Origin of the sequence: Thermostichus lividus PCC 6715 (assembly GCF_002754935.1) — a bacterium.
In the GTDB taxonomy this organism is placed as follows: Bacteria; Cyanobacteriota; Cyanobacteriia; order Thermosynechococcales; family Thermosynechococcaceae; genus Thermosynechococcus; species Thermosynechococcus lividus.
Genome location: NZ_CP018092.1, coordinates 1,317,217 through 1,371,124 on the forward strand (window position 1 = coordinate 1,317,217; position 53,908 = coordinate 1,371,124).

The window sequence follows — 53,908 nt, forward strand, 5'->3', positions numbered from 1 at the left end:
GGCAGCACAGGCACGAATTTGATCCGTATCATTGCCTTGCGGTGACCGTGCAAAGTTCTGGACTAAGCCCCGTGCCCACTGCTCTGTTTTTGGGGCACCATGAATGGCCAACAGTGACCCCGTCAGGGACTGACTATAGACATTGGTGGAGGTGCGGGTGAGGACTTGGCCGCGCCATCGCGCATTAGCCAGATCCTCATAGGTTGAGAGCTGGCTAGGGTTGACCTTTGATTTGTCGTAGATGAGCACTCGCACCCGCCGTGACAACCCAAACCAATGCCCTTGTGGCTCTCGAAGGTTGGCTGGGACGACACTCGTCAATGTGCGCGACTGAACCGGTTGCAAAATACCTGCTTGTTGAGCACGCCACAAACGTCCGGCATCAACGGTAATTAGAACATCCGCTGGGCTGCGACTCCCTTCACTGCGAATCCGCTCGATTAGGGCATCGGCTTCAGCTTCGATGAGGTTGACACGGATACCCGTTTGCTGCGTAAAGCCGTTGTACAGGGCTTTGTCAGTATCATAGTGCCGCGCTGAATAGACGTTAATGACACGACCTGCCTGTGCCAAACGCTCCTGTGCCATGCTAGACTCAGAGCCTTGATTTAGCGCATGGTGAGCAAGGTAAGCTGCTGCCCCCGCTCCCATCCCTAATAATGCACGGCGGGCAATTTTGTCCATAGTTGAGAATTTCTCCTAAAAATAAGGCTGAAAGCCATTGTAGTCTGAGGATCTGCCTTTTTGCAAGTTATTAGCAAGTATGTGACACAAGCGCCGAGCGTTTATGATGGGGAATGTTCAGAATACCGTGTTCTACACTGCCTAAAATTTCTGATGGTTTGCATCCTTGCCATTGAAACCAGTTGTGATGAAACGGCTGCCGCTGTCGTGCGCGATCGCCACATTGAAAGTAATGTGATTGCCTCGCAAATCAGCGCCCATAAACCCTTTGGCGGCGTTGTGCCTGAGGTGGCATCCCGTGCTCATTTGCAAAACATTAATGGAGTCATTGCCACTGCCATGGCTGAAGCCCACTGCGACTGGGCCGCTATTGATGCCATTGCTGTTACCTGCGCCCCCGGGCTAGTGGGGTCATTACTCATTGGGGTTACGGCCGCTAAAACCCTTGCCATGGTGCACCACAAACCCCTAGTGGGGATTCACCACCTCGAGGGGCACCTGTACGCCTCCTACTTGGCGGAACCGACCCTTGAGCCACCCTTTTTGTGTTTGCTGGTGTCGGGGGGGCACACTAGTCTGATTGGGGTCTATGGCTGTGGTCAGTACCAACTGTTTGGTCAAACCCGCGATGATGCGGCTGGTGAGGCCTATGACAAGGTTGCCCGGCTGCTGGGGTTAGGGTACCCCGGTGGGCCTATGATGGATCGCTTGGCACAGAGCGGTAATCCCGATGCCTTTACGCTACCGGAGGGGAATATTTCCTTAGCCAATGGCAAGGTTCACCCCTACGATTCTAGTTTTAGTGGCCTGAAAACAGCGGTGGCGCGACTGGTGAGCCAACTGCGCGACACCCATGGTGATAACTTACCGGTGGCCGATATTGCCGCTAGTTTTCAGAAAGCAGTTGCCCACGCCCTGACGAAGCGGGCGATCGCCGCTGCGGTGGATCATGGATTCACAACCCTGGCAATTGGCGGTGGGGTGGCAGCGAACTCCGGACTGCGGCAGTACTTAACCGCTGCGGCCACCCCCTTGGGAATCCGCCTTATTTTTCCACCCTTGCGCCTGTGTACCGACAATGCCGCCATGATTGGTTGTGCGGCGGCGGATCATGTGCGGCAAGGGGAGCGATCGCCCCTGAGCTTAGGGGCTAAGTCTCGCCTGAGTTTACTGGAGCTTGGGCAGTTGTACGGGCGCTAACCAGCATTGACAGCAAAAAGAAGCCGAGTTGACAGACCACAATACTCGGCCCCGAAGGCAAATTAAACGCAGCGGACATCAGGATGCCAGCGATCGCCGTGCCCACACCCACTGCGCTCGCCAAGAGCACATAGTAGGCGAACTGCTGCGTCCACAGCCGCGCACCACAGGCAGGAATAACAACAAAGGCACTAATGAGCAGTACCCCTACGGTTTTAATAGAGACTGCCACCACCAACGCCAACAGGGTAATAAATAGCAATCGTTGTAGGCGCACAGCCACCCCCCGTGCCACCGCCAAGGTTTCATTCACCGTAATTAATAGCTGCACCCGCAGAGTCAAGATCACAAAGAGGCAGACAATGCCGCAAAGGAACCCGCTCAACATTAAGTCCTGTTGTTGCACCGCCAGAATATCCCCAAACAGTAAGTTGTTCAGACCACCGCGATAGCGATCGGCAAACGTTAGGAGCAGAATGGCTAAGGCAAGGGAAGCGGAATAGATAATATTGAGCAGTGCATCAGTCCACAGACGAGTGCGCTCTAAAAGATAGGTGACGACCAACGCAAAAATAACAGCAAAGGGCAGCAGAACCAGCGATGGATTGATACCGAAGACCACGCCTAAGCTAATCCCCAGTAAGGCGGAATGCCCAAGGGCATCGCTAAAAAACGACAACTGCCGCAAAATTGTAAAGCTACCGAGGGCACCCCCCATCGCTCCGGTAAAGATCCCGCCCAAGAGTGCTCGCTGCATGAAGGGTAATTGGAACAGATCAATCACCCGCTCAAATATGGCTTGTAAGGCCACCATGGCTATGGGGCTGGGGAGCCAGCCACACGGGGAATGCCGAGGCTGTAGTTGCGCACGCGGCTATTGAGGTTATAGGCCACCTCCCCTTGCATCAGCAGGGCACGCACAAAGTGCTCTAGGTCGGAACCAATCCGCCGCAGATTGTACTCGGTTAACTCTTCGCCGGCGGCATTGGCCACGAGCTCCTGAAACTTGGCTTCTACTTTAGCAAGAGCCGCATCATTCCATTCCAGTTCGTTATCTGGATCGACATTGAGGGTCAAGGTTTCTGTGTCGGGGTGCACCTCGCCATCAAGGACGTAACCGGCGTAGAGGTGAATGTGGCGTGTGGTTGACTTGAGTAGCATAGGGTAGAAGCTGAGTGCAGTAGCGGCAATACCTCTCACTATACCAAGAACTGCTTGAACGCTTCTTTAGAAAATTTGATGGTTCTCCCAAAAAGGAGTAATATTAAGCGCTCTAGCGGCGACGGAGTTGCAACTGCTCATAGACTTGGTGCAGGGGAACCTTATGGTGAGCTAAGGCCACAAGCAGGTGATAAAACAAATCAGCCGCTTCAGCGGCGATCGCCTCGGGGTCATCCTCTTTGCAGGCCATAACCACCTCAACGGTTTCTTCCCCCAGTTTTTTGAGGATTTTATTATCTCCTGCGGCAAACAAGCTACAGGTGTAGGAGTCTGGCTGGGGGCGATCGCGCCGCTGACAAATGACATCGTACAATTGGGACAGCGTATCAGCAGGGGGTGGCTCAATCTGTTCGCCCAAGGCACCGTGACGGTGAAAGCAACTGCGCTCACCAGTGTGGCAGGCAATGCGCCCAACTTGCTGCACACTCAGGAGTAGAGCATCACTATCGCAGTCATAGCGAATACTTTTGAGCCACTGCACATGACCGGAGGTTTCTCCCTTTGGCCAGAGTTCCTGACGCGAGCGGCTCCAAAACCATGTCCGCCCAGTTTCTAGGGTTTTTTGCAACGATTCACGATTCATCCATGCCATCATGAGCACTGTGCCGTCTAAATAGTCTTGGACAATTGCTGGCACCAACCCCCGCTCATCGTACGCAATCTGATCAAGGGGGAGACTAAAGGCAGGAGCACTCATGGAGGATTCATAGCAGTCACAGGATGACCCGGAGATCACGCCTACCACAAGCATCCTGTATTGCTGCTTCCTTCCGGACCTGACAAGGTTTAGGCGTTGCGATCGCATGATTCCGAGCCATTGACTATGTTACCACAGCGCGCTAGCCTTAACCGACTCCCCGCTGCACTGCGGTAATGGCGTCCACAAGGGGCGATCGCAACGCGGCAATGTACTCAGGCCAACCAATCAGAATCGGCTGCTGGTGGGCAAGGGTTTGTCCCTGCAAGGCATCGGCATCAAAGCGGAGGGGGTTGCCGGCCAAATCGGTACACACCAGCCCTGCGGCGGTAGCCAAGGCCAACGGAGCCGTTGTATCCCAGAGTTTCACCCGCTGATTCAGGTACAGGTACAGTCCTGCCCGCCCTAAAATGACTTCAATGACCTTAAGACCAAAACTGCCCAAAAACTGAAACTGAACTTCGGGGAGCAAGCCATGAATGGCGTCACCGTAGGTGCGGTAGTCGCGATAACCAATCATCACTGGGCAATAGCTCTGGGTAGGGGGGGGTGGACAAATTGGCAAGAGGGGCACCGGCGGTCCACCGCTGCTCATTTGTAACAGTCCCCAATCTTTGCCACCGTAGTAAAGGTGATCTTGATTGGGGGCATAGATCCAGCCTGCCACGGGTGTGTAGTGCTCCAATAGCCCCACCATCAGGGAGTAGCCATGGCGATGGTGAATCAGATCGTCGGTGCCATCTAGGGGGTCGATGAGCCAATAGCGCGCCTTGCGTTCCTGAAAGACCGCTTGGGAGTCAGCATTTTCTTCGCTAATGATGCCATCCTCTGGAAACCATGTGCGGAATTTTTGGCTGAGGAGGCGATCTAAAAACCGATCAATGCTGGTGGCAAAATCCTGTCGCCCTTTTTCAATGACATCAAAGGGCTGCTGAGCGAGTTGGCGTGCCCGCTGTCCCGCTTGCCGCAGCAGTTGGTTAATTTGCCAAATTTGACTGGGGGTTACCGGAGGTGTTGAGGTCATAGTTCAGTTTCAGTGTCCCCCTCAGTATGCCGTAGGTTTCCCTGAGGTCGGGTGACTATCGCTGTTGCAGCAGTGCCACTGCGTAGGCAGCAATACCTTCCTCTCGACCCACAGGGCCAAGTTTTTCGTTGGTTGTTGCTTTAATACTAATCTGATCGCCCGTAATGCCGAGGGTTGCTGCAAGGCGATCGCGCATTTGTGCTAGGTAGGGTTTAAGTTTGGGCCGCTCTGCCACCACCACGGCATCAATGTTGCCCACCTGCCAACCACGGCTGTAGATGAGCTCGGCCACGTTCTTGAGCAGCACTTGGCTATCTGCTCCGGCCCACTGGGGATCGCTGGGGGGAAAATAATGCCCAATATCACCAAGGCTTAGGGCACCTAGTAGCGCGTCCATAATGGCGTGGGTCAGCACATCGGCATCGCTGTGCCCCAATAGGCCAAGGGGATGCTCCAGTTCTACGCCTCCCAAAATGAGGGGTCGTCCTGTCACGAGCTGGTGAATATCGTAGCCGTTACCAATGCGAATATTCATACTGCAAACATCTCAAAAGAGCGATCGCCCAGCGTGCTAAAACTGAACTATCGCCCTTTATTGTTGCAGAATCCTACAAAGATTGAATTAGATATTGACTTCGCTGAGTTGCCGACACATATAGTCAAAGGGTTGCTCCACAACACTGGTCTCTTCAATCCCTGCCGCGGCAACGCGATCGCGCACAATTTCCTTCATAATTTGAATGCCGCGCACCGTTGGACCGATGGGCACGCCTAGGGAGTTATAGGTTTCCCGCAGCCCTTCGAGGACGCGCTCATTCAGCACATCCACATCTCCTGCTACCAAGGCATAGGTGGCATAGCGGAGGTAGTAGTCCATATCCCGCAAACAGGTGGCGTAGCGACGGGTGGTGTAGGCATTGCCCCCGGGTTGAATCAGTTCCGGTTGCTCTGCAAACAGGGCTGAACCCGCTTCCTTGACGATGGCAGCAGCATTTGCATTGATCACTGCCGCCGCCTTGACCCGTACCGAACCTGAGTTAAAGTAGGAGCGCAGACTGTCAACAGCATTGCGATCGAGGTAGCGACCGGTGGAGTCATAGTTTTTGATCAGTGTGGTGACGGCATCACGCATAGGTTTTTCTTACTCCTAGAACTGGTAAAAACTAGCGTCAACCCTAACGCCAGCCTAAATTGCGCGGATCTAAAATCGTACTTAGCTTACCATGCAAGGGATTCCCCGCCTTCGCCTCCGTTTACGGACTGTTGCGAACTATTACAAAAGTTAATAATTTGACGAGTGTCCGACGAGGCGATCGCGCAGGCGTTTAATCTGATCCCGATAGCGGGCGGCCTCTTCAAAGGCCAGCTCGTGGGCAGCCGCTTTCATTTTGGCTTCGAGATCTTGGATAATTTGCGGGATATCCTCTAAGCTAAGTGCTGCCAAATCCTGGCTGGGAATGACTGGGACTGGCTCAGCATGCAAACGGCGCGAGACATCCAGAAACGCCAAAATCGCGTTGCTGGTTTTCTTGAGAATGGGTTGGGGGGTAATGCCGTGGGCTTGGTTATAGGCTAGTTGAATGCGGCGGCGGCGTTCCGTTTCCTGAATGGCCTTTTGCATACTGTCGGTTAAGGTGTCGGCGTAGAGTATTGCTTGACCCCGCACATGGCGAGCGGCGCGGCCAATGGTTTGAATCAGCGATCGCTCCGCCCGCAGGAATCCTTCCTTATCGGCATCGAGAATGGCCACGAGGGAGACTTCGGGCAAGTCTAAGCCTTCCCGCAGCAGGTTCACGCCAATAAGCACATCAAAGTCCCCTTGGCGGAGGGCTTCGAGAATTTCAATGCGCTCGATGGCATTAATTTCCGAGTGGAGATAGCGCACCCGCACGTGGCGCTCCTGAAAATACTCTGTGAGATCTTCGGCCATCCGCTTTGTCAGGGTGGTCACCAAGACCCGCTCGTGGCGATCGCAGCGCTCACGAATTTCCGCGTAGAGATCATCTACTTGGCCATGGGTAGGACGGACAAAGATTTCTGGATCCACTACTCCTGTGGGGCGAATAATCTGCTCAATAACCCGACCGTCAGACACCGCCAACTCCCAATCCCCAGGGGTAGCAGAGACAAAAATACACTGGTTCACCTTGCCCCAAAACTCGTCCGCCTTGAGGGGACGGTTATCCGCAGCGCTAGGGAGGCGAAAGCCATGGTCAATCAGCACCTTTTTGCGAGCTTGGTCACCGTTAAACATGCCGCGAATTTGAGGAACAGTCACGTGGGACTCATCCACCACCAGTAACCAGTCCTCAGGGAAATAATCTAGTAAACACTCCGGTGGCTCCCCAGCTTGGCGTCCAGCAAGGTGGCGCGAGTAATTTTCCACCCCATTGCAGTAGCCCACCTCCTGAAGCATTTCTAGGTCATAGCGAGTGCGCTGCTCCAGCCGCTGCGCCTCCAGCAGCTTATTTTGCGATTCCAAATAGGCCACCTGAGCCTTTAGTTCCTCCCTGATAGCGTCACAGGCCGCCTCAAGGCGTTCTTTGGGCGTGACAAAGTGCTTGGCCGGATAAATGCTCAGGCGATCGACACTTTGCAGCGTTTCCCCCGTCAGCGGGTCAACATAGCGGATGGCCTCAATATCATCGCCAAAAAATTCCACCCGAATTATCCGATCTTCATAGGCTGGGCCAATTTCTAGCACGTCCCCTTTCACCCGGAAGCGCCCTCGCCCCAATTCCACATCATTGCGGCTGTACTGAATCGTAGCCAACTGCCGCAACAGTTGCCGCAGATCGGTCTCGATACCGACTTCTAGGGTCACGGCTGCTTTGAGGTACTCAGCAGGAATCCCTAAGCCATAGATACAGCTAATAGAGGCAACGACGATAACATCCCGCCGTTCAAACAGGGAACGGGTGGCGGAGTGCCGCAGCATATCAATTTCTTCGTTAATGGAGGCACTTTTTTCAATGTAGGTATCGGTGACGGGGAGATAGGCTTCCGGCTGGTAGTAGTCGTAGTAGGAGATGAAGTACTCGACGGCATTCTCCGGGAAAAACGACCGCAACTCGTTGCATAACTGGGCGGCAAGGGTTTTGTTATGGGCTAGGACTAGGGTGGGGCGGCCAATCTCCTCAATGACTCGGGCAATGGTGTAGGTTTTGCCGGTACCCGTTGCCCCCAAAAGAGTTTGAAAGCGATGCCCTGCCTGAACCCCCGCCACCAGTTTGCGAATGGCTTGGGGTTGATCACCGGTCGGTTCAAAGGGGGCATGGAGACGAAACAGTGCAGTCTGCATGGATGATGCCTTTACTCTCTAGCTCATACCTTAACTCAATCGCCGAAAATTCCCCTAGCTTTGTAAATTTCAACAATTTTTGGAAAAGTTTGTTAGTTTGCTTTATCTAATTAGTAAAAATTATCACTGCACTAGCGGGAGAGCCGCCAGTTTTTTGAGGTTGGCGAGGCCTATAGCTCTCAGGCAAGTTTTCTGGATGGGGATGAGGTGCCTAACTACGGTGAAAAACCCAACGGCTGGAACCCCTCTGGAAAATGAGCCAAATGGGGGCTGTATCGAACAGCTAATCAATCGTTGGGGAGCGCTGCGTGGCTAGATGCCAATTTCTTGGGGGGCTGCAAATTGCATCCCCTTTGCTCAAGGTGGTATATTAACGGTACTTAAGGGGGCGTGGCGGAATGGTAGACGCTGCGGACTTAAGAAATTGAGCCTTAGTAGAGAAATCTATTAAGTGACTGCTCTCAAACTCAGGGAAACCTACGTTTGCCCTTGGCAAATATGGCAATCCTGAGCCAAGCCGAGTTCATCAGGGGCGATCGCTTGTTTGGCAGGCTCTGTCAGTACGGCGATTATCGATGAACGCGGAAGGTGCAGAGACTCGACGGGAGCTACCCCACCGTAGGCATTCTACGCGGGTAAAGGGAGAGTCCAATCCTCAACACCTTGGGGTGGTCGCGAAAGCGTCAGGAGGATGAAAATCCGTTGACCTTAAACAAGTCGTGAGGGTTCAAGTCCCTCCGCCCCCACCACTACCGTTCACGATGGGGCAGGGCGATCGCGCCATGCTGTCCACTTACGGAAATGCCATGAAAGCAGAGTATCGGCAGCGGCAGCAGCAGTTTTTAGAAAAACTGGGCACTGGTGTAGCAGTTTTTTGTAGTGCGCCCCGTGCCATTATGCACAATGATGTGGACTATAACTTTCGCCAAGAAAGTAACTTTTACTATTTGACGGGGTTTAATGAACCGGAGGCAGTGGCAGTTTTCGCCCCGAGTCACCCTGAGCACCGCTATGTTCTTTTTGTGCAGCCGAAAGATCTTAGCCAAGAAATTTGGACTGGCGCACGCTTGGGGGTTGAGGCGGCCAAAGAGCAGTTGGGCGCAGATGCAGTGTATCCCATTGGGGAGCTAGACCAGCACCTAAGCCACTATCTAGAAACGGGTGATACGCTGTACTATCACTTTGGCCATCACGAGGCGTTTAACCAGAAAATTCTCAAGCACTATCAACGCCTATTAGCGACGCTGCCAAAACGGGGAACAGGTCCACGCGCTATTGCTGACCCCAGCTTAATTCTTGCGCCCATGCGGCAAATTAAGTCGCCAGCAGAGCTGGAGTTGATGCGGCGGGCGATCGCCATCACGGTTGAAGCGCACCAGCGGGCAAACGAGATCGCCGCCCCCGGACGCTGGGAGTACGAAATTCAAGCAGAGATCGAGCATATATTTCGCCTCAGGGGTGGGGATGGCGCTGCCTACCCGTCTATTGTGGCCTCTGGTGCCAATGCCTGTGTCTTGCACTACACGGAAAATCAACGGCAAATGCAGGCAGGGGATCTGCTGTTGATTGATGCGGGCTGTGCTTACCAGTACTACAATGCCGACATCACCCGCACCTTTGCGGTCAGCGGCCAGTTCAAAGGGGAGCAAAAAGCGATTTATGACCTTGTTCTAGCGGCACAACAGGCGGCGATCGCCCAGGTCAAACCCGGCCATCCCTACAACCACATCCACGATGCTGCCGTGCGTGTGATTGTTGAAGGGTTAGTGGACTTAGGGTTACTGCAAGGCGACATAGACACCTTGATCAATGAGGGGAAAGAGACCAATAGTCAAGCGTACCGCACCTTTTTTATGCACGGCACCGGTCACTGGCTCGGCTTAGATGTACATGATGTGGGGCTGTACAAACACAACAAGGAGACATGGGTAACCCTGCAACCCGGCCAAGTCCTGACGGTTGAACCCGGGATCTACATTCATCCTGAAGCTACCCCTACCGAGGGGCAGCCAGACATTGACGATCGCTGGCGGGGCATTGGGGTGCGCATTGAAGATGATGTCCTTGTGACTACAACCGGTTGCGAGGTGCTGACCGCCGCAGTTCCCAAGTAAGTGGTGGATTTTTATTGGACACAGTAAACTACCCCGCCCTATAGGCGGATAGAGAATTCTACAGCACTAAGTTAAAAATTAGTGTGAATCGCCTCAACTGGACATGCAGCAACGCACTGCTCGCAAACAATACAACGGGAGCGCGTAAACTGTAGCTGAAATGTTTTTGGATGCAGCGTGAGGGCTTGGGTTGGACACACGCCCGTGCATAAGCCACAGTGAACACAGGCCTGCTCATCAATCACAATTTCACGACTTGCAAGGGAGACCTCAATATTCTGCTGCCGCAACCAATCTAGTGCGGCCTCCATCTGATCAATATCTCCCGCTAGTTCTAGGACTAGTTTGCCCACTTGGTTAGGGGCAACTTGAGCACGGATAATATTTGCAGCAATATTAAAATCTTTTGCCAGTCGATAGGTGACAGGCATTTGAATCGTTCGTCGCGGAAACGTCAAGGTCACTCGCTTTTTCAAAGGATGATGCCCTTAACCTACCCCTTTAGCATAACCCGCAAGAATCCGCCGCTTCAAATCTTTGTTCAAATCTTTGATTGAAGCGCGAGATGAATTGCGGCAGCAATCTGCGGTAGGCTATTTATCGTGAATTCGGCTTGCCCTAATCCTTAAAGCCGTCACGATCAGACCGTACCCAAATGAAGACTTACAGGTCGTGCTGCTGAATTTGGGAGTACTGTGTAAGACTAAAGCAGTATGGGCGAAAGTTCATTACGGTAGAGATAGTTGGAAGCCCGTGCTCTATTCCATAACAATGAGTGTCGGGGAGTGCACAAGCAAGTTACTCAAGTTGTTGTAAGGTCTCAGTTGCATAACGATGAGTGAGCTGTTCTCAGCAATTGAAAACGGTGATTTAAGTGCAGTGATAGGGGCGATCGCCAGTGGTGCTAACCCCAATATTGCAAATGATGCAGGCGTGATGCCCCTTGCCATCGCCGCTGAACTGGGGCATACAGAAATCGTAAAGGTATTACTAGCGGCGGGTGCGATGGTGAATCAGAGCGATAGTGAAGGCTGGACACCGTTAATGGCGGCTGCGGGAGGAGGATTCACCGCCATTGTCGAACTTCTACTTACCGCAGGGGCAGATGTCAACGCCAAGACCGAGTTTGGACTGACCCCTCTAATGGCTGCGGCGGCAAAAGGACAAGCAGCCACCGCGCAGCAACTCATTGCCGCAGGGGCTGATCTGGATGCTAAGGATCACAACTCGTGGACAGCCTTGGTGTGGGCACTGGACGGGAAACAAACTAAGGTGGTTGAGGTCATTAAAGCAGCGCGGGCACAACAACTGAAATCATGATTAAATACGTCGGCTTATTTTTAGCAACGGCTCCTGCAAGTCTTTTGCTGGCTCAGGTTGCTCGAACTGAACGCTTACGATTTGCCATCTTTGAGGCATTGCAAATTGTGGGTATTGTTGCAATTGCCATCTTTAGTGATTGGCTACTGATTCAACTGGGATGGAAATACCTACAAGAGCGGCTAAATCAACTACTGGTCACTACAGCGCAGCCATGGCTTAGCCTAGGTAGTAGTCTGATCCGCTTGATCCTGCGCATTCTGCTGTGGTCATTAGTCCTCTCTTGGGTATTACAGTCAGTAGAAAGTTTGTCCCCTTGGCACGATCGCATCGATAGTATCACTTCTTTCTTGCTACAAAAGATTTCTGTGATTTTTAATACCCCCTTTATGCAATTGGGGCAGACTAAAATCACCCTGAACTTCCTCTTTATCATCCTTTTTCTATCCATTACAGTTATTTTCACCTCCCGTTGGATCAGTGAATGGATTAAAAACCGCATCTTAATCCAACTACGAGTGGATCGCGGTAGTCAGGAAACCATTACCCGAGTGGTGAGCTACAGTCTCAGTTTTGTTGGTTTTATCATTGTTTTGCAAACCGCTGGGATTGACCTTAGCTCACTAACAGTCTTGGCTGGGGTACTCGGAATTGGGTTTGGTTTTGGTTTACAAAATTTAGCGAGTAACTTTATTAGTGGCTTAGCAATTCTGCTAGAGCATCCCATCAAAGTGGGTGATTTTATTGAAGTGGATGGCTTGCTGGGCACAGTGGAAAAAATTTCGATTCGTGCCACCATCATTCGCACCAATGATAGCCAGTACGTTATTGTGCCCAACAACCGCTTCATTGAAAAGAACGTTGTCAATTGGAGTTATGGTAGTCCGGATAGCCGCATTCACATTCCCGTGAACGTTGCCTACGGCAGTGATACTGTTTTGGTGACAGAGGCGCTTCTTAGTGCTGCACGTCAGGATCCCCGTGTGCTGCTCAGTCCACCCCCCAGTGTGTGGTTTCGTAGTTTTGGCGAGAGTGCCTATGTCTTTGAGCTATTGGTATGGATTAATCGCCCTCAAGACTCGGAACCCATTAAAAGTGCTTTGAATTTCTTAATTGAGCAAGAGTTGCGGCAGCGGGACATTGAAATCCCATTTCCACAACTAGACCTGCGCCTGCGAGATGTCGGGGATTTACGGGCTATCACCCGCTATTATCGCCGGTCAACCCCAGCGTCTGAGTTGGCAGAGGTAACAGAAGCAAGCACCAGTGTGGCCAAACCCAAACCGAAATCAGCCAGCCCCCTGCCGCCACTATCGGATCTGCTGCGCAACATGAGTTGTTTTACCCGCTGCTCCAATGCTGATTTGCAAATGCTGATTGAGCTAGGGACGCGCCGATTTTACGATGTGGGGGAGATCGTTTTCCGTGAGGGAGATCCTGGCGATGCCTTTTACGTTGTTTTAGAGGGATCGGTGGAGGTGCGCTCTGAGCACTTGGATCAAATTTTGGCAACCCTTTACCAAGGTGATTTTTTTGGTGAGATTGCTGTGCTGACGGGGATGCCGCGATCGGCCACTGTGCGAACCCTTGAAGATACCATCCTCTTTGTTGTCCATCGAGGAGCGGTACAACGCTTGCTACAGGCACAACCCCAACTGGCAGAGGACATTGCCCATGAGCTAGCGGCACGGCAGCAGGTTCTCCAAGAGTTGGGCTTAGCGGGCATGAATGGTAAAGGTACACCATCGCTGCCGCCATTGCACTGGATTCGACAACGGCTGCGCACGTTGTTTAGCGTTTAGGCTGCAGGGGTTAACTGGCTAATGAGGTCATGGTGCTGGGGAAACTGCTGTTGCAGGTGGTGACGGCTGGCTAGGCGGAAATCCCGAAAATCGAAGCCGGGTGCGACTGTGCAACCCACAAGGCTAAAGGTGTTGGGATCATTCACGGTGGCACCAAACCATGCGGTTGCTGGTACTACTTGCTGGAGTTGCTCACCGTCTTCAACGTTGATCCCTAGGGGGAGTCGCTCATAGACACCGCTGGGGGTGATCATGTGAATGGTCAAGCCACTGCCAGCATAAAAATGCCACACTTCATCACTGGCAATTTGATGCAGCAGCGATCGCTCCCCTGAGCGCAGCAGAAAATAAATGCTGGTACTGTAGGCGCGATCGCCCCCCGCAAAGTGAGGGGGCAAGGCTACTGCTGGAATTGTGCCTGCTGCCCGATAGACTTCCCGAAAGTACCCACCCTCAGGGTGGGGCTGAAGCTGAAGCGCCCTTACCCAATCCTCCGCTTGCCATGAGTTCATGCTTTTACCATGCCTTAGCTGGCTAGGTATTCGTACATTTGCTGCCGTCGCCGCCGTAAATGGTCTAAGGCTTGACGTTCGAGCTGCCGTACCCGCTCTCGGCTGAGGTTAAGCTGCTCACCCACCTTAGCTAGGGAGAGTTCCTGGCCATCGCTTAACCCGTAGCGCAGGGTCAGCACTTGCCGCTGCTGGGGGGTCAACTCCGCCAGCCAGAGATGGACATCATCCCGCAGTGACTCAACCGTGGTGAACTGCTCCGGCGAAATACTGTTGTCTTCGAGTAATTCGCCGAGTTCCGTATCTTGGTTATCGCCAACTCGGAGGTCAAGGGACACGGGCTGCCGTGCCAAGGTGAGGTATTCACGGATTTGCTCTGGCTCCAGCTCTAAGGCCGCAGCAATTTCTGCGGGGGTGGCACTGCGCCCTAACCGCTGGGACAGTTCCCGCTGGGTTCGCTTAATTTTATTTAGCTTCTCAGTAATGTGGATAGGCAAGCGGATGGTGCGTGCCTGCTGAGCGATCGCCCGCGTGATGGCTTGACGAATCCACCAGTAAGCGTAGGTAGAAAACTTGTACCCCCGGGTGGGATCAAATTTCTCCACCCCTCGCTCAAGGCCAAGGGTGCCTTCTTGCACCAAATCTAATAGTTCTAAATTCCGCTTTTGGTATTTTTTGGCCACAGACACCACCAGCCGGAGGTTGGCCTCAATCATCTTCTGCTTGGCGCGCTGACCCTGCTTCAGCAGACTGTTCAGTTCCTTGAGACTAAGATTGCAGGCAGCCGCCCATTCTTCAAGGGTTAGCTCACGGCCTAAGGACTCCGCTAAGGCATCGTGCTTTTCCCGTAGCGCCATCATTTGCTGGACTTGTTTCCCCAGAATGATCTCTTGCTCGTGGCTGAGGAGCGGCACCCGGCCAATTTCTTGGAGGTAGGTGCGCACCATGTCAGTGCTGATACTGGGACTAGTTGTCGTTTTTGCGGCGGAGTTTATCATAGCAGCACACATTCCAACGGTATTCAAAGGGATAGCAGCAGTTGCCGACGGGCATACGTGTAGAGGGTTTCAAGGTTGGGGACGATAATGACTCGCTAGAAAAAAGTTGACCAATCACGTTTATGAGGTAGCCTAGCAGGAGTTAATTTTTTGACCTGTATCCTAATCTACTTAGACTTAAATTGTGCCCCTAAAGTTGCTGATTCATAACAGCCAACTTCTGAAATAAAAGTTAAATTTTGTCAACCAGTGGTAAGTCTGGCAATTGTGAACGCTGGGGATCATTCGGTTCGTCCTCCTGTATCAGGGGTTTCAAGGAGATCTCCAAGGGATCGCGCTTCTAAATGCAGGTTAAAGACATCGGCAAAGGATTGGCTAAACTGCTCTCGCACAGATTCAAACTTAATGTCGGCTCTAAACTGTAGCAGGTTCCCCACCGGGCGATCGCCAATACCGCAGGGCACAATTTGACCAAAGCCCCGTAAGTCATTGACAACATTCAGGGCAATGCCGTGGAAACTCAGCCAGCGGCTGACTTTGATCCCAATAGCGGCCACCTTATACCCCTCCACCCAAACCCCCGTGAGGCCAGCAACACGCTCCCCTTTTATGTCATATACCCGTAAGGTTTGGATGATGACTTCCTCCAACTGGTGGAGATACCAGTGCAAGTCACACCGATGCCGCCGTAAGTTCAAGATTGGGTAGGCCACCAACTGCCCCGGGCAATGGTAGGTGACCTCTCCCCCCCGCTCAACTCTCAGCACTGGGACAGAACAACCATCGGGTGCAAACTGTAAATGGTCGGTTGTGGCCCCCTGCCCAAGGGTGTAGATCGGTGGATGCTCTAGGGTCAACAGAACATCCGCCAACTGTGGGTTGCCCTTGCGCTGCTCGACTAATTGCCGTTGCCATGCCCACGCCTGCGGATAGGGGATCAGGTCAAGGGGGCAATACCAAGCAATGGGTTTATTCATACATCGCTCAACCTTGTCAAGAGCCAGAGGATAAGAATTATCACAGAACACGAATAAAGGTGAAGAGGACGGGGGTGGGCTGTAATCCCCAATACGAAAATGCTAGGGTGAGGGTAGATCAGCCTTTAATTCTTTACGTCTTTTGCTCAGGGGAGGCAACCCTATGAGGCTAGTGATTCATGGTAAAAATATTGACATTACCGATGGCATTCGCAGCTATGTGAACCAAAAAATTGAACGCGCTGCCAGTCACTTTCAAAATGTCATTAACGAAATTGATGTCCACCTTTCTGTGGCTCGTAATCGCAGCACTGCCCCAAAACAAACCGCTGAGGTCACGTTATTTGTGAACGGGTCAGTGATTCGCGCTGAAGAAAGTAGTGAAAATCTCTATGCCAGCATTGATCTGGTTGCGGACAAAATTGCCCGTAAACTGCGCAAACTGAAAGAAAAACGCCAAGATAAAGCGCGCACCAAAGAGGTTAACGCCGTCGCCGAAGCACCGGTGGTTGCTGATCTGGTGGGCGATCGCACCCCCCAATTACCGGAGCACGTGGTGCGGATGAAATATTTTGCCATGCCACCGATGACCATCCAAGAAGCGCTTGAGCATCTGGAAATGGTAGATCACGACTTCTACGTTTTCCGCAATCAGGAGACCGGCGAAATCAATGTGGTGTATGAGCGCAATCACGGTGGTTTTGGGGTGATTCAACCCCGCCCTACCTCCGGCGGCAATCACCATCACCATAAAGCCGTGGCGAAGTCTGCCCACTGAGGGTTGCGTAAATTCCCATAACTGGCTTAGGTTAGAGGGGCGCTCCATAGATAGCACACGTGAGTACTTCCTATGACCCCCGCCCCAACTGACCTCACGGATGAATTTGGCTTCCAAAGTATCTTTGAAAATGCCGTTGTGGGAATTTTCCAAACCGACTTGGAGGGGAATTATATCCGTGCCAATCGTGCTTTGGCGTTAATTTATGGCTATGATTCCCCGTCGCAATTGCTCCAAGAGCAGCCCAATGCCCGAGCCTGCCTTTATGTGGATCCACAGCAGCGGCAGCGGTTTATTGAGATGATGGCGCGCCAAGATACGCTGACCAACTTTGAGTCAGAAGTCTATCGTCGGGATGGGTCTCGCTGCTGGATCTCGGAAACCTGCCGGGTGGTGCGCAGCCCTGAGGGGCAAATTCTCTACTTTGAAGGATTTGTGCAAGATATTACGGTGCAGCATCAAGCCTTGGCTGGGTTGCAAGCGGCAGAGCGGCACCTAAAACAAAAAAACCTAGAACTGGAGGAAACCCTTAGCCAACTGCAAAAAGCGCAGCGGGAACTCATTTACTCGGAAAAGATGGCGGCCTTAGGACAGTTAGTGGCGGGTGTTGCCCACGAAATTAATACGCCTCTTGGTGCCATTCGCTCCTCTATTGAAACCATTAACCTCTGTACCGAGCGATCGCTACCCTTATTGCCAACCCTAGTGCGGCAATTGCCTGAAGGGGTGTTTAACCAATTCCTAGAGTTGTGTACCTTGTCCCGAGCAGACTCCCTTGCTCTGTCTAGTCGAGAACGGCGGCAGTACAAGCGCCAGATCATGGCACTTCTGGAGGCTCATGATATTGCGAATGCGGATGTGTGGGCAGACACCTTGGTGGACTTGGGAGTGCTGACAGAGGCAACGGTGCCCGTGGAACTACTGCGTACCGCTCAAGGACAGGAGGCAGTCACCCTTGCCCATCAGTTGGCCTTGCTCGAGCGCAGCACCCACACGATTACAACGGCCATTGAACGCGCAGCCAAGGTTGTGTTTGCCCTGAAAACCTATGCCAGAGTGGATCAGAGCAGTCAAAAAGTCCCTGCCCAAATTATTGATGGCATTGAAACTGTGCTCACCCTCTATCACAACAAGCTCAAGCATGGCGTAGAGGTGGTGCGGCACTACGAACCCGTACCGGAAATCCATTGCTACCCTGATGAATTGACCCAAGTGTGGACAAACCTGATTCACAATGCCCTGCATGCCATGGAGGATCGCGGACGGCTAGACATTGTTGTGCGGCGGGAGCAAACACAGATCTGTGTTGAAATTATCGACAGTGGTTGTGGCATTCCAGAGGCGATATTACCCCGGATTTTTGAGCCATTTTTTACAACGAAACCCATTGGTGAGGGCAATGGGTTGGGTCTTGATATTGTCCGCAAAATTATTGATAAGCACCAAGGCCACATTGAGGTCAACTCTCAACCCGGTCGCACCCAATTCTGTGTTCGTTTACCCCTTGAGTAGTAGCTGCTATGCCTAAGCCAGTAATTCTGTGCGTCGATGATGAGCGCGTGATTTTGGAAAGCCTGCGTACCCAATTGCGAACTGCCTTTGGTGAGCGCTATTTCTACGAAACGGCTGAGAGTGCGGAGGAAGCACTGGAAATCATTGATGAGTTACAGGGAGACAGTGCCGATATTATCGTTATTGTCTCTGACTGGTTGATGCCCAAGGTGCGGGGGGATGAATTTTTAATTCAAGTGCATCAGCGGTTTCCCAAGGTGGTGAAGGTGATGCTGACGGGGCAAGCAGATGAAGCGGCAATTCAGCGGGCGATAGAGCAGGCTAACCTGCATCGCTGTTTGTATAAGCCATGGCACAGTGACGAGTTAGTCGAGACGATCCGTTCTGGCTTATCCCCTGAGTAACCTTAGGGGCGCAGGGTGAGCTGCCACTCATTGGTTTGGCGATCGCGCTGGAGTTGATCGTTTTCACCAATGACGTAGGGGCCCCAGTACCGCTTTGAACCGTCAAGGGTAAAGGCAACTACAATATCGCCGTGGCTGAGTTTGAGGGTGCCGTCGGGCAAAGATAACAATAACCCTTTGATACTGCCTTCCATGGGGGCAAAATCCCAGTGTACGGTTTTGCTGTCCGGGCGGGGGCGATCGCCTGCGGCTAACAGGACAACCCGCACCGGAAAACCTGTCTGATTACTGATGCGCAACCCGTCAGGCTGGGGGCTGGCCGGGGGTTGCGGCGGCGGCAAGGGGTCGGGAGAAACCCGTTCCGGTTCTGTTTCTACAATGGGCGGTGGCTGGGTCAGAAGATCAGACTCCCACCACAGGGTGAAATGCAGTTGTGAGAGCACAATTGCACCAATAACGCCAATCACTACTGCGACAAGGTACGGTAAGAATTTAATTTGGATGGCCATAGAGAGTCTGTTGCTGCCAACGCCGCATCGCTACTTCATCCAGTGTAGAGAGTCAGCAGGGCAACCGCAGAGAGACTGTGGCAAATATCGATACTTATAGAGATGTGGGCGGGCTAAAACCCCTCCGCTTTAGCGAGGGGATACAGCCAACTCAGGGGGCTTTAGCCCTCTCTATGTGTTAAACTAGAGACGTGGAAAGTAGGCGTATCAACTACGCGAAGAAACATCCTAGTACGGAGAAATCCCGGCAAGTAAGTCACTACCGCTTTGGCGGCAAGCCTAAACCACTGCAAGCAATGGCAGGATGTTGAGCGTATCGAATTGGCTAGTGTTGAAAAGCGCGAAACCACGAACCAAAACATAAACGTAGTCCCAATAGCAGAAATGCTTGAGGTGAGTAGGGGGTCTTTGACTGCCCCCACCCGCATTAAGTTGTGGGTGACAGCTCAAGGGAAAAGCGAAGCAACGCGGCTTCAGCCCGTTGCGTAGCATCCTTTGGGAATCCCCTCTCTTTCAAGGAGGGGAGAAGTCAACGATATGCTGCGCTAGCCTATCGCTGGGCAAGGCGTTGTAAAGAAATTTCTGCTGCTGCTGCAACGTGGGGATGCTCGTCCTTGGCCAAATACTCTAAGGCTGACTGAGTTTTCGGGCTGGGGAGGTTGCCCAAGGCTTCCGCAAGTCGCTGGCGAATGAGCCAGTCCTCGGCAGTCACAAAGGGTAAAATCTCTTCAACAATGCTGGGGTCACCAATTTCCCCCAACGCCGCGATCGCGCCTTGGAGCATCACCACCTCGTTACTGCTTAAGGCTGAGCGCAGCACCTCAACCGCCCGCACATCCTTCAGGTTGCCCAGGGAAACTGCTGCACTAAAGCGCACTAACCAGTCGGTGTCTTCGTAAAAGGCACGCACGAGGGGGGCAAATGCCCGCTGATCTTGCAGATACCCTAATGCTCCGGCAGCATCAGCGCGAATGCCGTAGTCGGGTTCTGTTTCGAGGAGTTGCACTAAAATGTCAAAGCACTCTGGCGTGGGCTTAACCCCTAAGGCAAACACAGCCATGGAGCGGATTTGTAAATTATCATCCCACAGTACTTTTTTGATTAACGGGACAGCCTCAGGCGGGGGCACATCCCGCAGCGCCGCCAAGGCAAGGAGGCGATCGCGGGAATTCGGACTTTCAAGCTGGGTGGCAAGCTGCTCAAGGGATAGCATAGGTTTAACCTGAGAATAATTTACAAAATTTAACAATACACCTCCAATTATACGAAAATTCCCCAAAGTTCCCCAGTGGTAACCGTACTGGACTTTGGGGAGGCGTTAGAGTCAGAGCAATCCGCTAGAGGAGCTTATGGTTAATTGGCAGGAGACCTTAGCGTTTCCCTAGGGACGGGAAGAACTTTTGGAATTGCTTAATCGCAAAGGGCAGGATATTGCGAACTGCCCAAGCCCCTGCCAACAGTACCGGCAGTAACACAATGAGTACACGCCAATCCATAACCATGACCTCCCAGTAACAATATGAAAATGTTATGAGTTATTTTACCCTTTGCTTAAGCGTGGCGATCGCCCTTAACAGTCGGGTCCAGTGACACTCTCCCGACGCTAATGGGGTGAACGACTGGGGAGATAGACACCTCTGAGGTAACGTAGGAAACTGCTTTGCTTTAAGTGTTGTCCGTGAACCAGTCAGTCTAAGCTATGAGGCTAGAAGAATCCCCTGCCTTTAGGCATGGGAAGCCTGCCAGAGCGTGCTCCCTCACCACGACCCACTCATGCGGCAGCATAAAATGTTCGCTATACAATAGACGTGATGTTTGGTGTTAGTTGCTATCGTGAGTTGGCAGCCGCATTGGAGACCGTGGACATCTGTGGTGGGGGTAGGGCTGGTCTTGCTATTGATGCCCCGGGCGATCGCCGCGACAACAACCCTCAAAGATTCCCCCAAAGCCCTTGTGGATGAAGCATGGCAGGTCATCTACAAAAACTATATTGACCAAACCTTTAATCAGTTGGACTGGCCGTCTATTCGCACTGAGTTGCTCTCAAAGCGCTACAGCGATCGCGATGCCGCCCATCGGGTGATTCAGCAGACGCTAATGCGCCTCAATGACCCCTACACCCGGTTTTTGCCCCCGCAAGAGTATAGCCAGCTTCTGTTACAAACCCAAGGTCAGCAGGTGGATGTGGGGATTACCCTTGTCGAGGCAGGGGAACTATTTCGGGTCAGCACGATCCAAGCGGGGTCGGTGGCAGCCAAAAGCGACCTCAAGGTTGGTGACGAGATCCTAGCGATTAATGGTCGGGGGAGCGATCGCCTCACCTTAGAGCGAGCCACCCTTGCCCTGCGCGGACCGGCAGGAAGTAAGGTGCGCCTTTTAGTGCGCCGTGAGGGCAGGCCACAGCCCTTTAGTATTGAACTGACCCGAGCCGGGGACATTCCCCGCACCGTTAACTTTCAAACCCTGACGGTGGGTCAGCAGCGGGTGGGTTACATCCGCCTCAGTGGGTTTAATAGCCGCTCGGTGGAGCAGATGAAAGAGGCGGTAAACATCCTCAAAGGCGAGCGGGTGCAGGGGTTTATCCTTGATGTGCGCCATAATCCAGGGGGGCTGCTAGAGGCGGGGATTGAAATTACTCGCCAATGGCTAGACTCGGGGGTTATTGTCCGCATTCAGCAGCATCAGCGGGAGGAAACCATTCGGGCACAGCAAAACGCCATCAGTCACCTACCCCTTGTCATATTGGTGAACCACACCTCCGCCAGTGCCAGTGAAATTCTAGCGGGTGCCCTACAGGATCAGGGACGAGCCACGGTCGTGGGCACTCGTACCTTTGGCAAAGTGCGGGTGCAGGCGGTACACGAAATGGCGGATGGCTCTGCCCTAGTGGTGACGATCGCCCGCTACTTAACCCCCCGTGGCACCGACATTTCCGCAGGGGGAATCACCCCCGATGTAATGGTGGCAACCGACCCAACGGTGGATTTAGAGTTGCGCCTTAATCCCAATCTTTTGCCGCGTCCCACAGACCCAGTCATGGTCAAAGCCCTAGAATTGTTAAACACCAAAATTAGCGATCGCCGCTCTGCCAATGTCCGCTGATGCTTTAGTCTCTCCCGCTGCTCCAGCCTTGATTGCCCCCTGCTCTCCGCTGCGGCTGGGGGTGCTTGCCTCCGGCAGTGGCACCAATTTTGCTGCCCTTGCGGCGGCGATCGCCAACGGCGAACTGCCAGCAACCCTTCAGGTACTGATCTACAATAACCCCAAGGCCTTAGTTGCCGAGCGAGCACAGCAGTGGCAGATTCCCAGTGTGCTCCTAAACCATCGGCACTACAATAGCCGCGAAAGCCTAGATGCCGCCATTGTCGAAACCCTAAAAACTTACGATGTCGAGTGGGTTGTGATGGCGGGTTGGATGCGGATTGTTACCCCTGTGCTCTTGAATGCCTATCCTCAGCGAGTGATCAATCTCCACCCCAGTTTGTTGCCCAGTTTTCGGGGGCTACACGCTGTTGAACAAGCTTTGGCTGCTGGCGTGAAAATTACTGGCTGTACGGTGCACCTTGTCGAAGAAGCGGTGGATAGTGGCCCAATTTTGGTTCAAGCTGCTGTTCCAGTCTTGGCGGAGGATACCCCCGCAACCCTGCACGCGCGCATTCAACGTCAAGAGCATCATATTCTTAAGCAGGCGATCGCCCACCTTGCTGCTGCCCACTCCCTGAGCCGTTAGCGGTGGCAGCCCAGCCACAAACTGACGATCATCACATTTGAGCAATCCCTGAGCGCATCTTGCGATTGCATGAAACGCATCAATCGTCAGTTAGCGAAGGATCTGAATTTGCGGGAGACTCTTCATCTTCAATAGACGATAAAATACTACACTCTGTCCCCTTTTTTAGGTCGCTTAACCTAACTTTCAACACTTCTGCTTCTGTCGATAAACGGTAACCTATGGAACTGCGAAATCGCCTTGGGGGAGTCAATATTTACCTTGTCGGGATGATGGGTTCCGGCAAAACCACGACTGGCAAAGTACTAGCAAAACGCTTAGGCTACGGCTTTGTGGATACTGATGCCGTTATTACACAGGTGCGCCAACAGTCAATTCGGGAGATTTTTGCCCGTGAGGGGGAAGCCTACTTTCGCCAGTTGGAGCAGCAAGTTCTAGCGGAGGTATCCAGCTATCACCATTTGGTGGTGGCCACGGGCGGTGGCATTGTTCTCAGTTCGCTGAACTGGAGCTATCTGCGCCATGGAATTGTGGTGTGGTTACACGTGCCCATTGCAGTCCTGTGCGAGCGTTTAGCCGCAGATGCTGAGCGCCCTCTGCTGCAAGAGCAACCCCTCGAAGAGCGATTGAACCAGATCATGGCCGATCGCCATGCCCTCTATGCCCAAGCAGATCTCGAAGTGGTGATCAGACAAACGGATACGCCAGCAAAGGTGTGCGATCGCCTCTGGGAGGCTCTACCCAGTATTCTTAAGCCCATTGCTTCAGATGCACCCCCTAAAGAACCATGCTAGAACTTCTCGCCATCCTTTCAGCCGCGGCGGCTGGGGGCTTACGGCTAGCCTTACCGCTGCTATTGATTGGTTTGTTACAAGGGCCACAGCTATGGTCAGCAGTGCCGTTACTGGGGAAGCTATCCCCGTACTGGGTTGTGGGGGTTCTGACGGGTTGGGCGTTCCTAGAGCTATTTCTAAGGGGGCATCCTTGGGGATACCGTCTGATTATCTTGGTGCAACTCTGTTTTAGTCCCTTTGTGGGTGCCCTACTGGGGATGACGGTGGCTACAGCAACCGCAACCCCTCAATGGCTGGTGGGCACTCTCAGCGGCTTATTTGCCCTTGTGGTGCAACTGGTGCAGGTGGGATGGTTCTATCGCCTTGGCAAGCTACCGCGCTGGCTTGTAGTGGCTCAAGATATCCTGTGCATTCTCTTAATCTTATTTGCCCTCAAAGCGCCCACTCAAGGTGGCCTGATTGCCCTGCTGTTGCTGTGGCTAGTGGTGCGGAGTGCCAAGGATTGGCGACAACAGCAACAACGGACTCAAAAGCAACTGCGCTGAGTCACTCTACCCCCCAAGTCTTATGCTACAGTCTCCCTAGGGTGGACGGAGAACTCGTTATGGATATGCGTCAAAGTGTGATCGCAACAATTGTGTTGGGGGCGATCGCCAGCGGTCAGAGCATTGCTAGTCCTTCACCGCAACTGCGACAACTATTCACCACCAACGCCTGTCCGGGCTGTGACCTGAGTAATGCCGATCTACGCGGATATAACTTGGCTGGAGCAAACCTGCGGGGAGCCAATCTCCAAGGAGCCAATCTCCAGGATGCCACGCTACTGCTGGCCAACCTTGAGAGAGCAAACCTCAGTAATGCGAACTTAACAGCGGCCTACCTCGAACGCGCTAATCTGCAACAGGCGAATTTGACTGGCGCAACCCTCGTGCTAGCTACCCTGCGCCATGCTAGCTTCCGCCGTGCCAACCTCACGAATGCCAACCTCAGTGGTGCGGATATTCGCTATGGTGATTTTCGTCGTGCCAACCTCAGCAGTGCCAACTTCGAGCAAACGAACCTGCAATGGGCACGTCTGAACGGTGCAACTATGAATCAGACCAATTTTGAAGAGGCCTATCGCCCTCGTATGCCCTACGGCCTTAACCTGTGGTAGGAGCCGGCGATCGCGCTGAGGCTACAAACGGGTTGGCAACGTTCTGTACCTGCCACCTAATTTTCGCCACTTTTGGGAAGTCAGTTATGGGAAAAGCGAAGCAACGCGGCTTCAGCCCGTTGCGTAGCATCCTTTGGGAATCCCCTCTCTTTCAAGGAGGGGAGAAGTCAAGCCCAGCCTTCGATAGTCACATCTACGCGATCGCCCTCGTGAGACAGCGGTGCGATGTTTAGGTAATAAAGAGGAGTATCTGCGGATAGATTGCGCAGCCAGTGAAGGCATTGGGCATCCACATGGACGTAGGAGCCTGTTTCTACGGGGGTGCGAGTTAAGGCAGTTGCAGCCACCGCATTGGCAGGCGGAGTCATCGGGCAGGTAATGAGTTCGCCAACCCCAGCCACAATTAAAAAGACATCATCCCCACGGTGGTGGTAGTGAGGGTAGTTTGCCTGTCCTGGCTCAATGCGATAGAGACTGGAGGCCAAGTCTGGATTGTGATGATCCAGCGGGCAAACAGCATAGCCCGGTCGTTTGGGAATCCACGTTTGACAACGGTCAACTAATTCTGGAAAGGAAAAAACAACCATAGTCGTTGGGGTCAATAGCCAAATTCTGTCTATGGGTTTATTGTATCCTCTAGCGATCGCGGTATCCTAGCTAGGCAGTGGGCTAAAGCCGGAGTCTTGGATGAGTATGCAAATCCCTGTGATTGTTGTTGGTGCCTTGGGCAAGATGGGTCGCGAGGTGGTTAAGGCGGTGCAGCACGCCCCAGATACTCAACTCTACGCAGCCGTTGATCGGCACCACATCGGTGAAGATGTTGGCGAAGTTCTGGGGGTGGGGGCGCTGGAGGTTCCCCTCAGCGGCAGTCTCCAAGAGGTTTGCGTTGCCGCAGCCCAAGAAAAACAGCCAGTTGTCATGGTGGACTTTACCCACCCCCAAGCAGTTTATGAGAATGTCCGCATGGCCATTGCCTACGGCGTTTATCCGGTGGTGGGGACGACCGGCCTCAGCCATGACCAGATTGCTGACCTTGCCGAGTTTGCAGATAAAGCAGAGATGGGAGCGGTGATTGCTCCCAACTTTTCGATCGGTATGGTGTTGCTGCAAGAGGCCGCTATTCGCGCTAGTCAGTACTTTGATCATGTGGAAATTATTGAACTGCACCACAATCAAAAGGCGGATGCCCCCAGTGGAACAGCCGTGCAAACTGCTCAGCGCTTGGCAGAGCTAGGTAAACCCTTTAACCCTGCCCAAGTGGAGGAAACGGAACATCTGGCTGGTGCTCGTGGTGCTCACGCTAGTGGCAATATTCGCATTCACAGTGTGCGCCTCCCGGGGTTAATTGCCCACCAAGAGGTGATTTTTGGCTCAGCAGGGCAAGTCTATACCCTCCGCCACGATACTAGCGATCGCCAATGCTATATGCCCGGTGTCCTCTTAGCCATTCGGAAAGTTATCCATCTCAAACGCCTGATCTATGGCCTTGAAAAGCTGCTCTGAGGGATAGCACATCTGGCACATTATCGAATCGAATTGGTAGTGGTGAACAGTTGACATCCTCCCTTCACTGCGCTCAGGAAGGGGATTCCATCGGAATACAAGGGTATCAAGGAAGGAGTTGAGGTGGTTGCTGTACCACCTGCCTATACCAGTCAAACCTGCCATTGTTGCTTGCATATTGGGCTGAGGACTGAAAAAAAGTTCAAGTGTGGGCATTGCGGATGGATTGGTGATGCAGACCTAAATGGAGCAATCAATATTGCGCTTTTGGGGCAGTCCGTAACGCTGCCTGGAGGCTCCTGGCTGGCTTGCGAGATAGCCGGAGGGCTACAGAAAGCCTCGCCCTTCTAGGGCGGGGAAGTTTACCCTCATTGTCGGCATCTATGGCATGAACTTTGATCCTGAAGTCTCGCCTTGGAATATGCCAGAACTACGTTGGTATTGGGGGTATCCCCTCTGCTGGGCAATCATGTTGGCGGTGGCTTCCAGCCTATTTGCTTTTTTTGGGCGCAAGGGCTGGTTCCAAAGTAGTACTGGCATTGATCCACCCGATTTGAATTGTTGATCGCTGATTTGCAGGTCAGCCCGTGTAGCTGTTCTAAGCCTATGCGGCATGGGGAATTCAAGCGGTCGGTAGAGAGCATCCCAACCCAACAGGAACGGTAGTTCCTTGCCATCTTTAGTGAAGATGCGTTATAGTAGATAAGCCAAGACGACGCGGGGTAGAGCAGTCTGGTAGCTCGTCGGGCTCATAACCCGAAGGTCCATGGTTCAAATCCATGCCCCGCCATACATAACCTTTTGACACTAAACTGAGAGTGTTGTTTCTGATAGGCGGCCATCTTCCATGTGGATCAGGCGATCGGCCACGTCTAGGATGCGGTTGTCGTGGGTCACAATTAGGATGGTGCAGCCCTGCTCCCGTGCTAGGTTGCGCATGATTTCCACCACATCCCGACCAGATTTTTTATCGAGGGCAGCCGTGGGTTCGTCAGCAAGCACAATTTTGGGATGCGCCACAAGGGCACGGGCGATCGCCACCCGCTGCTTTTGGCCGCCAGAGAGTTGGTGGGGATAGTAATCCAGATGATCTTGGAGGCCAACGGCGCAAAGCATTTCATCGACCCGCTTTTTCGCCTGTTTCGCTGAAACGTGAGGTTGCAGATCCATTGCCATCTGCACATTTTGGCGAGCCGTGAGAGCATGGAGCAAATTATGGCCTTGAAAGATGTAGCCTGTTTGGCGGCGGATTTGAATTTGCTGCTCAGTGGTAGAATGGCGCAGTTCTTGACCTAAAACGCGCAAGCTGCCTTCTTGAGCAGAGCGCAGGGCACCAATGAGGGTCAAGAGGGTTGTTTTGCCAGACCCTGACGGTCCTGTCATAATTACAATTTCACCCGCATCAATGTGGGCGGACAGATCAAAGAGTACCTGTTTGCGCAGATGACCATGGCCAAAGTAGTGGTTTAGCCCCTGAATACTGATCACTGGCTCCATTAGCGTCTCCTAGAAAATATCCGCCGGATCCGCTGCCTGCACCCGCCGCATGGCGATCGCCCCCGCTAGGGTACACATCGTAACGGTCAAGGTAAAGACAAGCGTTGCTCGCTCCAATGTCATCCACACCGGCAACGAGGTGGCATTGGCAATCACCGTATATAAAGCAAACGAAACAACAAAGCCCGGTAAAAAGCCAAGACAAGACAGAATCAGCGACTCTTGCATCACCACGCCATAAAAAAAGATATCGCGGTAGCCCATGGCTTTGAGGGTGGCATATTCTGCAAGGTGGTCGGTCACGTCGGTATAGAGGATTTGATAGACAATCACCGAACCAACAATAAACCCCATCAACGCACCAAGGGAAAAGATAAACCCAATGGAGGTACTCTTCTCCCAGTAGCTCCGCTCAAACTCAGCAAAATCGTTGCGGGTCATCACCAGCACATCGTTCCCCAAGGTTGCGCCAATTCGCTTCGCAAGTGCCTTGGCATCCACGCCGGGCTTAACTCGCACCAGCCCCACATCAATCAGGCCGGGGTTGCGATCCGGAAACATCCGTAAAAAATTAAGATCACTCGTGAGCAGATTACCATCTGCGCCAAAGTTCGCCCCCATGGTAAACAAACCCGCCACCTGAATGCGCCGCCCCGACACCTCTGTCGTGACAGGTTCACCGGTGCGGTACAGTTCGGGGATAGGACCAAATTCAGCCCGTGACTGGGCATCGAAGAGCACGTGATCCGATAGCTTCAGCGCATTTTGCCAACCCGGAGTATCCGACACCTGCAGTGCCATAGCCATTGGATCGACCCCAATCACCATTAGTTGACGGGTACTTTTGTTGATGGGGTTGCGCCAAAGACCAAAGCTTAGGTAGAGCGGCGAAATCGACTCTACTCCGTCAAAGCCTGCCGCTTGGAAGAGCCGTCGTCGCGGAAAGCTTTTCATCGCAATGAGGGCAGTGGACTGCGGACTGATGAGCACGATGTCGGTGTTCAGGCTTTCGTGGAACCGCACCGCTGCTTTGAATAGGGCGTCGCGAAAGCCAAACTGCATCAGCATGAGCACAACGGCAAAGGCAATGCCAGCGATCGCCACCAAGAGACGAATGCGCTCGCGAATAAGTTGTAGCCAAGCAAGGGGAATCGCAAAAATCATGGGTGTGCCTCAGGAGCGCGGATCAATCGCAACTTCCACCTGCATATTCGTTAGCCCCGCTACAGGTTTACTCTCCGCTAAGCGCACCCTGACCTCCACCACCCGTACATCCGTATCGGCAGCCGGATCAGTCCCTGTCAGGTCATTCTTGGCCACCAACAATCCCACACGGGTCACCTCGCCGGCAATCGGTGCAGCAAGGGCGCTACTGCGAATTTCCGCCCGCTGTCCCACCCGCACTCGCGGCACATCTGTTTCGTAAACCTCCGCAACGGCGTACATTTGATCCGTGTTACCTAGTTCCAGAATGCCTTTGTCGTTAATGTTTTCCCCCGCTCGCGTATGAATCCGTAGCACAGTGCCATTCCGGGGTGCCCGGATAGTGGCGCGCTCTAAACGGGCTTCTGCGAGTTCTAAATTACGCTCCGCCGACAGTAGTTGCACTTGGGTTTGCACCCGCCCTAGGTTCGCTTGAGCCGCTTCCACCTGAGCCGTTGCAGTGGCCAGTTCAGTCCGTCGCTCCTGTTGCAAGCGCACAAGGTTGGCCTGGGCATTGCGGAGTTCTTCTTGCAGCGTGCGGACTCGGATGGCACGATCATCCAGATCCTGTTGGGACACTGCACCGTCACTAAAAAGCTGCCGAAAGCGCTGATATTCACGATCGGCGGTGTCGAGTTCAGCAGTGATCCGCTGGAGCGTGGCTTGCTGCGCCTGAATTTCCGCAAGCTTGGGTTCATTGACCCGCTCACGCCGTGCCTGAGCTTCACCAATTTCGGCTCTTGCTAAACGGGTTTCGGCATCAAACCGCAATCGTGCTTCTTGAAGCTGACTGGCGGCCAAATCCCGCTCCGCTTTGCGCTCAGGATAGGTATCTAGGTAGGCTAGCACTTGACCCGCAACGACCCGATCGCCCTCCTGAACCAAGAGTTGTCCCAAGCGTTCGGTCATGGCGGGGGCACTGACGGCAATCACCTCCCCCTCCGGTTCTAAGCGGCCTAGGGCAGTAATGCGATCGCTGACAGGGCTGGGAAGTGCTGCTGAGGTGGCCTCATCTTGGGCAGAGCGGCGTAACTGCTGCCAATAGCTCACACTGATGCCGATACTTACCAAGCCGAGAGCGATCGCCCCACCGATGAGCCATGGACGACCGACGTGAAATGGAAACGGCTGTCCCATTGGAGCACCCTCAACTGATCCAGGGCAAAAAGGCCACTAGCGTTATTCAATCTTAATACATCCGCCCCTCTTTGTTAAGGAATAATAAGTCCCTCGCACCTGTGACCTGCATTTAGCCTGACTCAGGAAAACCCATAGATGAAACCTTGGGTACAGGAGCTTGAATCAGCAATTGACCATCGCTAAGGCGATCGGCAACCAATGGTACGATCGCTCTACACACATCATTCATTCCAAGTATCGTTCATGAGCGCCCCCCTCACCATCGACTCTGTACTCGCTGTTTTGCGCCCTGTGGAAGACCCAGAGCTGCGGCGATCCCTTGTGGAACTGAATATGATCCGCGATGTACAGATCACGGATGGTCGGGTGCAGTTTACCCTTGTCCTCACAACTCCTGCGTGCCCACTGCGGGAGTTTATTGTGGAAGACTGCAAAAAAGCCGTGTTCACCTTGCCAGGGGTCATGGCGGTAGATGTGACGGTTACAGCAGAAACGCCTCAGCAAAAAAGCCTACCGGATCGTACCGATGTGACAGGGGTGAAAAACATTATTGCCGTCTCCAGTGGCAAAGGGGGGGTGGGCAAAAGCACCGTTGCGGTTAATTTGGCGGTGGCCTTGGCGCAAGCCGGCGCTAAGGTAGGCATTATTGATGCCGATATTTATGGCCCCAACGTCCCCACAATGCTAGGCCTCGAAAATGCCATTGTCGAAGTCCGTAAGGAGGCCAGCGGTGATGTGTTGCTCCCTCCAGTGGCCCATGGCCTCAAAGTAGTCTCCATGGCCTTTTTAATTGATCGCGATCAGCCAGTGATCTGGCGTGGCCCCATGCTTAACGGCATTATTCGCCAATTCCTTTACCAGAGTGATTGGGGGGACCTCGACTATCTCATCGTCGATTTACCCCCTGGTACCGGCGATGCCCAGCTCACCCTTGCCCAAGCGGTACCCATGGCCGGTGTGGTCATTGTCACAACCCCTCAAACCGTCGCCTTAGGCGATGCCCGCCGCGGCCTACGCATGTTTCAGCAGTTAGGGGTCGCGGTGCTGGGGCTGGTGGAAAACATGAGCTATTTTATTCCGCCGGACTTACCCAATCGGCGCTACGATATTTTTGGCACCGGTGGCGGAGATGCCCTTGCCGCTGAACTGGGCGTGCCTCTCCTAGGCCAAGTTCCCCTTGAACTAACGGTGCGCGAAGGCGGGGATGTTGGCCTGCCGATTCTAATCAACCATCCCGACTCTGCCTCAGCCCAAGCCCTACGGGCGATCGCCCAGCAGGTGGCAGCACGAGTCTCGGTCGCCGCCCTCAGTGCAGTGGGATGAAGGCAAAAAAGTTAAAAAATGCCAATTTTTGGTGGGCTGCGCTGCTGTGTTTGGGGCTGGATCGCCTCACCAAGGCTTGGGTTGTTGCCAATTACACCCTAACAGTCCCGCCGCAAACAACCCCCATTCTGCCCGGTATTTTTCACATTACCTACGTCACCAATACAGGGGCTGCCTTTAGCCTGTTTGCCAATGGGAGCCTCTGGCTGCGCTGGTTATCGCTGCTAGTTAGTTTACTTCTCATCGCGTGGGCTATCTGGGGGCCTCACCTCAACCGCTGGCAGCAGGTGGGCTACGGTTGCTTACTGGGCGGTGCCCTCGGCAATGGAATTGATCGCTTCTTGACTGGTGAAGTGGTGGACTTTTTAGACCTGCGCTGGATTCAGTTTCCAGTCTTTAATATCGCTGACATTGCCATCAATATCGGCATTCTCTGCTTACTGTGGTCTGCATGGCGGCAATCATGAGTGACTTTGAAGGTTTCAACGAGTACTGTAGCCACTGCTCACCACAAATGTTGTATTGTTATCACTCAACTGCGGAAAACTAGGGGGTGGGCAATGGTTAAATTGGCCAAAGTAGGCATCCAAGGGGGGTGGCAAGGGTGGTAACGTGACTTGGGTGTCACCCTTGGCAATGTCTGGCCAGAGAGTCGAGAGCGGCTTGGCTAAGGCAGTCGCTTGCCCTTCAGGGAGGTTAAAGGGCGGTAGCATTAAAAACCGTGCCATAAACCCAGCCCCCCGTTGCAGCATCCACTCGCGTGACTGTGCAGCCAAATTGGGATAGGCTGCTAAGGATTCAATACAGAAGGATTCCACCTGTACCTGCCATTGACCATGCTCGGTTTCAGTTAAGGTGAGGCGGCGGTAGGGGTGGGGGTAGCTGACTAAGGCACCCGTTGTGAGGTCAAACACACCATCAGCATAGGCAATATCCTGAATGTGCAGGTGGCCAGTTAACACCAGTGAGACACCAGCGCGTTGCAGAAGGGTGTGTAGGGCTAGGCGGTTCTTGAGGAGGTATCGCTGCCCCATTGGACTTTGGCTTTGTTGCGGCCAATGCTCTAAGAGGTTATGGTGCACCATCACCAGCCGTAAGCCAGCAAAGGGCTGAGCCAACAGTTCCTGAAGCCATTGAAGTTGCTGGCAATCTAACTCGCCCAGTTGCTGACCTATAGGGCTAAACTGGTTCGAGTTTAAGGCAACGAGTTGTATGTTTTTGCTAAGGTGGGTGACGTAATAGTGTGTGCTTCTCTGGCCGTACCCTGCATGGGCATAATACTGGGGAAACTCAGCCCAGCCAATGCGGCCTGCGCTCGCCACAGGTCGGGGAACATCATGATTGCCCGGAATCACATAGGCGGGAATGGGCAGGGTTCGTAAGTATGCCTGCAACCACTGATGATTAGCCACCTCGCCATCTCGGGTGAGGTCTCCCGGCAGGAGCAGCGCGTCTATACCGCGCTCTAGCAAATCAGTAACGGCGGCTTCAAACGCTGGAATACTGATGGTGTAAAGAAAGAGGGGGAGGTGATCTGTCGGAATGGTCTCCGGCAAGGCAATGTGTGGGTCGCTAATGATACCGAGGCGCAATACCATCCCCACTCCTAGTGACGAAAGTGTCGCTGACCGGTAAAGACCATGGCAATACCGGCTTCATTGGCCGCTTGAATGGAGTCGTGATCCCGCAAGCTACCGCCAGGTTGAATAATGGCGGCAATCCCTGCTAAGGCCGCTGCCTGTACGGAGTCGGCAAAGGGGAAAAAGCCATCACTGGCTAGCACTCCCCCCCGCGCTGCCTCGCCCGCATCGGCAAGGGCAATTTGCACGGCTCCCACCCGATTGGCTTGGCCGGCGCCAATGCCTTGGGTTTGGCGATCGCGACTCACGACAATGGCATTGGACTTCACATGCTTGACCACCTTCCAAGCAAAGAGGAGTTCCGCCATCAGTTCCGGGGCTGGTTCCGCTGCTGTCATGACCTGCCATGTGTCTGGTTCAATAGGCATCGGGCGAATATCTTGGACTAAAAATCCGCCAGCAATGGTTTGAATGGCTGTTTCCGGTGCCTCAGTCAGATCGCTGAGGGTCAGTACCCGTAGCTTGGGCTTTGTTTTTAGGATGGGGAGTGCCTCTGGCTCACACCCAGGAGCTACAACGCATTCTAAGAAGGTACCGGTAAGGGCTTTGGCGGTGGCGGCATCAATGGGTTGGTTGAGAGCGACAATGCCGCCAAAGGCAGAGACACTATCGGCAGCAAAGGCACGCTCATAGGCCTCAAGGAGGGTGTTCCCCTCCGCAACCCCACAGGGGTTGGTGTGTTTGATGATCGCCACTGCTGGGGTATTGGTCTGGGTAAATTCGCTAATGATAGCGCGGGCGGCTTCAAGGTCAAGGAGGTTGTTATAGCTGAGTTCTTTTCCTTGGCATAGCTCGGCGGCAGACCAGCCCCTAGGCGCTGTGCCAGTCATATACCATGCGGCGACTTGGTGTGGGTTTTCGCCATAGCGCAGCACTTGTTTTTGTTGGCCACTGAGATGAAAGACGGCTGGTAGATGAATTCCCTTAGAAGGTGGCATGGCAATTTGCTGCAAGTAGGTGGCGATCGCCTGATCGTAGCTGGCCGTAAGCACAAAGGCACGTTGGGCACACTCTAAGCGATACTCCAGTCGGGGCTGCTTGTACAGGCGTAATTCGTGAAGATAGCTGTCGTACTGGCTCGGGTGGACTAACACCGTGGTGTGAGCATAGTTTTTGGCCGCTGCTCGTACTAGGGTAGGCCCGCCAATATCAATTTGCTCGATCGCCTCTGCTACTGTAATGTTGGGCTGCGCAATGGTCTCGGCAAAGGGATAGAGATTCACCACGACCAAATCAATGGGGTCGATCCCGTGCTCAGCCAGATCTGCTAAATCCTCGGGGCGATCGCGGCGAGCGAGGATACCACCATGAATTTTAGGATGAAGGGTTTTAACCCGCCCCCCCAAGATTTCTGGGGCAGCGGTGTACTCGGCAACGGCGGTCACGGGAATGCCCGCCGCCGCTAGAGTTTTTGCAGTGCCCCCACTGCTGAGGAGCGTAAAGCCAAACTCCTGTACCAATGCCGCAGCAAAGTCCGTCACTCCAGTTTTATCACTGGTACTGAGTAAGGCAATGCGCCCCACGCCGTGTCCCTCCAATGGCAACGTCTAGACAATTCATCCTAGCGGAACATGCTGCTGACAGAGCTATCTTCATGGACACGCCAAATCGTTTCCCCAAGAATACTGGCCACCGACAGCACCGTTAATTGCTCAAACCGCTGAGTTTCTGGTACCGGAATTGTATTGGTGACAATGACTTCCTCAAAATCGCCCCCCTGCAATCGTTCAATGGCTGGTGGCGAAAATACTGCGTGGGTCGCACAGGCATACACCTCCTTTGCTCCCTCCCGTCGCAGTAGCCGTGCCCCTTCCAAAATGGTGCCCGCCGTATCAATCATGTCATCTACCAGTATTGCGGTTTTCCCCTTAACATCCCCAACCACATTCATCACTTCGGCCACATTATGGGATTGGCGACGCTTGTCAATAATGGCTAGGGGGGCATCGTCCAGCTTGTTAGCAAAGGCACGGGCACGAGCCACCCCGCCCACATCCGGTGAGACCACCACAATGTCTTCGAGGTTTTTACTGCGCAGGTAATCTAAGATCACTGGCGAGCCATATACATGATCCACCGGAATATCAAAATAGCCTTGAATTTGTGCCGAGTGCAGATCCATTGCTAAAACGCGACTTGCCCCTGCTTGGGTAATCAGGTTGGCCACCAACTTGGCCGTAATGGACTCACGCCCAGCGGTTTTGCGATCGGCTCGGGCATAGCCATAGTAAGGAATGACCGCGGTGACTTGTCGTGCCGACGCACGGCGGCAGGCATCCACCATGATCAATAGTTCCATGAGATGGTCGTTCACCGGATGGCAGCAGGGCTGAATGAGGTACACATCACAGCCGCGAATGGATTCCTGAATCTGCACATACAGCTCGCCATCCGCAAATCGCTTCCGTACCATTGGGCCTAAGTCAATGCCAAGGTAGCGGGCAATTTCTTGAGCGAGGGGAATGTTGGCAGAACCAGCGAAAAGCTTTAGGCGACTGTGGTCGGCAATGTAAGAGGGAGTTGTAACGGGCAGTGGAACAGTGCGAATCACAGCATCTCCCCAAGATGGCGTGCATTTTATGTGATCTTATCATTTTCGATTTCGAGCGCGTCCCCCCTAAGATTGAATTTATGACAGCATTCGTTTGGGGAGCATAACATTTGCAGCAGCGGCGATCGCAATTCCCCCAAATGGGGGATGTTTTCCACGGCTCGACACTAGCAGCATGGCTGTTTCTGTTGCCTGCTGTGGGTCTTCTGACGCTCTTTGTCTTTGCGCCAATTGTGTACGTTATCTATTTGAGTTTTACCAGTGGCAGCTTGACTCAAGGGGGTATGGCTTGGGTCGGTGGGCAAAACTATCAACGGCTCTTCCAAAGTCCCGATTTTTGGCAAGTTGTGGGCAATACCCTGTACTTTACAGGGGCGACAGTGCTGCCTACCATCTTGATGCCGCTGGCCTTAGCCGTGGGGCTGAATCAGACAGTCTTTGGCCGCAGTCTTTTACGCACTGCTTACTTTTTGCCGACAGTGACCTCGATTGTGGCCGCTGGCTTGGGTTTTCGCTGGTTGTTTCAAACCGATGGGTTAGTCAATCATCTTCTTGCGGCGCTGGGAATGCCGGCGATTGCATGGCTCAGTGATCCAAGCTGGGCAATGCCGGTGCTCATTCTCCTGAGTAGTTGGAAACAACTGGGCTTTAACCTTGTTGTATTTTTAGCAGGCTTGCAAACCATCCCCGGCGATCGCTACGAAGCCGCCCTTTTAGATGGTGCCAACCCATGGCAACAATTTCGTTACATTACCCTACCGGGGTTGCAGCCAACCCTCATCCTTGTTTTGGTGACCACCACCATCTTTACCCTGCGTAGCTTTGAGCAAGTCTATGTCGTAACCGGTGGCGGCCCCCTGAATACAACAAACCTGTTGGTATTTTATATTTACCAACAGGCTTTTGCGTTCTTTGACATTGGCTATGCGGCCGCCGCAGCTACGGTGCTTTTGGTCGTCACCCTTGGCTTGACGTGGTTGCAGCTACGCGCCCGCCAAGACCCTCACTCCTAGAGTGAGGAGCCTAACCCTGCGTAGGCACCATAGAAAAATAGGCCAACAATGACAATGACCCCCATTCCGGCCACTGTGGCAACGACCCACAGGGGAATGCGCCCACCTTCAGACATTGTGACATCCTCCTAAGCGATAAATGATGATCACGATCTAATGAATTAGTTAGTTAAAGAAATAGCTAGAAAACAATAGTGCTAAGACAAACACCAGCAGCAGCCCTAAGTATAGGGATGTGCGGTTCAGTTCAACCGGTTGACGATTTGGGTTCGGTTCCATGGGAGCACCTTCTGCTAACGTTGAATGAATTGCATGGCCGCGATCGCCCCCAAAAAGAAAATGGTGGGCACGGCCAAGGTGTGAACGGCCAACCAGCGGACCGTAAAAATAGGATAGGAAACAGGTTCTTGGTTCGGTGTATTACTGGTCATAGCAATCCTACTTTAATTGTTGTAAAAATGTTTCAACTTGTTGTTTGCTTTCAAAGCGGTCAGTAACGAGGGGAATCGTCCGCTGCTCTTGGGCAAAGTAGCTATCGGGGCGCGGCGTTCCAAACACATCGTAGGCCAAACCGGTGCTGACAAACAGCCAGCCAGCAATAAACAGTGCCGGAATAGTGATGCTATGAATCACCCAATAGCGGACGCTTGTAATAATGTCGGAAAATGGTCGTTCTCCTGTCGTTCCAGCCACGTTGAGATGCCTCCAAAGTGTCAAAAAAGCAAATGGTACTATCCATGATACGCAAGTAAGGGAATCCTCACAATCGGATCTTTTTACCCTCATGCCTAAGCTAACCCAAACTCTTGTAGAGCAGGCCAAAAATTACGATTTTCATGGCCAGGTTGGCTCAGTTTCACGAGGGCAAAGCGTTGTAAATCAGTCAGCGCCGCCCATTTTTCTGTTGTGAGGGTGTGGTGACTGACGGTTGTCAACTGCTGCTGTACGGTATCGGGAATTTCACTAGTGACCTGCCACACAAAGGTGTCAGGCACCTCCAGATCATTGGGGGGAGCACCATGGCTTTGGGTAACCCACTCCCGCAGTTGCTCTCGATAGTGTTCCTTTTCTGCAGGGCGATCGCAGGGCGTGCTAACCAGCCATTGCCGCTGTTCGTGGGATAGCTGATGCCAGTGAATTAGCTTGAGCTTCACGCCACAGAGATCGAGCTTGTAGCGAACAATCATGGGAATACATCGCAAGGAGGCAGTAAACTCGGCCTCAAAATCAAAGAAGCAAGACATTACCAGACGCTCTCGATAAAAATCGATCTTCTCCCCCAAGGCAGGGGATTCCTAAAACTCACGCTTTAGGGTGCTGATTGTTTCCATTATCACGCCCCAGTGGTGCCTAGGAGGGTACGCATCGCCTGACGGATCACCGCTGCATCGACTGGGGGTTGCCATGGATTTCCGGCGCGGTGCCTCTATCAAGGGTTTGATTGAGTACATCAGGAATCAAGAAAAGCCGTCCTGAAGGACGGGGCTTGCATCGCAATGGGTTTGGTCACCTCGGCGATCGCGGTAACCTCCGCAGCAGTGTCCTCTCGAATCACCATAGGACGACTCATCAGAGCACCAAGCAGCTAGCACGACGTATCCTTGCGACGTTTGGGGGAGTGCCTGTACCAACGGGGAGCTAAATATCAAAGCGATAGCGCACAGCTCCAGTTTCTGGATCGTTAAACACGGTTGCGTAGCCTACTCGCTGTGCTTCGAATAATAGCTCTTCAATCGTTTGGGCATCAAGTTGGGTATATAGGGCTGCTTGGGCAGCAGAGAGCACTCCACCATGATCTTTAGCGGCTTGGAGAAGACGGAGCATTGGGCTAGGGGTGTCTTCGGTGAGCCACTCCTGCGACCGGAGATAGCGTCCCCGCAAGTACGTATTGCGGTGAGCAACCATACCCGGAATTAAAACTAAGTCTAAGAACTGCCCAACGCCACAAAAGCCAAAGGTGATTAAGTACAAAACACCCATAATTGGCTGGCCGACGTAAAACCGCTGGATGCCACAGAGACCAAATAAACTCAAGCACCACAGGAGATAGGCAACCCATACCTTCAAGAAGTGAGGCTGGGGTACCCCTTGACTTGATTGCGGTGTGTTTTGGTAGTGCAGTGTTTGCGGCATTTTTACGTCACTGATGCATCCATAAACTATCTTAACGACTTAGCTAAATCGGCGGGAAGTTCCGCACTGTATGTGTGAATTGTGTTTACTCAACGAAGATGAGTGTCGGGGGTAGGTGACACCGGACATCCCCATCCTCAGAACAGAAGCCGGATCAACGGCTGCGCTCCATTTCAAGACGATAGCGATTTTTCTTTGTAGTTTGAATCTCTTGGATCACGAGTTTGCCTTTACCTCGAATGGTGATGAGGTCGTTCACTTTGACGGCATACCGGGGGTGCTGCACAACGTGCCAGTTGACGCGCACCATACCACTGCTAATCCATTCACTTATTTTGCTGCGGGAGAGGCCAAATCCAGCTGAGGCAACGACATCGAGGCGCAGAGAGGCTTCGACGGTGGTGAGATGCTTGGTTTGCGGCGGCGCAATGGCCAATTGATCCCAAGGACAGGGGGCAACGGTTACAGCTGCCTCTAGGGCTGACTTAAAATCGATATAGGTGGCGGGGTCAAACAGAAAGTTACCGCTAATGCGCACCAAGGCTAGGGGAGGACGTTGATCGTCTAGGGATAGCTCCGCAGGGGCGATCGCCATTGCTGAATAACTTCCCACTCTGTTACACGACTAATGAGGGGCAGGGTTGCCGTAAAAGTTTGACGAACCGGTGGGGGCATCAGCACGGAATCAGAACCCACAGGTGGAACGATTTCCTCTTGGGCAACACAGGTAGGTGGCGATGATTCCTCTTGCGTAAGCAGTTCCTCATACAGCTTACAGGTTGTCGGACTGGGATTGACCCCCAGTTCTGCTTGCAAGGTCATCATGGACTGGTGATACACCCGTAGCACACCTTTAGTTGTGTTTAGTTGTGCGCTGGAACTGCCAACAACAGAAACCGCCTAGCGTTGCTGAATAGACGTATGACTTTCGGGTTTGAGTCTTTTGCCGCCCTCACCCTAGCCCTCTCCCAAAGGAGAGGGAACAAGACTCTTAGCTTCCTTTTCCCTGGGGAGAAGGGTTGGGGATGAGGGAATTCATAGCTACATTCAGCAGCACCCTTCCGATTATGCTGGCCTACAACCTCTATAACTATTTGGTATTCCGTGGCTAGGTGGTTGCCTAGAGGCCTCTCCCAATTTGGTAAGCTAGGGAATGCCCTTTAAGATCCACCGATGCTATGGCCACCTCCACTAGCTTTGATCTCGATGCCCTCAATCAACAGTTCGAGGGCGCACACCCCCGTGACATTCTGGCTTGGGCTGTGGCGGCCATTCCCCAGGGATTGGTACAAACCAGTGCGTTTAATGTCGATGATGTCATGATCACAGACTTGCTGTACCGCGAGTTGCAGCCTACCCCCGCCGTGCCTGTGCTCTTTTTAGATACGCTCCACCACTTTCCGGAAACCCTTGAGTTTGTCCAAAAAGCTAAGGACACCTACCAGCTTGACCTGCATACCTACAAAATTCGCGAGGTGGATAGTCGAGCAGCCTTTGCTGAGCGCTATGGCGATCGCCTGTGGGAAACCAATGTAGAGCAATTCCATTACCTAACAAAAATTGAACCTTTGCAGCGGGGCCTAGCTGAACTGAACACCGTTGCTTGGATTACCGGGCGGCGCCGCGATCAGGCCGTGACCCGGGCTGACATGCCCTACGTGGAACGGGATAAAGACGGTCGCCTCAAAATCAATCCATTGGCTGCTTGGACACGCAAGCAAACTTGGGCTTACGTGGCAGAGCACCATGTCATCTACAATCCTCTGCATGATCGTGGCTATGCCAGTATTGGCGATGAACCCTTAACCACACCGGTAGGGGAAGGGGAAGACGAGCGCGCTGGCCGCTGGCGCGGCATGGGCAAAACGGAGTGTGGTATTCACATCTAGCCCTATGTACTTTCAGGATATTATTGCTACCCTGCATCAATTTTGGGCAGCTCAGGGATGCCTGATTGTGCAGCCCTACGATGTGGAAAAAGGGGCGGGCACCAAAAGCCCCCACACATTTCTGCGCGCCCTTGGCCCTGAGCCGTGGTCGGTGGCTTACGTTGAACCCTGCCGACGACCGGCAGATGGTCGCTATGGCCAAAATCCTAACCGCTATCAATACTACTATCAGTACCAAGTGCTGATTAAACCTTCTCCCGATCGCATCCAAGAGATCTATTTAGACTCCCTGCGCGCCCTTGGTATTCGCCCGGAAGATCACGATATTCGCTTTGTGGAAGACAACTGGGAAGATGCGGCAGTTGGCGCGTGGGGGGTGGGCTGGGAGGTGTGGCTAGACGGCATGGAAGTGACCCAGTTTACCTATTTTCAGCAGTGTGGCGGCCTCGATTGTCGGCCGGTTTCCATTGAAATTACCTACGGGCTGGAACGGTTGACAATGTACCTGCAGGAGGTGGATGCGATCGCCGACATTCGCTGGAATGAAACCCTTACCTATGGTGATGTTCATCTCCAGGGGGAAATTGAACAGTCCACCTATAACTTTGAAGCGGCGGATCCGGAACGCCTATTTGCGCTATTTAGTCTTTACCAGCAGGAGGCAGAGCAATTACTGGACAAGCAGTTGGTGCTACCGAGCCTAGACTACGTGCTGAAGTGTTCCCATACCTTTAACCTCTTAGATGCTCGGGGGGTGATTTCGGTGGCGGAACGCACCCGCTATATTGGCCGTATTCGTAGTTTGGCGCGACGGGTTGCCCAAGCCTATGTTCAACAACGGGAGGCCTTAGGATTTCCACTGCTCAGACAGGCTGCCGCCGCTTAACCTGCTCAGGAGAGACTCCCATGGGTCAATCGTTGCTGCGCTGGCACCCCCTAGGGCTGTGTGCCTGTTTAGTTGTGCTTTTACCGGCTTTGGCGGCGGATGTACCCCGCTTTTTGAGTCCGCGCCAGTTTTGGGGACAGTTAGTGTATCGAGTCACCCCCGTCAAACCTGAGAAAGTGGTGGCGCTCACCTTTGATGATGGTCCGTGGGGCGACTCCACCCGCAAGCTGCTCAGCATTCTCAAAGAGCATAATGTCAAAGCCACGTTTTTTGTGGTGGGTAAGCATTTACTGATGTATCCTGATCTGACTGCGGAGATTGTCAAGGCGGGGCATGCGGTGGGCAACCACAGTTGGAGCCACGCCTACACCCCTATTGCTCCAGAGGTGGCAAAACAGGAAATTGAAAATACCTCTGCCCTAATTGCTAAACAAAGTACCGCCCAAACCCGTTTATTTCGCCCTCCGGGGGGGCATCTGGAAACGGGGTTAGTGGCCTATGCCAAATCCAAGAACTATGCCATCATCATGTGGTCAGTGGATACCCACGATACTAAGCCGAATACAACCGCCGCACAGATTGTTGAGCGCACCCTAAACGACGTGAAACCCGGTGCCATTATTTTGCTCCATGATGGCGGGGGCGATCGCGCCGTTACCCGTGCAGCTCTCCCCACCCTGATTCGCCGCCTCAAAGCGCAGGGCTATCGCTTTGTCACGGTGCCGGAACTGCTGGAATTAGCTGTTAAAGCGCCGCCACCTCCCCCTCAACCGACAGTCCCACCGGAGTTCAGCCCCCCATTGCCCCAAAAGCCACCCCCAGATCCGGCGGTTAGTGAAAATCCACCGACCCAGACCCCGCCTGTTACCCCCTAGGGAGAGGATTGCTTGATACTCCCCATGCCTAAAGGCAGGGAATTCTTGAGCGAGTCCACAAAGAAACCCTCAAAGGCGTTATCCATGCACCCCTACCAACTCCCCTAAGACATACTCCCAAGGTTGTTGCTACTTTTCTGAGGATGTTAGCCGCTCCATTACAGTCGGCATTGATATACAGGTTTTGACCAGTCCTATACAACCCTCTCTTAACTCTTTTGCCTGATGCACTCCACGTTTGCCGACATGACGACACTACATTCCCACGGAGGAACGGCAAACCACCCTCGATTGTTAGCCCCGGGTGCAGGCTTGGCCAAAGGTGCGGCGCGGCATGGGATGTCGAAAGTGAAATAGAAAGGCATTTTGACGCAGATCCCGTGGCTCGGGGGTACGCTCCCAAAGGGTTTCATAAAAGAAAAAGGAAACGCCAAAGCCTGACTGTTGAGCTGCCTCCACCTTCGCATCTACCAGTTGAATGGGGACGGGGTTCGTGCGCAACCCCGTAAGCACGCCCACCGCCGTGGGAATTTTCGCCTGTGCTTGGAGCAGTTCCGGTTGAGCCAGTTGCTGGACAAAGCTCGGGAGATTGTAACGATAGACTTGTACTACTACTTCATCGGGAATCCCTTGAGCAACCCACTGCGGCCAGTCCTGTAGAAAACTCTGGTAAGCCGTAGGCAAGGTGGTGGGCGATACTGAGAAAATGGCATAGGGAAACTCCTGCTTCACTCGCTGGCGCAGGCTTTTGACAAAGGCGGTGAGTTTATCGGCACGCCAGCGCATCCATGCCTCATCGCGGGGGTTTGCTGGGACTGGTTTTTTAGTTTCCTGTTCGTAGAGACGGCGGGTGTAGGCATCATAGCCGAATTCCGTCGGCAGACTCAGGTGATCGTCAAACTGAATACCATCCACAGGGTACTGACGCAACACTTCTAGGACAATATTGGTGAGAAATGACTGCACTTCAGGATGTAGCGGGTTGAGCCAAGCCACCTCCCCTGCAGCAGTGAGGCGGGTGGTCTCGCCATTGACCCCTTGGGTCAGCCAATCGGGGTGGGCGATCGCCAGCTCTGAGGTTTCCGGCACCATGAAGCCAAATTCAAACCACGGAATCACTAAGAGATTGCGGCAATGGGCTTGTTCTGTGAGTTCCCGAAGAATGTCGTAGCCCTGTACCCCTTGCAGCACAAAGGGTTGAATCCCTAAATGAGTGGCCGTTGCGCTTGGAAAGCTGACATAGCCGGAATTCCAAACCACTGGATAGAGGGTATTAAAATTCAGGCGTTGCAAATCGTTGAGCGCCGCTTCGAGACGGGGGCGATCGCGCAACATGGGCATATCGTTGGCGGTTAACCACACGCCACGAATTGGTGCCATGCCCTGAGCCTGTAGGGGGAGGAGCCTCCAGCACAGACCAAGGCAAAGCAGACAGAGGAACAGCCAAAGCCGATAGCGACGACGCACCATAGGGTTACAGCGCAAGGGGGCGTAGCTGCCCTGCCTCCAGTGCCATGATTTGGGTGCAAACGCTCTGCAAGAAGGGGACATCGTGACTGATAATCATTCCTGGTGTCTCATTCTGCTGCAAAAAGGCTGTTAGGGCTTGACAACTCCGACGATCTAAAAAGGCGGTGGGTTCATCGTACAAGATGACGTGGGGGCGCATGGCCAATATACCGGCGATCGCTACCATCCGTTTTTCGCCACCCGAGAGTTGATGGGGCACGCGCTGCGCTAAATGAGTGGTCTGGGTAGCCGCTAATGCCTCTGCAACCTGCCTGTGCACCGCTGCTGGAGGGACACCTAAATTTTGCGGACCAAAGGCCACATCCTCCGCCACGGTTGCACCAATGAGTTGATCTGCAGGATTTTGCAGCACCACCCCCAACTGTGGCTGAAATTGACCGGCAACGACAGGATGGCCGCAACAGTGAATACTTCCCTGCTGCGGGGACAGCACCCCCGCACACAGCAGCAACAGGGTTGTTTTACCGCAGCCATTATCGCCAATAATCCCGAGGCGATCGCCAGCCGTAATTTGCAAATTCAGCCCTTGCAGCAACGGCTCAGCGGCAGTGTAGGCAAAATGCAAATTCCTGATCTCTAGGAGGGCAGCCACCCGAGTTACCTTGCAATGGGTTTAGAGGGTCAAGGCTTGGGGGTTTGTTTCAATTAGCTTTGCTAAATCCCGTAGAAAGGCCGCTGCATCGGCACCGTAAATCACCCGATGATCACAGGTGATATTCACCTTCATTTGCCGCTTCACCCCCAACAGACCCTCCTCGGTGGCCACGACCGTGGGTTGCGAGGCACCCACCGCCATAATTGCGCCTTGCCCAGGCGTGAGAATGGCATCAAAACTATCAACTCCAAACATCCCTAAGTTAGAGAGGCTGAAGGTACCGCTGTTGTACTCCTCGGGTTGCAGTTGCTTAGCCCGAGCGCGCTCCACAAGGTCTTTCCAAGTGCGCGAAAGGGTATAAATATCAATCTGATCGGCATTTTTCAGCACAGGAGTAATCAAACCGCCACCGGGCATGGCCACCGCCACCGCTACGTTAATGTCCTGCCGGTATTGAATCCCTTGCTCGGTATAGTACGCATTCATAATGGGGTGCTTTTGCAGCGTTAGGGCGATCGCCTTGGCCAAGAGTGCTGTCATCGTCACCCCCTTGGACTTAATCTGCTGGTAGAGCCGATCCAAGGCATCGGTGGTAATGGTGTAAGCCACATGGAAGTCTGGAATCGCCAAGCTGGCAACCATATTCCGCACGACCGCATTTTGCAGTGTGGTCAGGGGCACCAGATCCTCCTTGGCCACCACAGGGGCGGTGGGAGCAGCCATAGGCGATGAGGTCACCGCAGGCGCAACAACGGGTGCAGGTGCTGTACCGATGAGTGCTTCCACATCTGCTGCGGTAATCCGCCCCCTGGGACCTGTGCCCTTCAGGGTTTTCAGATCAATGTTATGCTCTTTCGCCAACTTGCGGGCACGGGGGGAAGCCACAACCCGCGCCGCAGGGACAGTGGCAACCGCTACAGGGGCTGAACTGGTCTGCGGGCTGCCATTACTCACGGCGGCTGCTGTGGGAGTGCTGGCCGGAGTGGCGGAGTGTGCCTTCGCTTTTGCCTCTGCAATTTCCGCTTCTGTTTCCGCCACTAAACCAATTGTGGAGCCAACAGGAGCGGTCTCACCAGCGGGCACTGTAATCACCGCCAAGTAGCCGTCATAGAACGACTCCACATCCATATCAGCCTTGTCAGATTCAACAATTAAGACCGTTTCGCCCTTGGCTACCTTATCGCCCGGGGACTTGAGCCACGAGACAATTTTGCCTTCTGTCATGGTGGAGCTTAAAGCGGGCATAAACAGTTCACGAATCATAGAGGCTGTATCCTTGTTCTTCGGCAATGATGGGTGATGACTCAAACATTAAGCTTAGGCTAGAGGGTGCCGCGAATCTCTTCAATGACACCATCGCGCATCAAAATTTCCACTTGCATTTTTTGGATCAGGTTATCCCCTTTGGTGACGTAAAAGAAATTATCGACTTGACCCTGATCGACTTCCTGCCCGTCTTCTAGGCGTTGTACTTGATCCAATTGCTGTAGGATAGTATTTTTCTGCTGCAAGAGTTGGGCTTTCTGGTTGTTGGCTTGGGCCTGTACCTCTTGGATGCGGGCATTGACTAAGTCTTGGGCTTCCCCAGTTTTGCGCAGCTCGCCTATCACTTGCTGCAACTGCAAGTCTAATTGTTGAATTTGAATGTCAACTTGATTGAGTTGCGCCTGTAATTGCCGCTGGGCATCTTCTTTCCAAAGGGGGGTTACGACTGCTTTGACTGAAATTTGCCGCCGCAGGAGCAGTTTAGTGTCCATAGGATCTGTCATGTACGTCACTCAAACATGCCGTTAATCATATCGTGGTAGCGATCGCTCACGACATGTCGGCGAATTTTTAGGGTTTGGGTTAACAGGCCATTCTCTATAGTAAAGGGTTCGAGAATAAAGCGAAATGTGGCGATGCGATCATCAGGGCGGTAGCCCGGACGGTTTTGCACTTCCCGCAGCAGTTCGTGGCGGTACAGGTCTTGAACCACTTTACTCTCAAGGGTGATGAGTTCACCAACTCCCTGGGGACTGGGGCGATCGGGGAGTTGCAGGCGGTACCCTTTGGCGGTAGCCCACTGCTCTAGGGCGTCTAGATTCGGGACAATCAAGGCACCTAAGGCTTTTTGGTCTTGCCCCACTAACATAATCTGATCAATATAGGCACTGCGCAGGCAGGCATCCTCCACCGGTTGAGGCTCAATATTTTCACCGTTACTCAGAACAATTGTGTCTTTTTGCCGCCCCGTTAGCACCAGATCGCCATTGGCCGTCAAATACCCCAGATCCCCCGTATCAAACCAGCCCTCGCTGTCTAGAACCTGCGCAGTTGCCTCAGGTTTGTTGTAGTAGCCTTTCATCACCTGCGGCCCTTTGGCCAGTACTAACCCCTTTTGGCCAAATGCCATCTGAGCTTTGGTGTCTGGGTCAACAATTTTAATGGCAGTATCGGGAATAGGGCGACCCGCCGACCCCCGCAGGTTGGCCCAATAACGCCGCGCTGTTAAGACAACGGCTGTTTCAGTGAGGCCGTAGCCAACTAAAACCTCTAGACCAATCACTTCATAAAAGGTATCCAAGTGGGGAGCCAAGGCACCCCCACCACTAATGATTTGCTTAATTTCACCGCCGGTGGCCTCACGGATTTTGCGGTACACCTTCGCTTCGCCAAGCCGGTATAGGGGCTTCAGCAGCGCTGTTTGCAGCCGTGCGACAAATTTTTCCCAGCCGGTTGGGTTGGGGTTGGTTAAACTCAGTCCCGTAAGAAGCCGCCGTTGTAGAACGTATTGGCGACCCACACTGAGGAAAAACTGTGCCAGTCGCCGCTTCTTGGCGGGGGCATCCCGCAGTTGTTTTTGTACCCCTTCGTAAAACCCTTCCCAGATGCGGGGCACGGCAATCATGTAGTGGGGTTTACAACGTTTGAGGTCATTTTTGAAGTGGCGCAAGTTGGTGTAGGTTTGGGTACAACCCGCTGCAAATAAAAAATACTCTGCCACCCGCTCGTAGGCGTGCCAGATGGGCAAAATACTCAAGGTGCGATCGCCAACATTGGGTTGCACAATGGCCCAGAGGTTCACAATCTGACTCAGCAGACCACCGTGGGTGACCATAACCCCCTTGGGTTGACCCGTGGTGCCGGAGGTGTACATCAGGGTTGCCAGATCCGTCGGGGCGATCGCCACTGTGCGCACCGTACCGTACTGTCCTTCATGAAACACTTGGCTAAAGTTTAATAGCCGTAGGGCGAACCCCTCCAGTTCTGGGGATTCTGTACTGAGCAGCACAACCGTTCTAACCATTGTTTCCGCTAACCCCGCCTGCAACTTTTGCAGGGTGGCAAGGTTTTCCACTAATAGGAGGGTTGAGCCGCTATCGCGCAAAATATAAAGGAGTTCCTGCGCGTCGGCAGTGCCACTGCGGACAACATTAATGGCACCGGCCATCATACTTCCCTGATCGGCAATCAGCCAGCGGGGGCTATTGTCGGCAAACAGGGCAACGCGATCGCCGTGTATAACCCCTAGGGCTTGCAGTCCTGCCGCAAAGCGTTGAATGCGTTGATAGAGTTCACTGTAGGTAATGCAGGTTGCGGGATCTTCGTAGGGGGCATCGAGGGCAATCACGTCTCCATGGCGCTGTGCCAACAATGGCCAGAGTTCCGGCAGGGCTTGGAGAGTTTTGTAGGGTAAAAAGTGATCCGGTAGCGAGGCATCCCCCACTAATCCCGTCACCGGAGTATAAGTATAGGCTGCCGTCGTCATCTCCCTCCCTCCAGATGCCTCATAAAGATAATAAATCGTCAATGCCGTAGCTAACGCAGTTTCAGGAATTTCAATGCGAAACTATACATGTTGGTGTGCCTTGCTTTACTGAAGAACTATGCTGCCCTTTGTGCTTGCCTCTGCTTCCCCGGCTCGCCGTCAACTGTTGCAACAAATTGGCATCGAGCCGATTGTCCAGCCCAGCCATTTTGATGAATCAGTGATTCAGGCAACAACCCCCACAGAACTGGTGCGCCTGTTGGCACGCTGTAAAGCGGAGACCATTGCCCACACCTACCCACCCCCTGCGGTGGTTCTAGGCTGTGACTCCGTGCTGGTGATGGATGGCAACATTTATGGTAAGCCCGCTTCAGCGGCAGAGGCGATCGCCCGTTGGCAGCGAATGCGCGGTCAAACTGGCGAGCTATTAACGGGGCATGCCCTCATCGATGTAACTCACGGATACACTAGCGTTGACGTGGAAACGACCCAGGTCACCTTTGCGCAGGTGAGCGATGCGGAAATTACGGACTATGTGATGTCCGGTGAACCCTTGGCCTGTGCTGGTTGCTTTGCCTTGGATGGCCGAGGGGGAGCCTTTGTGGAAAAAATCATTGGCACCCCTAGTAACGTCATTGGCCTGAGCTTGCCCTTGCTGCGGCGGATGCTGGCTCGTATGGGGTATGCCCTGACGGATTTTCGCCCCCCATGCATCTAGACAATGCTGTCGAATTGACCTATGCTAAGAGATTGCGAGTTAAGGAACTGTCATGAACGCCCAAGACATTATTCGCTCAATTGAAGCGGAGCAACTAAAAGATGACTTGCCCGTGATTCATGTGGGCGATCGCGTCCGGGTTGGGGTGAAAATTCAAGAAGGTGGCAAAGAGCGGGTTCAGCCCTACGAAGGGGATGTCATTGCCATGCGCAATAGTGGCATCAACCGCTCTATCACGGTTCGGCGCGTTTTTCAAGGCGTGGGTGTTGAGCGGGTTTTTTTACTGCACTCACCGCGAATTGATAGTATTAAGGTAGTGCAGCGGGGTAAAGTTCGGCGGGCGAAGCTCTACTACCTGCGCAATTTGGTGGGTAAAGCAGCGCGGATCAAAGCACGATTTGATCGGCCACTTTAAATACCTTTAGTCTTGCGTCCTTAGTTCAGTTGGTAGAACGTCGGTCTCCAAAACCGGATGTCGGGGGTTCGAGTCCTCCAGGGCGCGTTAATTTTTTACGCAGGGGTATAAGCGTAAGGTAACAAGGTTCTGTAACTGCTGAGCGAGGCGATAGGCTTGCTGCTCATAAAGTTCCAAGGTAATAGCGGCAGGGAGTTGCTCAATAAAGGCACGCGATCGCGGCAGGGGTAGGCCAGTAATTTTAGTAATTAAGTTGCCGATTTCTAAGGCAACTTCAGTATTGCGAGGGGCATCTAGCCAGAGTCGCCACGATCGCCGCGGTGCTAATGCTCCCTGTTCAATCCGCCGCAGTCCTTGAATCGTTGCTAAAATCACCAAGCGATCGCCCACGGTGAGTTGGAGCATATCACTGGGTAAACACTGCTGAGTGCCCTCGCCACCGAGGAGTTGTTCGTGGCGATTGTAAAACACGCTTACATCAGCCGCGAGACCAAGTCTTGGCGATCAATCCCCTTGCCAATCACCACCAATCGCGTGTGCCGGGATTCGTGGGGCTGCCACAGGCGATCGTAGAACACCTCCAACCGCTGACCCACCCCCTGCACCACCAGTCGCATCGGCTTCCCCTCAATTGCCGCAAAGCCCTTGATGCGGTAGATGTCGGGTTCCTTTAACAGGCGCTCAAGGGACTGGCGTAAACCATTGAGGTCGCAACATCCCATCTCTAGGCAAACCGCCGCAATCTCCTCATCATGATCATGCTCCGCCTCACCATCGTGGTGGCTAGGTCGCTGCCCTAAATCCTCCTCAACCGCTGCATTAAACCCAAGAAGTAACTCTGTAGGCACCTGCCCGTGGCTAGCCGCAATGACCTTAATGCGCGAGGGCAGTTGGGCTTGCAGGCTCTCAACAAGGTGCTGAGGTTGACCTGCCGCCAGTTGATCGGTCTTGGTCAGGATCACTAAATCCGCACAGGCCAGCTGATCGCTAAAGAGTTCTTCGAGAGGCGTGTCATCGTGCTGCAGACTCTCATCTGCGGCCTTTTGGGCAAACAGTGCCTCCACATCGGCACTCACTTGTCCAGCGGCGAAGGCGAGTCCATCCACCACCGTCACCACGCCATCTACCGTGGCAGCATGGCGTACCTCTGGCCAACGAAACGCCATCACCAAGGGTTTGGGTAATGCCAAACCGGAGGTTTCAATGACAATGTGGTCAATTTGCTGCCGCCGTTGCAGCAACGCCTGCATCGTTGGCAGAAACTCATCCTGTACCGTGCAGCACAGACAGCCGTTAGTCAGCTCCCAGATCCCAGCCGTTTCAGTACAGCACGACTCTAGCAGGTCGCCATCAATCCCCACATCCCCAAACTCATTGACAATCACCGCAATCCGTCTGCCCTGGGCATGGCTGAGCAGATGACGAATCAGAGTGGTTTTGCCGCTACCTAAAAAGCCAGTAATGATCGTTACAGGAATCTTTGCCGCCATTAAAAGACCTCAACCTGTGGGTAGGCGTTGACGTGGTGTGCCCCTTCGCCACAGGTGCGCGGGGTTGGAAACAGTTTTTCCGGATTGGCGAGCCGCTTCGGATCGAAGGCTGAGCGCACCTGCTGCATGGTTTCTAGATCCGCTGGGCTGAACATTTCAGGCATGAAACAGGCTTTGTCACTACCAATGCCATGCTCGCCGGAAATACTTCCTCCCAAGCGCACACAGAGCTTGAGAATTTCCCCTCCAAGAGCTTCGACCTCAGCAAGGGCACCGGGCACGGCTTGATCGTAAAGAATCAGAGGATGCAAGTTGCCATCCCCCGCATGGAAGACGTTGGCAATGCGGTAGCCGCTGCGCTGACTCAGTTGCTCAATTTCCTTAAGAACGGTGGCTAATTGACTGCGGGGAATCACGCCATCCTGGACAAAATAGTTCGGACTCAGGCGACCCGCAGCAGCAAAGGCGGCTTTGCGACCTTTCCAGAGGCGTAGGCGTTCCTCGGCGGCGGTAGCAATCCTGACGTGGCGCGCCCCTTGAGCATAACAAATCTGTGACACTCGCTCTTGGAGGACGGGCACTTCTGCCTCTAGGCCATCCACTTCCACCAAAAGCACCGCCCCAGCATCCCGGGGATAGCAATTGGTCGCCACTACGTCTTCAACCGCATTGATGCTGAGGTTATCCATAATTTCCATCCCAGCGGGGATAATGCCAGCACGGATAATGGCAGAGACCGTTTCCCCTGCTGCTTCAATTGTGGTGAAATCTGCCAATAGGACGGCGATCGCCTCCGCTTGCTTCAGAACCCGCAGGCGAATTTCCGTGGCAATTCCCAAGGTTCCCTCAGAGCCAACAAACACACCCGTCAGATCGTAACCGGGCATCTCTGGCACAGCTCCGCCCAGTTCAACAATCTCACCATTGGGCAAGACGACCGTTAGTCCCAAGACATGGTTAGTGGTTACGCCATATTTTAAGCAGTGAACCCCACCAGAGTTTTCTGCGACATTGCCACCGATGGAGCAAATAATCTGACTTGAGGGATCCGGTGCGTAGTAGTAGCCCTGATCGGCAACAGCTTGGGTAACCCAAGCGTTAATGACCCCAGGCTGGACAACAACTTGCTGATTCGCTAGATCCACGTCCAGAATTTGGTTCATGCGGGCGGTAACAATCAGGATGCCATCGGCCAGCGGTAAGGCACCACCCGATAGCCCCGTTCCTGAACCGCGAGCCACAAAGGGTACACGGTAGCGATCGCATACCTTAAGAATAGCCGCCACCTGCTCGGTAGTGGTGGGCAGAACCACTAACTTTGGCCGTTGGCGATATATGGCTAGGCCATCGCATTCATACACCAAGCTTTCCGACTCATCAGTGATTAGTCCGCTACTGCCGACAATGAGCAGCAGTTCCTCTGTAATGCGTTGCCATGGAGTGGTTTGCACCAGTGTGTTCATTGGCATCCCAGCGTTGGCTGACCCTATCTATTGTGCCAGAAGCCCCAGACATCCTCAATGAGTCTCAATGAGTGCTCTGAGGTGGCTGGCCTCGGAACGTCCCTTGCTAAGTGGCTGTGACGGGAGACATCCCCTCAAGAGCGTAAAAATTTATCACCCTTGGTTCCGCTCACTGTTAAGAGTTGCTGAATTTCTCTAAAGCTGCCAATTTTCAAGTGATACATTACAACCTATACCCCCTATACCCTCCATGTAGCGAGCTTTTAGAACATGAGCCAACACCTCACCCATCCCCTCATGCCGATCTTAGTGATTTTGAGCACTGCTTCAGCGGCATCTGCTTTGCCACGCGGTGGTTTTGGTGGTGGCTTTGGCGGGGTTCGTGCCCCATCCGTTGGTGCTGAGCGCAACTTCAGTAATCGTTTTGTAGATGTTCACCCCACTGCCAACTGGGATAACCGCGTCAACACGATTGATCCAGACGATGCGCAACGGTCACTGCTTGCTGTTAACTACGCCTTTGCGCATATCACTGACGTGGTCTAACTGACTGTGCCCGTCGCTATCGGGGTTATAGAGGCGCCAATCAATCACCCAGAACTGTCCAGTTGGCCTGTTACACACAAGCCCAGTCTCGATCGCCAGCACTCGTTCCTCTGTCGGTTACTGCATTAGACTAGAAACTGCTCCCAACCATCCCCAAACTGAAAACACATCGTTGGAAAAATCGCTTCCAGATTTGGATCCGGTCGCGGAATCACTGTTGAAGACAGATACAGAGTTTTCTCCTTAGGGCTTTCGGCAGGAATCCGTTTGGCTGCTTCTACACCAGCCGCAACCGCAATTTGCACCTCTGACACATCGCCACGAACAATAATTGTCAGCCGCGCCCCACTCACACGCTCATACCCTACAAGGGTGACCCGGGCAGCCTTGACCATCACATCAGCAACAGCCAACGCGGGAGGATGACCTAGCACTTCCACCATCCCAACGGCAATGGGCATGAATGCAGCTCCTACACAAAAAAGACGGTTACACTCGCTTGTGAGGTGCCTGACCCCAAGACTAGGCCAGCCTCGTCAGGTATTAAGGGGATGGACTGAACGAGACGCCCCCTCTTATACGTGCGATGTCTTAGGGTTTAGGCGCGGCAGTGTAAGCTCAGCATACCATTTCCTCTGTACCCACACATAAGCCAGATCTGGAGTAACCATTACAGATGGTTATTACCAGAATCAGATTTGCTGATGCGTTGACGTTACCCTCCCAATCTGCCAAGACGTGTCCCCTCAGCCCCATAATGAACTAAGGTTAGCAATTTGTGGTTTAACGATGAGATATTTGCATCTAAGCACACTCTTTCCACGGCTAGTTGCATTGCTGGCAGTTATATTCCTCGTGAGTTGTGCCTCTCTCTCTTCGGTTGCTGACACTAGTTCGATTCCTGGAGCACAAAGTAATACATCTATGGCAAATTTACCTCGACTGAATGGTGATGCCACCGTAGTGATCACCGTTAATGATCGCCCAATTACCATTCAGGTCAATGGTGCCGCAGCA

General features: G+C 53.3%; 62 protein-coding genes, 2 tRNA genes, 1 other RNA gene and 3 pseudogenes (2 of these 68 running past the window's edge). 27 read left to right on the forward strand and 41 right to left on the reverse strand.

Going from position 1 to position 53,908, the window contains the following annotated elements; all coding sequences use genetic code 11:
• Window positions 1-684 carry the 5' portion of a Fe(3+) ABC transporter substrate-binding protein gene (locus BRW62_RS06610; RefSeq protein ID WP_099798788.1) on the reverse strand. It extends 393 nt beyond the left edge of the window, so the window shows 684 of its 1,077 coding nt (coding positions 1-684); it begins with the start codon at window positions 682-684; its stop codon lies beyond the left edge, outside the window.
• Between the two features lie 153 nt (window positions 685-837).
• Between BRW62_RS06610 and tsaD the strand changes: the two genes are divergently transcribed.
• A complete protein-coding gene (gene tsaD, locus BRW62_RS06615) occupies window positions 838-1,884 on the forward strand; it encodes a tRNA (adenosine(37)-N6)-threonylcarbamoyltransferase complex transferase subunit TsaD (protein WP_099798789.1) in 1,047 nt (348 codons plus the stop codon).
• On the opposite strand, the gene BRW62_RS06620 is transcribed toward tsaD, so the two are convergent.
• The 8 genes from BRW62_RS06620 to uvrB form a co-directional block, all read right to left on the reverse strand.
• Complete coding sequence (locus BRW62_RS06620; protein WP_376787935.1) at window positions 1,835-2,695, reverse strand: metal ABC transporter permease; 861 nt, start codon at window positions 2,693-2,695, stop codon at window positions 1,835-1,837. The genes tsaD and BRW62_RS06620 overlap by 50 nt on opposite strands.
• Before the next feature lie 5 nt (window positions 2,696-2,700).
• A complete protein-coding gene (gene ndhM, locus BRW62_RS06625) occupies window positions 2,701-3,045 on the reverse strand; it encodes a photosynthetic/respiratory NAD(P)H-quinone oxidoreductase subunit M (protein ID WP_099798791.1) in 345 nt (114 codons plus the stop codon).
• Window positions 3,046-3,157: 112 nt separating this feature from the next.
• Window positions 3,158-3,802 carry a bifunctional phosphoribosyl-AMP cyclohydrolase/phosphoribosyl-ATP diphosphatase HisIE gene (gene hisIE, locus BRW62_RS06630; RefSeq protein ID WP_099798792.1) on the reverse strand — a complete coding sequence of 215 codons (645 nt, stop codon included), beginning with the start codon at window positions 3,800-3,802 and terminating at the stop codon, window positions 3,158-3,160.
• A gap of 22 nt (window positions 3,803-3,824) precedes the next feature.
• Window positions 3,825-3,921, reverse strand: an RNA gene (gene ffs / locus BRW62_RS06635) — signal recognition particle sRNA small type.
• Window positions 3,922-3,950: 29 nt separating this feature from the next.
• Complete coding sequence (locus BRW62_RS06640; protein WP_227517635.1) at window positions 3,951-4,826, reverse strand: 3'(2'),5'-bisphosphate nucleotidase CysQ family protein; 876 nt, start codon at window positions 4,824-4,826, stop codon at window positions 3,951-3,953.
• A gap of 55 nt (window positions 4,827-4,881) precedes the next feature.
• On the reverse strand, window positions 4,882-5,361 hold the full coding sequence (ispF, locus tag BRW62_RS06645; protein ID WP_099798793.1) for a 2-C-methyl-D-erythritol 2,4-cyclodiphosphate synthase: 480 nt from the start codon (window positions 5,359-5,361) through the stop codon (window positions 4,882-4,884).
• A gap of 87 nt (window positions 5,362-5,448) precedes the next feature.
• The gene (gene apcB / locus BRW62_RS06650; protein ID WP_099798794.1) at window positions 5,449-5,958 is read right to left on the reverse strand and encodes an allophycocyanin subunit beta; all 510 of its coding nucleotides are present in this window, start codon (window positions 5,956-5,958) and stop codon (window positions 5,449-5,451) included.
• 150 nt (window positions 5,959-6,108) lie between these two features.
• The gene (gene uvrB, locus BRW62_RS06655; RefSeq protein WP_099798795.1) at window positions 6,109-8,127 is read right to left on the reverse strand and encodes an excinuclease ABC subunit UvrB; all 2,019 of its coding nucleotides are present in this window, start codon (window positions 8,125-8,127) and stop codon (window positions 6,109-6,111) included.
• A gap of 806 nt (window positions 8,128-8,933) precedes the next feature.
• Between uvrB and BRW62_RS06665 the strand changes: the two genes are divergently transcribed.
• The gene (locus BRW62_RS06665) at window positions 8,934-10,241 is read left to right on the forward strand and encodes an aminopeptidase P N-terminal domain-containing protein (RefSeq protein WP_099799867.1); all 1,308 of its coding nucleotides are present in this window, start codon (window positions 8,934-8,936) and stop codon (window positions 10,239-10,241) included.
• A 71-nt stretch (window positions 10,242-10,312) separates the two neighbouring features.
• Here the strand turns inward: BRW62_RS06665 and BRW62_RS06670 are convergent, their stop codons facing one another.
• The gene (locus BRW62_RS06670) at window positions 10,313-10,717 is read right to left on the reverse strand and encodes an NIL domain-containing protein (protein ID WP_099798796.1); all 405 of its coding nucleotides are present in this window, start codon (window positions 10,715-10,717) and stop codon (window positions 10,313-10,315) included.
• Between the two features lie 358 nt (window positions 10,718-11,075).
• Here BRW62_RS06670 and BRW62_RS06675 point away from each other — a divergent pair, with 358 nt between their 5' ends.
• Together BRW62_RS06675 and BRW62_RS06680 are read left to right on the forward strand one after the other, a co-directional pair.
• Window positions 11,076-11,561 (forward strand): ankyrin repeat domain-containing protein, encoded by a 486-nt coding sequence (locus BRW62_RS06675; RefSeq protein ID WP_099798797.1) that lies wholly within the window; start codon window positions 11,076-11,078, stop codon window positions 11,559-11,561.
• Window positions 11,558-13,363 (forward strand): mechanosensitive ion channel domain-containing protein, encoded by a 1,806-nt coding sequence (locus BRW62_RS06680; protein ID WP_099798798.1) that lies wholly within the window; start codon window positions 11,558-11,560, stop codon window positions 13,361-13,363. The genes BRW62_RS06675 and BRW62_RS06680 overlap by 4 nt, the downstream gene beginning before the upstream one ends.
• On the opposite strand, the gene BRW62_RS06685 is transcribed toward BRW62_RS06680, so the two are convergent.
• From BRW62_RS06685 to lipB, 3 genes are all read right to left on the reverse strand, one after another.
• Window positions 13,360-13,875, reverse strand: coding sequence for a cupin domain-containing protein (locus BRW62_RS06685; RefSeq protein WP_099798799.1), 516 nt, complete (start codon window positions 13,873-13,875; stop codon window positions 13,360-13,362). The two genes, BRW62_RS06680 and BRW62_RS06685, sit on opposite strands and share 4 nt — an antisense overlap.
• Window positions 13,876-13,889: 14 nt before the next feature.
• A complete protein-coding gene (locus tag BRW62_RS06690) occupies window positions 13,890-14,870 on the reverse strand; it encodes an RNA polymerase sigma factor, RpoD/SigA family (RefSeq protein WP_099798800.1) in 981 nt (326 codons plus the stop codon).
• Between the two features lie 281 nt (window positions 14,871-15,151).
• Complete coding sequence (gene lipB / locus BRW62_RS06695; RefSeq protein ID WP_099798801.1) at window positions 15,152-15,847, reverse strand: lipoyl(octanoyl) transferase LipB; 696 nt, start codon at window positions 15,845-15,847, stop codon at window positions 15,152-15,154.
• A gap of 163 nt (window positions 15,848-16,010) precedes the next feature.
• Here lipB and hpf point away from each other — a divergent pair, with 163 nt between their 5' ends.
• The 3 genes from hpf (at window position 16,011) to BRW62_RS06710 (ending at window position 18,541) form a co-directional block, all read left to right on the forward strand.
• The gene (hpf, locus tag BRW62_RS06700) at window positions 16,011-16,625 is read left to right on the forward strand and encodes a ribosome hibernation-promoting factor, HPF/YfiA family (protein ID WP_099798802.1); all 615 of its coding nucleotides are present in this window, start codon (window positions 16,011-16,013) and stop codon (window positions 16,623-16,625) included.
• A gap of 72 nt (window positions 16,626-16,697) precedes the next feature.
• Window positions 16,698-18,137 (forward strand): sensor histidine kinase, encoded by a 1,440-nt coding sequence (locus BRW62_RS06705; protein WP_099798803.1) that lies wholly within the window; start codon window positions 16,698-16,700, stop codon window positions 18,135-18,137.
• 8 nt (window positions 18,138-18,145) lie between these two features.
• Window positions 18,146-18,541 carry a response regulator gene (locus BRW62_RS06710; RefSeq protein ID WP_099798804.1) on the forward strand — a complete coding sequence of 132 codons (396 nt, stop codon included), beginning with the start codon at window positions 18,146-18,148 and terminating at the stop codon, window positions 18,539-18,541.
• A 2-nt stretch (window positions 18,542-18,543) separates the two neighbouring features.
• On the opposite strand, the gene BRW62_RS06715 is transcribed toward BRW62_RS06710, so the two are convergent.
• The 3 genes from BRW62_RS06715 to BRW62_RS06725 form a co-directional block, all read right to left on the reverse strand.
• On the reverse strand, window positions 18,544-19,050 hold the full coding sequence (locus BRW62_RS06715) for a hypothetical protein (protein WP_099798805.1): 507 nt from the start codon (window positions 19,048-19,050) through the stop codon (window positions 18,544-18,546).
• Between the two features lie 550 nt (window positions 19,051-19,600).
• A complete protein-coding gene (locus BRW62_RS06720) occupies window positions 19,601-20,263 on the reverse strand; it encodes a HEAT repeat domain-containing protein (RefSeq protein WP_099798806.1) in 663 nt (220 codons plus the stop codon).
• A 157-nt stretch (window positions 20,264-20,420) separates the two neighbouring features.
• Window positions 20,421-20,546: a photosystem II protein Y gene (locus tag BRW62_RS06725; protein ID WP_198405917.1), complete on the reverse strand. Its 126-nt coding sequence runs from the start codon at window positions 20,544-20,546 to the stop codon at window positions 20,421-20,423.
• A 337-nt stretch (window positions 20,547-20,883) separates the two neighbouring features.
• Here BRW62_RS06725 and BRW62_RS06730 point away from each other — a divergent pair, with 337 nt between their 5' ends.
• The 5 genes from BRW62_RS06730 to BRW62_RS06750 all read left to right on the forward strand — a co-directional run bounded on the left by BRW62_RS06730 (window position 20,884) and on the right by BRW62_RS06750 (window position 24,730).
• Window positions 20,884-22,152 (forward strand): S41 family peptidase, encoded by a 1,269-nt coding sequence (locus BRW62_RS06730; protein ID WP_227517285.1) that lies wholly within the window; start codon window positions 20,884-20,886, stop codon window positions 22,150-22,152.
• Window positions 22,142-22,780: a phosphoribosylglycinamide formyltransferase gene (gene purN / locus BRW62_RS06735; RefSeq protein WP_099798808.1), complete on the forward strand. Its 639-nt coding sequence runs from the start codon at window positions 22,142-22,144 to the stop codon at window positions 22,778-22,780. Before BRW62_RS06730 ends, purN begins: the two co-directional genes overlap by 11 nt.
• Window positions 22,781-23,001: 221 nt before the next feature.
• Window positions 23,002-23,574 carry a shikimate kinase gene (locus BRW62_RS06740; protein ID WP_099798809.1) on the forward strand — a complete coding sequence of 191 codons (573 nt, stop codon included), beginning with the start codon at window positions 23,002-23,004 and terminating at the stop codon, window positions 23,572-23,574.
• Window positions 23,568-24,119, forward strand: a complete 552-nt coding sequence (locus BRW62_RS06745) for a DUF4126 domain-containing protein (RefSeq protein WP_099798810.1) — start codon at window positions 23,568-23,570, stop codon at window positions 24,117-24,119. The genes BRW62_RS06740 and BRW62_RS06745 overlap by 7 nt, the downstream gene beginning before the upstream one ends.
• Window positions 24,120-24,178: 59 nt before the next feature.
• Entirely contained in the window at window positions 24,179-24,730 is a 552-nt protein-coding gene (locus tag BRW62_RS06750) for a pentapeptide repeat-containing protein (RefSeq protein WP_227517286.1), read from the forward strand.
• A gap of 167 nt (window positions 24,731-24,897) precedes the next feature.
• Here the strand turns inward: BRW62_RS06750 and BRW62_RS06755 are convergent, their stop codons facing one another.
• Window positions 24,898-25,317 (reverse strand): cupin domain-containing protein, encoded by a 420-nt coding sequence (locus tag BRW62_RS06755; RefSeq protein ID WP_099798811.1) that lies wholly within the window; start codon window positions 25,315-25,317, stop codon window positions 24,898-24,900.
• A gap of 100 nt (window positions 25,318-25,417) precedes the next feature.
• On the opposite strand from BRW62_RS06755, the gene dapB reads away from it, so the two are divergent.
• From dapB to BRW62_RS06775, 4 genes and pseudogenes are all read left to right on the forward strand, one after another.
• Window positions 25,418-26,233 carry a 4-hydroxy-tetrahydrodipicolinate reductase gene (gene dapB / locus BRW62_RS06760; protein WP_099798812.1) on the forward strand — a complete coding sequence of 272 codons (816 nt, stop codon included), beginning with the start codon at window positions 25,418-25,420 and terminating at the stop codon, window positions 26,231-26,233.
• A gap of 93 nt (window positions 26,234-26,326) precedes the next feature.
• A pseudogene (locus tag BRW62_RS14510) lies at window positions 26,327-26,584 on the forward strand (zinc ribbon domain-containing protein); the annotation flags it as partial.
• Window positions 26,585-26,597: 13 nt separating this feature from the next.
• Window positions 26,598-26,798, forward strand: a pseudogene (locus BRW62_RS06770) (CorA family divalent cation transporter); the annotation flags it as partial.
• 151 nt (window positions 26,799-26,949) lie between these two features.
• Window positions 26,950-27,023 (forward strand) — tRNA-Met (locus tag BRW62_RS06775).
• A 17-nt stretch (window positions 27,024-27,040) separates the two neighbouring features.
• On the opposite strand, the gene BRW62_RS06780 is transcribed toward BRW62_RS06775, so the two are convergent.
• The 3 genes from BRW62_RS06780 to BRW62_RS06790 are packed head-to-tail and all read right to left on the reverse strand — an operon-like array spanning window position 27,041 to window position 30,070.
• Entirely contained in the window at window positions 27,041-27,730 is a 690-nt protein-coding gene (locus BRW62_RS06780) for a DevA family ABC transporter ATP-binding protein (RefSeq protein ID WP_099798814.1), read from the reverse strand.
• 9 nt (window positions 27,731-27,739) lie between these two features.
• A complete protein-coding gene (gene devC, locus BRW62_RS06785; RefSeq protein WP_099798815.1) occupies window positions 27,740-28,894 on the reverse strand; it encodes an ABC transporter permease DevC in 1,155 nt (384 codons plus the stop codon).
• A gap of 9 nt (window positions 28,895-28,903) precedes the next feature.
• On the reverse strand, window positions 28,904-30,070 hold the full coding sequence (locus BRW62_RS06790) for an ABC exporter membrane fusion protein (RefSeq protein ID WP_099798816.1): 1,167 nt from the start codon (window positions 30,068-30,070) through the stop codon (window positions 28,904-28,906).
• Window positions 30,071-30,316: 246 nt separating this feature from the next.
• Between BRW62_RS06790 and BRW62_RS06795 the strand changes: the two genes are divergently transcribed.
• Both BRW62_RS06795 and lspA read left to right on the forward strand, forming a co-directional pair.
• Complete coding sequence (locus BRW62_RS06795) at window positions 30,317-31,396, forward strand: Mrp/NBP35 family ATP-binding protein (protein ID WP_099798817.1); 1,080 nt, start codon at window positions 30,317-30,319, stop codon at window positions 31,394-31,396.
• Entirely contained in the window at window positions 31,393-31,863 is a 471-nt protein-coding gene (gene lspA, locus BRW62_RS06800) for a signal peptidase II (protein ID WP_099798818.1), read from the forward strand. Before BRW62_RS06795 ends, lspA begins: the two co-directional genes overlap by 4 nt.
• Before the next feature lie 15 nt (window positions 31,864-31,878).
• Here the strand turns inward: lspA and BRW62_RS06805 are convergent, their stop codons facing one another.
• Genes BRW62_RS06805 through BRW62_RS06815 form a run of 3 tightly spaced genes read right to left on the reverse strand, consistent with a single transcriptional unit; the run spans window position 31,879 to window position 35,587 of the window.
• A complete protein-coding gene (locus BRW62_RS06805; RefSeq protein ID WP_099798819.1) occupies window positions 31,879-32,994 on the reverse strand; it encodes a metallophosphoesterase family protein in 1,116 nt (371 codons plus the stop codon).
• 8 nt (window positions 32,995-33,002) lie between these two features.
• Entirely contained in the window at window positions 33,003-34,559 is a 1,557-nt protein-coding gene (gene purH, locus BRW62_RS06810; RefSeq protein WP_099798820.1) for a bifunctional phosphoribosylaminoimidazolecarboxamide formyltransferase/IMP cyclohydrolase, read from the reverse strand.
• Between the two features lie 38 nt (window positions 34,560-34,597).
• Window positions 34,598-35,587: a ribose-phosphate pyrophosphokinase gene (locus tag BRW62_RS06815; protein ID WP_099798821.1), complete on the reverse strand. Its 990-nt coding sequence runs from the start codon at window positions 35,585-35,587 to the stop codon at window positions 34,598-34,600.
• A gap of 140 nt (window positions 35,588-35,727) precedes the next feature.
• On the opposite strand from BRW62_RS06815, the gene BRW62_RS06820 reads away from it, so the two are divergent.
• Window positions 35,728-36,600, forward strand: a complete 873-nt coding sequence (locus BRW62_RS06820; protein WP_099799870.1) for a carbohydrate ABC transporter permease — start codon at window positions 35,728-35,730, stop codon at window positions 36,598-36,600.
• Here the strand turns inward: BRW62_RS06820 and BRW62_RS06825 are convergent.
• From BRW62_RS06825 to BRW62_RS06860, 8 genes are all read right to left on the reverse strand, one after another.
• A complete protein-coding gene (locus tag BRW62_RS06825) occupies window positions 36,597-36,716 on the reverse strand; it encodes a photosystem II reaction center protein J (protein WP_099798822.1) in 120 nt (39 codons plus the stop codon). The genes BRW62_RS06820 and BRW62_RS06825 overlap by 4 nt on opposite strands.
• Before the next feature lie 49 nt (window positions 36,717-36,765).
• On the reverse strand, window positions 36,766-36,879 hold the full coding sequence (locus BRW62_RS06830; RefSeq protein ID WP_099798823.1) for a photosystem II reaction center protein L: 114 nt from the start codon (window positions 36,877-36,879) through the stop codon (window positions 36,766-36,768).
• A gap of 14 nt (window positions 36,880-36,893) precedes the next feature.
• The gene (psbF, locus tag BRW62_RS06835) at window positions 36,894-37,031 is read right to left on the reverse strand and encodes a cytochrome b559 subunit beta (protein WP_099798824.1); all 138 of its coding nucleotides are present in this window, start codon (window positions 37,029-37,031) and stop codon (window positions 36,894-36,896) included.
• Between the two features lie 7 nt (window positions 37,032-37,038).
• Window positions 37,039-37,293 (reverse strand): cytochrome b559 subunit alpha, encoded by a 255-nt coding sequence (gene psbE / locus BRW62_RS06840; RefSeq protein WP_099798825.1) that lies wholly within the window; start codon window positions 37,291-37,293, stop codon window positions 37,039-37,041.
• A 95-nt stretch (window positions 37,294-37,388) separates the two neighbouring features.
• The gene (locus tag BRW62_RS06845) at window positions 37,389-37,844 is read right to left on the reverse strand and encodes a nitrate reductase associated protein (RefSeq protein WP_099798826.1); all 456 of its coding nucleotides are present in this window, start codon (window positions 37,842-37,844) and stop codon (window positions 37,389-37,391) included.
• Window positions 37,845-38,238: 394 nt separating this feature from the next.
• Window positions 38,239-38,733 (reverse strand): TM2 domain-containing protein, encoded by a 495-nt coding sequence (locus BRW62_RS06850; RefSeq protein WP_099798827.1) that lies wholly within the window; start codon window positions 38,731-38,733, stop codon window positions 38,239-38,241.
• Window positions 38,734-38,887: 154 nt separating this feature from the next.
• On the reverse strand, window positions 38,888-39,328 hold the full coding sequence (locus BRW62_RS06855) for a S4 domain-containing protein (RefSeq protein ID WP_099798828.1): 441 nt from the start codon (window positions 39,326-39,328) through the stop codon (window positions 38,888-38,890).
• The gene (locus tag BRW62_RS06860) at window positions 39,298-39,582 is read right to left on the reverse strand and encodes a hypothetical protein (RefSeq protein ID WP_099798829.1); all 285 of its coding nucleotides are present in this window, start codon (window positions 39,580-39,582) and stop codon (window positions 39,298-39,300) included. Before BRW62_RS06860 ends, BRW62_RS06855 begins: the two co-directional genes overlap by 31 nt.
• 329 nt (window positions 39,583-39,911) lie before the next feature.
• On the opposite strand from BRW62_RS06860, the gene cysH reads away from it, so the two are divergent.
• From cysH to BRW62_RS06875, 3 genes are read left to right on the forward strand one after another with little or no spacing between them, the layout of a single operon-like run.
• Window positions 39,912-40,622: a phosphoadenosine phosphosulfate reductase gene (gene cysH / locus BRW62_RS06865; protein ID WP_099798830.1), complete on the forward strand. Its 711-nt coding sequence runs from the start codon at window positions 39,912-39,914 to the stop codon at window positions 40,620-40,622.
• 4 nt (window positions 40,623-40,626) lie between these two features.
• Window positions 40,627-41,508, forward strand: coding sequence for a glycine--tRNA ligase subunit alpha (glyQ, locus tag BRW62_RS06870; protein WP_198405918.1), 882 nt, complete (start codon window positions 40,627-40,629; stop codon window positions 41,506-41,508).
• Between the two features lie 20 nt (window positions 41,509-41,528).
• The gene (locus tag BRW62_RS06875) at window positions 41,529-42,383 is read left to right on the forward strand and encodes a polysaccharide deacetylase family protein (RefSeq protein ID WP_099798832.1); all 855 of its coding nucleotides are present in this window, start codon (window positions 41,529-41,531) and stop codon (window positions 42,381-42,383) included.
• 28 nt (window positions 42,384-42,411) lie between these two features.
• Here the strand turns inward: BRW62_RS06875 and BRW62_RS15180 are convergent.
• From BRW62_RS15180 to BRW62_RS06905, 6 genes and pseudogenes are all read right to left on the reverse strand, one after another.
• A pseudogene (locus BRW62_RS15180) lies at window positions 42,412-42,618 on the reverse strand (RNA-guided endonuclease TnpB family protein); the annotation flags it as partial.
• A gap of 59 nt (window positions 42,619-42,677) precedes the next feature.
• The gene (locus BRW62_RS06885; protein ID WP_099798833.1) at window positions 42,678-43,853 is read right to left on the reverse strand and encodes a glycoside hydrolase family 10 protein; all 1,176 of its coding nucleotides are present in this window, start codon (window positions 43,851-43,853) and stop codon (window positions 42,678-42,680) included.
• Window positions 43,854-43,857: 4 nt separating this feature from the next.
• A complete protein-coding gene (locus BRW62_RS06890) occupies window positions 43,858-44,505 on the reverse strand; it encodes an energy-coupling factor ABC transporter ATP-binding protein (protein ID WP_099798834.1) in 648 nt (215 codons plus the stop codon).
• Window positions 44,506-44,526: 21 nt separating this feature from the next.
• Complete coding sequence (locus tag BRW62_RS06895) at window positions 44,527-45,771, reverse strand: dihydrolipoamide acetyltransferase family protein (protein ID WP_099798835.1); 1,245 nt, start codon at window positions 45,769-45,771, stop codon at window positions 44,527-44,529.
• A 59-nt stretch (window positions 45,772-45,830) separates the two neighbouring features.
• Window positions 45,831-46,277 (reverse strand): YlqD family protein, encoded by a 447-nt coding sequence (locus BRW62_RS06900; protein WP_099798836.1) that lies wholly within the window; start codon window positions 46,275-46,277, stop codon window positions 45,831-45,833.
• Window positions 46,278-46,282: 5 nt separating this feature from the next.
• Window positions 46,283-48,259: a long-chain fatty acid--CoA ligase gene (locus BRW62_RS06905; RefSeq protein ID WP_099798837.1), complete on the reverse strand. Its 1,977-nt coding sequence runs from the start codon at window positions 48,257-48,259 to the stop codon at window positions 46,283-46,285.
• Window positions 48,260-48,377: 118 nt separating this feature from the next.
• On the opposite strand from BRW62_RS06905, the gene BRW62_RS06910 reads away from it, so the two are divergent.
• The 3 genes from BRW62_RS06910 to BRW62_RS06920 all read left to right on the forward strand — a co-directional run bounded on the left by BRW62_RS06910 (window position 48,378) and on the right by BRW62_RS06920 (window position 49,479).
• Entirely contained in the window at window positions 48,378-48,977 is a 600-nt protein-coding gene (locus BRW62_RS06910) for a Maf family protein (RefSeq protein WP_099798838.1), read from the forward strand.
• 52 nt (window positions 48,978-49,029) lie between these two features.
• Window positions 49,030-49,392 (forward strand): 50S ribosomal protein L19, encoded by a 363-nt coding sequence (rplS, locus tag BRW62_RS06915; protein WP_099798839.1) that lies wholly within the window; start codon window positions 49,030-49,032, stop codon window positions 49,390-49,392.
• A 14-nt stretch (window positions 49,393-49,406) separates the two neighbouring features.
• A tRNA-Trp gene (locus BRW62_RS06920) sits at window positions 49,407-49,479 on the forward strand.
• Here BRW62_RS06920 and BRW62_RS06925 read toward each other — a convergent pair.
• The 3 genes from BRW62_RS06925 to glcD are packed head-to-tail and all read right to left on the reverse strand — an operon-like array spanning window position 49,480 to window position 52,345.
• The gene (locus tag BRW62_RS06925; RefSeq protein WP_099798840.1) at window positions 49,480-49,863 is read right to left on the reverse strand and encodes a hypothetical protein; all 384 of its coding nucleotides are present in this window, start codon (window positions 49,861-49,863) and stop codon (window positions 49,480-49,482) included. It lies immediately after the preceding tRNA gene.
• Window positions 49,864-49,865: 2 nt separating this feature from the next.
• Window positions 49,866-50,882, reverse strand: a complete 1,017-nt coding sequence (gene cobW, locus BRW62_RS06930; protein WP_099798841.1) for a cobalamin biosynthesis protein CobW — start codon at window positions 50,880-50,882, stop codon at window positions 49,866-49,868.
• Complete coding sequence (gene glcD, locus BRW62_RS06935) at window positions 50,882-52,345, reverse strand: glycolate oxidase subunit GlcD (protein ID WP_099798842.1); 1,464 nt, start codon at window positions 52,343-52,345, stop codon at window positions 50,882-50,884. The genes cobW and glcD overlap by 1 nt, the downstream gene beginning before the upstream one ends.
• A gap of 270 nt (window positions 52,346-52,615) precedes the next feature.
• On the opposite strand from glcD, the gene BRW62_RS06940 reads away from it, so the two are divergent.
• Entirely contained in the window at window positions 52,616-52,891 is a 276-nt protein-coding gene (locus BRW62_RS06940) for a hypothetical protein (protein ID WP_099798843.1), read from the forward strand.
• Window positions 52,892-53,016: 125 nt separating this feature from the next.
• Here the strand turns inward: BRW62_RS06940 and BRW62_RS06945 are convergent, their stop codons facing one another.
• A complete protein-coding gene (locus BRW62_RS06945; RefSeq protein WP_099798844.1) occupies window positions 53,017-53,352 on the reverse strand; it encodes a carbon dioxide-concentrating mechanism protein CcmK in 336 nt (111 codons plus the stop codon).
• 328 nt (window positions 53,353-53,680) lie between these two features.
• Between BRW62_RS06945 and BRW62_RS06950 the strand changes: the two genes are divergently transcribed.
• Window positions 53,681-53,908: the beginning of a peptidylprolyl isomerase gene (locus BRW62_RS06950; protein ID WP_099798845.1), read on the forward strand. It continues 492 nt past the right edge of the window; only the first 228 of its 720 coding nucleotides appear in the window; the start codon lies at window positions 53,681-53,683; its stop codon lies off the right edge, out of view.

Bases quoted from the DNA above. Each gene is read 5' to 3' on its own strand.
- tsaD (WP_099798789.1), top strand. From the start codon at position 838: ATGGTTTGCATCCTTGCCATTGAAACCAGTTGTGATGAAACGGCTGCC.
- ndhM (WP_099798791.1), bottom strand. From the start codon at position 3,045: ATGCTACTCAAGTCAACCACACGCCACATTCACCTCTACGCCGGTTAC.
- hisIE (WP_099798792.1), bottom strand. From the start codon at position 3,802: ATGAGTGCTCCTGCCTTTAGTCTCCCCCTTGATCAGATTGCGTACGAT.
- BRW62_RS06640 (WP_227517635.1), bottom strand. From the start codon at position 4,826: ATGACCTCAACACCTCCGGTAACCCCCAGTCAAATTTGGCAAATTAAC.
- ispF (WP_099798793.1), bottom strand. From the start codon at position 5,361: ATGAATATTCGCATTGGTAACGGCTACGATATTCACCAGCTCGTGACA.
- apcB (WP_099798794.1), bottom strand. From the start codon at position 5,958: ATGCGTGATGCCGTCACCACACTGATCAAAAACTATGACTCCACCGGT.
- uvrB (WP_099798795.1), bottom strand. From the start codon at position 8,127: ATGCAGACTGCACTGTTTCGTCTCCATGCCCCCTTTGAACCGACCGGT.
- BRW62_RS06665 (WP_099799867.1), top strand. From the start codon at position 8,934: ATGAAAGCAGAGTATCGGCAGCGGCAGCAGCAGTTTTTAGAAAAACTG.
- BRW62_RS06675 (WP_099798797.1), top strand. From the start codon at position 11,076: ATGAGTGAGCTGTTCTCAGCAATTGAAAACGGTGATTTAAGTGCAGTG.
- BRW62_RS06680 (WP_099798798.1), top strand. From the start codon at position 11,558: ATGATTAAATACGTCGGCTTATTTTTAGCAACGGCTCCTGCAAGTCTT.
- BRW62_RS06685 (WP_099798799.1), bottom strand. From the start codon at position 13,875: ATGAACTCATGGCAAGCGGAGGATTGGGTAAGGGCGCTTCAGCTTCAG.
- BRW62_RS06690 (WP_099798800.1), bottom strand. From the start codon at position 14,870: ATGATAAACTCCGCCGCAAAAACGACAACTAGTCCCAGTATCAGCACT.
- lipB (WP_099798801.1), bottom strand. From the start codon at position 15,847: ATGAATAAACCCATTGCTTGGTATTGCCCCCTTGACCTGATCCCCTAT.
- hpf (WP_099798802.1), top strand. From the start codon at position 16,011: ATGAGGCTAGTGATTCATGGTAAAAATATTGACATTACCGATGGCATT.
- BRW62_RS06705 (WP_099798803.1), top strand. From the start codon at position 16,698: ATGACCCCCGCCCCAACTGACCTCACGGATGAATTTGGCTTCCAAAGT.
- BRW62_RS06710 (WP_099798804.1), top strand. From the start codon at position 18,146: ATGCCTAAGCCAGTAATTCTGTGCGTCGATGATGAGCGCGTGATTTTG.
- BRW62_RS06715 (WP_099798805.1), bottom strand. From the start codon at position 19,050: ATGGCCATCCAAATTAAATTCTTACCGTACCTTGTCGCAGTAGTGATT.
- BRW62_RS06720 (WP_099798806.1), bottom strand. From the start codon at position 20,263: ATGCTATCCCTTGAGCAGCTTGCCACCCAGCTTGAAAGTCCGAATTCC.
- BRW62_RS06725 (WP_198405917.1), bottom strand. From the start codon at position 20,546: ATGGATTGGCGTGTACTCATTGTGTTACTGCCGGTACTGTTGGCAGGG.
- purN (WP_099798808.1), top strand. From the start codon at position 22,142: ATGTCCGCTGATGCTTTAGTCTCTCCCGCTGCTCCAGCCTTGATTGCC.
- BRW62_RS06740 (WP_099798809.1), top strand. From the start codon at position 23,002: ATGGAACTGCGAAATCGCCTTGGGGGAGTCAATATTTACCTTGTCGGG.
- BRW62_RS06745 (WP_099798810.1), top strand. From the start codon at position 23,568: ATGCTAGAACTTCTCGCCATCCTTTCAGCCGCGGCGGCTGGGGGCTTA.
- BRW62_RS06750 (WP_227517286.1), top strand. From the start codon at position 24,179: ATGGATATGCGTCAAAGTGTGATCGCAACAATTGTGTTGGGGGCGATC.
- BRW62_RS06755 (WP_099798811.1), bottom strand. From the start codon at position 25,317: ATGGTTGTTTTTTCCTTTCCAGAATTAGTTGACCGTTGTCAAACGTGG.
- dapB (WP_099798812.1), top strand. From the start codon at position 25,418: ATGAGTATGCAAATCCCTGTGATTGTTGTTGGTGCCTTGGGCAAGATG.
- BRW62_RS06780 (WP_099798814.1), bottom strand. From the start codon at position 27,730: ATGGAGCCAGTGATCAGTATTCAGGGGCTAAACCACTACTTTGGCCAT.
- devC (WP_099798815.1), bottom strand. From the start codon at position 28,894: ATGATTTTTGCGATTCCCCTTGCTTGGCTACAACTTATTCGCGAGCGC.
- BRW62_RS06790 (WP_099798816.1), bottom strand. From the start codon at position 30,070: ATGGGACAGCCGTTTCCATTTCACGTCGGTCGTCCATGGCTCATCGGT.
- BRW62_RS06795 (WP_099798817.1), top strand. From the start codon at position 30,317: ATGAGCGCCCCCCTCACCATCGACTCTGTACTCGCTGTTTTGCGCCCT.
- lspA (WP_099798818.1), top strand. From the start codon at position 31,393: ATGAAGGCAAAAAAGTTAAAAAATGCCAATTTTTGGTGGGCTGCGCTG.
- BRW62_RS06805 (WP_099798819.1), bottom strand. From the start codon at position 32,994: ATGGTATTGCGCCTCGGTATCATTAGCGACCCACACATTGCCTTGCCG.
- BRW62_RS06820 (WP_099799870.1), top strand. From the start codon at position 35,728: ATGGGGGATGTTTTCCACGGCTCGACACTAGCAGCATGGCTGTTTCTG.
- BRW62_RS06825 (WP_099798822.1), bottom strand. From the start codon at position 36,716: ATGTCTGAAGGTGGGCGCATTCCCCTGTGGGTCGTTGCCACAGTGGCC.
- BRW62_RS06830 (WP_099798823.1), bottom strand. From the start codon at position 36,879: ATGGAACCGAACCCAAATCGTCAACCGGTTGAACTGAACCGCACATCC.
- psbF (WP_099798824.1), bottom strand. From the start codon at position 37,031: ATGACCAGTAATACACCGAACCAAGAACCTGTTTCCTATCCTATTTTT.
- BRW62_RS06845 (WP_099798826.1), bottom strand. From the start codon at position 37,844: ATGTCTTGCTTCTTTGATTTTGAGGCCGAGTTTACTGCCTCCTTGCGA.
- BRW62_RS06850 (WP_099798827.1), bottom strand. From the start codon at position 38,733: ATGCCGCAAACACTGCACTACCAAAACACACCGCAATCAAGTCAAGGG.
- BRW62_RS06855 (WP_099798828.1), bottom strand. From the start codon at position 39,328: ATGGCGATCGCCCCTGCGGAGCTATCCCTAGACGATCAACGTCCTCCC.
- cysH (WP_099798830.1), top strand. From the start codon at position 39,912: ATGGCCACCTCCACTAGCTTTGATCTCGATGCCCTCAATCAACAGTTC.
- glyQ (WP_198405918.1), top strand. From the start codon at position 40,627: ATGTACTTTCAGGATATTATTGCTACCCTGCATCAATTTTGGGCAGCT.
- BRW62_RS06875 (WP_099798832.1), top strand. From the start codon at position 41,529: ATGGGTCAATCGTTGCTGCGCTGGCACCCCCTAGGGCTGTGTGCCTGT.
- BRW62_RS06885 (WP_099798833.1), bottom strand. From the start codon at position 43,853: ATGGTGCGTCGTCGCTATCGGCTTTGGCTGTTCCTCTGTCTGCTTTGC.
- BRW62_RS06895 (WP_099798835.1), bottom strand. From the start codon at position 45,771: ATGATTCGTGAACTGTTTATGCCCGCTTTAAGCTCCACCATGACAGAA.
- BRW62_RS06900 (WP_099798836.1), bottom strand. From the start codon at position 46,277: ATGACAGATCCTATGGACACTAAACTGCTCCTGCGGCGGCAAATTTCA.
- BRW62_RS06905 (WP_099798837.1), bottom strand. From the start codon at position 48,259: ATGACGACGGCAGCCTATACTTATACTCCGGTGACGGGATTAGTGGGG.
- BRW62_RS06910 (WP_099798838.1), top strand. From the start codon at position 48,378: ATGCTGCCCTTTGTGCTTGCCTCTGCTTCCCCGGCTCGCCGTCAACTG.
- rplS (WP_099798839.1), top strand. From the start codon at position 49,030: ATGAACGCCCAAGACATTATTCGCTCAATTGAAGCGGAGCAACTAAAA.
- cobW (WP_099798841.1), bottom strand. From the start codon at position 50,882: ATGGCGGCAAAGATTCCTGTAACGATCATTACTGGCTTTTTAGGTAGC.
- glcD (WP_099798842.1), bottom strand. From the start codon at position 52,345: ATGAACACACTGGTGCAAACCACTCCATGGCAACGCATTACAGAGGAA.
- BRW62_RS06940 (WP_099798843.1), top strand. From the start codon at position 52,616: ATGAGCCAACACCTCACCCATCCCCTCATGCCGATCTTAGTGATTTTG.
- BRW62_RS06945 (WP_099798844.1), bottom strand. From the start codon at position 53,352: ATGCCCATTGCCGTTGGGATGGTGGAAGTGCTAGGTCATCCTCCCGCG.